The sequence below is a fragment of the Chroococcus sp. FPU101 genome, assembly GCF_017312365.1.
GTDB lineage: Bacteria > Cyanobacteriota > Cyanobacteriia > Cyanobacteriales > Microcystaceae > Chroococcus.
On the sequence record NZ_BLJI01000003.1, the window covers coordinates 1 to 57,671 of the forward strand.

At 37.8% G+C, this 57,671-nt stretch carries 57 protein-coding genes, 1 tRNA gene and 1 other annotated feature (1 of these 59 running past the window's edge); of the genes, 29 read left to right on the forward strand and 29 right to left on the reverse strand.

The window, feature by feature from the left end:
• The 3 genes from CFPU101_RS04490 to CFPU101_RS04500 all read left to right on the forward strand — a co-directional run.
• Nucleotides 1-194 (forward strand): hypothetical protein (locus CFPU101_RS04490; RefSeq protein WP_206814140.1); only part of this gene is annotated, 194 nt, incomplete at its 5' end.
• Nucleotides 195-563: 369 nt separating this feature from the next.
• Nucleotides 564-1,541: a succinate dehydrogenase/fumarate reductase iron-sulfur subunit gene (locus CFPU101_RS04495; RefSeq protein ID WP_206814141.1), complete on the forward strand. Its 978-nt coding sequence runs from the start codon at nucleotides 564-566 to the stop codon at nucleotides 1,539-1,541.
• Between the two features lie 81 nt (nucleotides 1,542-1,622).
• Nucleotides 1,623-2,615, forward strand: a complete 993-nt coding sequence (locus tag CFPU101_RS04500) for a CsgG/HfaB family protein (RefSeq protein ID WP_206814142.1) — start codon at nucleotides 1,623-1,625, stop codon at nucleotides 2,613-2,615.
• 39 nt (nucleotides 2,616-2,654) lie between these two features.
• Here CFPU101_RS04500 and CFPU101_RS04505 read toward each other — a convergent pair whose 3' ends face one another.
• The 4 genes from CFPU101_RS04505 to CFPU101_RS04520 are packed head-to-tail and all read right to left on the reverse strand — an operon-like array spanning nucleotide 2,655 to nucleotide 6,045.
• Complete coding sequence (locus CFPU101_RS04505) at nucleotides 2,655-3,131, reverse strand: CYTH domain-containing protein (RefSeq protein ID WP_206814143.1); 477 nt, start codon at nucleotides 3,129-3,131, stop codon at nucleotides 2,655-2,657.
• Between the two features lie 2 nt (nucleotides 3,132-3,133).
• Nucleotides 3,134-3,778, reverse strand: coding sequence for a Uma2 family endonuclease (locus CFPU101_RS04510; RefSeq protein WP_206814144.1), 645 nt, complete (start codon nucleotides 3,776-3,778; stop codon nucleotides 3,134-3,136).
• Nucleotides 3,779-3,838: 60 nt separating this feature from the next.
• On the reverse strand, nucleotides 3,839-5,653 hold the full coding sequence (locus CFPU101_RS04515; RefSeq protein ID WP_242577765.1) for a sodium:solute symporter family protein: 1,815 nt from the start codon (nucleotides 5,651-5,653) through the stop codon (nucleotides 3,839-3,841).
• Between the two features lie 41 nt (nucleotides 5,654-5,694).
• Nucleotides 5,695-6,045 (reverse strand): hypothetical protein, encoded by a 351-nt coding sequence (locus CFPU101_RS04520; RefSeq protein ID WP_206814145.1) that lies wholly within the window; start codon nucleotides 6,043-6,045, stop codon nucleotides 5,695-5,697.
• A 78-nt stretch (nucleotides 6,046-6,123) separates the two neighbouring features.
• Here CFPU101_RS04520 and CFPU101_RS04525 point away from each other — a divergent pair, with 78 nt between their 5' ends.
• On the forward strand, nucleotides 6,124-6,585 hold the full coding sequence (locus CFPU101_RS04525; protein ID WP_206814146.1) for a DUF29 domain-containing protein: 462 nt from the start codon (nucleotides 6,124-6,126) through the stop codon (nucleotides 6,583-6,585).
• A 2-nt stretch (nucleotides 6,586-6,587) separates the two neighbouring features.
• Here the strand turns inward: CFPU101_RS04525 and CFPU101_RS04530 are convergent, their stop codons facing one another.
• Nucleotides 6,588-9,590: a type ISP restriction/modification enzyme gene (locus CFPU101_RS04530; protein WP_206814147.1), complete on the reverse strand. Its 3,003-nt coding sequence runs from the start codon at nucleotides 9,588-9,590 to the stop codon at nucleotides 6,588-6,590.
• Nucleotides 9,591-9,886: 296 nt separating this feature from the next.
• Nucleotides 9,887-10,357: a Tab2 family RNA-binding protein gene (locus CFPU101_RS04535; protein ID WP_206814148.1), complete on the reverse strand. Its 471-nt coding sequence runs from the start codon at nucleotides 10,355-10,357 to the stop codon at nucleotides 9,887-9,889.
• Nucleotides 10,358-10,411: 54 nt separating this feature from the next.
• Between CFPU101_RS04535 and rimM the strand changes: the two genes are divergently transcribed.
• Together rimM and CFPU101_RS04545 are read left to right on the forward strand one after the other, a co-directional pair.
• Nucleotides 10,412-11,071: a ribosome maturation factor RimM gene (gene rimM, locus CFPU101_RS04540; RefSeq protein WP_206814149.1), complete on the forward strand. Its 660-nt coding sequence runs from the start codon at nucleotides 10,412-10,414 to the stop codon at nucleotides 11,069-11,071.
• A gap of 51 nt (nucleotides 11,072-11,122) precedes the next feature.
• Nucleotides 11,123-12,946 (forward strand): ABC transporter ATP-binding protein, encoded by a 1,824-nt coding sequence (locus CFPU101_RS04545; RefSeq protein WP_206814150.1) that lies wholly within the window; start codon nucleotides 11,123-11,125, stop codon nucleotides 12,944-12,946.
• A 1-nt stretch (nucleotide 12,947) separates the two neighbouring features.
• On the opposite strand, the gene CFPU101_RS04550 is transcribed toward CFPU101_RS04545, so the two are convergent.
• Nucleotides 12,948-13,937, reverse strand: a complete 990-nt coding sequence (locus tag CFPU101_RS04550; RefSeq protein WP_242577766.1) for a leucine-rich repeat domain-containing protein — start codon at nucleotides 13,935-13,937, stop codon at nucleotides 12,948-12,950.
• 221 nt (nucleotides 13,938-14,158) lie between these two features.
• On the opposite strand from CFPU101_RS04550, the gene rplS reads away from it, so the two are divergent.
• From rplS to rplL, 8 genes are all read left to right on the forward strand, one after another.
• Nucleotides 14,159-14,521, forward strand: a complete 363-nt coding sequence (gene rplS, locus CFPU101_RS04555; RefSeq protein WP_206814152.1) for a 50S ribosomal protein L19 — start codon at nucleotides 14,159-14,161, stop codon at nucleotides 14,519-14,521.
• Nucleotides 14,522-14,598: 77 nt separating this feature from the next.
• Nucleotides 14,599-14,671: transfer RNA gene (locus CFPU101_RS04560), tRNA-Trp, on the forward strand.
• Nucleotides 14,672-14,833: 162 nt separating this feature from the next.
• Nucleotides 14,834-15,076: a preprotein translocase subunit SecE gene (secE, locus tag CFPU101_RS04565; protein ID WP_206814153.1), complete on the forward strand. Its 243-nt coding sequence runs from the start codon at nucleotides 14,834-14,836 to the stop codon at nucleotides 15,074-15,076.
• Nucleotides 15,073-15,714 (forward strand): transcription termination/antitermination protein NusG, encoded by a 642-nt coding sequence (nusG, locus tag CFPU101_RS04570; RefSeq protein WP_206814154.1) that lies wholly within the window; start codon nucleotides 15,073-15,075, stop codon nucleotides 15,712-15,714. The genes secE and nusG overlap by 4 nt, the downstream gene beginning before the upstream one ends.
• A gap of 2 nt (nucleotides 15,715-15,716) precedes the next feature.
• Nucleotides 15,717-16,142: a 50S ribosomal protein L11 gene (gene rplK, locus CFPU101_RS04575; protein WP_206814155.1), complete on the forward strand. Its 426-nt coding sequence runs from the start codon at nucleotides 15,717-15,719 to the stop codon at nucleotides 16,140-16,142.
• Between the two features lie 61 nt (nucleotides 16,143-16,203).
• A complete protein-coding gene (gene rplA / locus CFPU101_RS04580; RefSeq protein ID WP_206814156.1) occupies nucleotides 16,204-16,917 on the forward strand; it encodes a 50S ribosomal protein L1 in 714 nt (237 codons plus the stop codon).
• 19 nt (nucleotides 16,918-16,936) lie between these two features.
• Nucleotides 16,937-17,105, forward strand: a sequence feature (ribosomal protein L10 leader region).
• A 29-nt stretch (nucleotides 17,106-17,134) separates the two neighbouring features.
• The gene (rplJ, locus tag CFPU101_RS04585; RefSeq protein ID WP_206814157.1) at nucleotides 17,135-17,701 is read left to right on the forward strand and encodes a 50S ribosomal protein L10; all 567 of its coding nucleotides are present in this window, start codon (nucleotides 17,135-17,137) and stop codon (nucleotides 17,699-17,701) included.
• Nucleotides 17,702-17,761: 60 nt separating this feature from the next.
• Complete coding sequence (gene rplL, locus CFPU101_RS04590; protein ID WP_206814158.1) at nucleotides 17,762-18,160, forward strand: 50S ribosomal protein L7/L12; 399 nt, start codon at nucleotides 17,762-17,764, stop codon at nucleotides 18,158-18,160.
• 103 nt (nucleotides 18,161-18,263) lie between these two features.
• Here the strand turns inward: rplL and CFPU101_RS04595 are convergent, their stop codons facing one another.
• From CFPU101_RS04595 to CFPU101_RS04615, 5 genes are all read right to left on the reverse strand, one after another.
• A complete protein-coding gene (locus CFPU101_RS04595) occupies nucleotides 18,264-19,271 on the reverse strand; it encodes a calcium-binding protein (RefSeq protein ID WP_206814159.1) in 1,008 nt (335 codons plus the stop codon).
• 414 nt (nucleotides 19,272-19,685) lie between these two features.
• Complete coding sequence (gene gloA / locus CFPU101_RS04600) at nucleotides 19,686-20,114, reverse strand: lactoylglutathione lyase (RefSeq protein WP_206814160.1); 429 nt, start codon at nucleotides 20,112-20,114, stop codon at nucleotides 19,686-19,688.
• A gap of 47 nt (nucleotides 20,115-20,161) precedes the next feature.
• The gene (locus tag CFPU101_RS04605) at nucleotides 20,162-20,956 is read right to left on the reverse strand and encodes a methyltransferase domain-containing protein (protein WP_206814161.1); all 795 of its coding nucleotides are present in this window, start codon (nucleotides 20,954-20,956) and stop codon (nucleotides 20,162-20,164) included.
• A gap of 368 nt (nucleotides 20,957-21,324) precedes the next feature.
• Nucleotides 21,325-22,218: an AEC family transporter gene (locus CFPU101_RS04610; RefSeq protein WP_206814162.1), complete on the reverse strand. Its 894-nt coding sequence runs from the start codon at nucleotides 22,216-22,218 to the stop codon at nucleotides 21,325-21,327.
• A gap of 6 nt (nucleotides 22,219-22,224) precedes the next feature.
• Entirely contained in the window at nucleotides 22,225-23,127 is a 903-nt protein-coding gene (locus tag CFPU101_RS04615; protein WP_206814163.1) for a formylglycine-generating enzyme family protein, read from the reverse strand.
• 213 nt (nucleotides 23,128-23,340) lie between these two features.
• Here CFPU101_RS04615 and crtR point away from each other — a divergent pair, with 213 nt between their 5' ends.
• Together crtR and CFPU101_RS04625 are read left to right on the forward strand one after the other, a co-directional pair.
• The gene (gene crtR, locus CFPU101_RS04620; protein ID WP_206814164.1) at nucleotides 23,341-24,216 is read left to right on the forward strand and encodes a beta-carotene hydroxylase; all 876 of its coding nucleotides are present in this window, start codon (nucleotides 23,341-23,343) and stop codon (nucleotides 24,214-24,216) included.
• Between the two features lie 26 nt (nucleotides 24,217-24,242).
• Complete coding sequence (locus CFPU101_RS04625) at nucleotides 24,243-25,124, forward strand: DUF6671 family protein (protein WP_242577767.1); 882 nt, start codon at nucleotides 24,243-24,245, stop codon at nucleotides 25,122-25,124.
• A 94-nt stretch (nucleotides 25,125-25,218) separates the two neighbouring features.
• On the opposite strand, the gene CFPU101_RS04630 is transcribed toward CFPU101_RS04625, so the two are convergent.
• From CFPU101_RS04630 to CFPU101_RS04650, 5 genes are read right to left on the reverse strand one after another with little or no spacing between them, the layout of a single operon-like run.
• Entirely contained in the window at nucleotides 25,219-25,773 is a 555-nt protein-coding gene (locus CFPU101_RS04630) for a DUF4340 domain-containing protein (RefSeq protein WP_206814165.1), read from the reverse strand.
• Between the two features lie 3 nt (nucleotides 25,774-25,776).
• The gene (locus CFPU101_RS04635; protein WP_206814166.1) at nucleotides 25,777-27,318 is read right to left on the reverse strand and encodes a Gldg family protein; all 1,542 of its coding nucleotides are present in this window, start codon (nucleotides 27,316-27,318) and stop codon (nucleotides 25,777-25,779) included.
• A complete protein-coding gene (locus CFPU101_RS04640) occupies nucleotides 27,319-28,155 on the reverse strand; it encodes an ABC transporter permease (protein WP_206814167.1) in 837 nt (278 codons plus the stop codon). It abuts the gene before it with no gap.
• Nucleotides 28,152-29,102, reverse strand: a complete 951-nt coding sequence (locus CFPU101_RS04645; RefSeq protein ID WP_206814168.1) for an ABC transporter ATP-binding protein — start codon at nucleotides 29,100-29,102, stop codon at nucleotides 28,152-28,154. Before CFPU101_RS04645 ends, CFPU101_RS04640 begins: the two co-directional genes overlap by 4 nt.
• A 59-nt stretch (nucleotides 29,103-29,161) precedes the next feature.
• Complete coding sequence (locus tag CFPU101_RS04650) at nucleotides 29,162-29,578, reverse strand: hypothetical protein (RefSeq protein WP_206814169.1); 417 nt, start codon at nucleotides 29,576-29,578, stop codon at nucleotides 29,162-29,164.
• 74 nt (nucleotides 29,579-29,652) lie between these two features.
• On the opposite strand from CFPU101_RS04650, the gene petN reads away from it, so the two are divergent.
• The gene (petN, locus tag CFPU101_RS04655) at nucleotides 29,653-29,742 is read left to right on the forward strand and encodes a cytochrome b6-f complex subunit PetN (RefSeq protein WP_206814170.1); all 90 of its coding nucleotides are present in this window, start codon (nucleotides 29,653-29,655) and stop codon (nucleotides 29,740-29,742) included.
• A gap of 2 nt (nucleotides 29,743-29,744) precedes the next feature.
• Nucleotides 29,745-29,912, forward strand: a complete 168-nt coding sequence (locus CFPU101_RS04660) for a hypothetical protein (protein ID WP_206814171.1) — start codon at nucleotides 29,745-29,747, stop codon at nucleotides 29,910-29,912.
• 100 nt (nucleotides 29,913-30,012) lie between these two features.
• Here the strand turns inward: CFPU101_RS04660 and CFPU101_RS25960 are convergent, their stop codons facing one another.
• From CFPU101_RS25960 to murC, 6 genes are all read right to left on the reverse strand, one after another.
• The gene (locus CFPU101_RS25960) at nucleotides 30,013-32,643 is read right to left on the reverse strand and encodes a S8 family serine peptidase (RefSeq protein ID WP_206814172.1); all 2,631 of its coding nucleotides are present in this window, start codon (nucleotides 32,641-32,643) and stop codon (nucleotides 30,013-30,015) included.
• Entirely contained in the window at nucleotides 32,574-35,249 is a 2,676-nt protein-coding gene (locus CFPU101_RS04670) for a CARDB domain-containing protein (protein WP_206814173.1), read from the reverse strand. The genes CFPU101_RS25960 and CFPU101_RS04670 overlap by 70 nt, the downstream gene beginning before the upstream one ends.
• Before the next feature lie 397 nt (nucleotides 35,250-35,646).
• Entirely contained in the window at nucleotides 35,647-37,077 is a 1,431-nt protein-coding gene (locus CFPU101_RS04675) for an ATP-dependent DNA helicase RecQ (RefSeq protein WP_206814174.1), read from the reverse strand.
• 210 nt (nucleotides 37,078-37,287) lie between these two features.
• Nucleotides 37,288-37,632 carry a YbaB/EbfC family nucleoid-associated protein gene (locus CFPU101_RS04680; protein ID WP_206814175.1) on the reverse strand — a complete coding sequence of 115 codons (345 nt, stop codon included), beginning with the start codon at nucleotides 37,630-37,632 and terminating at the stop codon, nucleotides 37,288-37,290.
• 115 nt (nucleotides 37,633-37,747) lie between these two features.
• Nucleotides 37,748-38,665 (reverse strand): UDP-N-acetylmuramate dehydrogenase, encoded by a 918-nt coding sequence (murB, locus tag CFPU101_RS04685; RefSeq protein ID WP_242577768.1) that lies wholly within the window; start codon nucleotides 38,663-38,665, stop codon nucleotides 37,748-37,750.
• Nucleotides 38,666-38,743: 78 nt separating this feature from the next.
• Entirely contained in the window at nucleotides 38,744-40,189 is a 1,446-nt protein-coding gene (gene murC, locus CFPU101_RS04690; protein ID WP_206814177.1) for a UDP-N-acetylmuramate--L-alanine ligase, read from the reverse strand.
• A 300-nt stretch (nucleotides 40,190-40,489) separates the two neighbouring features.
• Between murC and CFPU101_RS04695 the strand changes: the two genes are divergently transcribed.
• Nucleotides 40,490-41,500 (forward strand): type I glyceraldehyde-3-phosphate dehydrogenase, encoded by a 1,011-nt coding sequence (locus CFPU101_RS04695; RefSeq protein WP_206814178.1) that lies wholly within the window; start codon nucleotides 40,490-40,492, stop codon nucleotides 41,498-41,500.
• A gap of 171 nt (nucleotides 41,501-41,671) precedes the next feature.
• Here the strand turns inward: CFPU101_RS04695 and CFPU101_RS04700 are convergent, their stop codons facing one another.
• Nucleotides 41,672-41,869, reverse strand: a complete 198-nt coding sequence (locus CFPU101_RS04700; protein WP_206814179.1) for an electron transporter — start codon at nucleotides 41,867-41,869, stop codon at nucleotides 41,672-41,674.
• Nucleotides 41,870-42,083: 214 nt separating this feature from the next.
• Between CFPU101_RS04700 and CFPU101_RS04705 the strand changes: the two genes are divergently transcribed.
• The 3 genes from CFPU101_RS04705 to CFPU101_RS04715 all read left to right on the forward strand — a co-directional run bounded on the left by CFPU101_RS04705 (nucleotide 42,084) and on the right by CFPU101_RS04715 (nucleotide 44,025).
• Entirely contained in the window at nucleotides 42,084-42,716 is a 633-nt protein-coding gene (locus CFPU101_RS04705; RefSeq protein WP_206814180.1) for a 2OG-Fe(II) oxygenase, read from the forward strand.
• A gap of 139 nt (nucleotides 42,717-42,855) precedes the next feature.
• Nucleotides 42,856-43,575 carry a sterol desaturase family protein gene (locus tag CFPU101_RS04710; RefSeq protein ID WP_242577769.1) on the forward strand — a complete coding sequence of 240 codons (720 nt, stop codon included), beginning with the start codon at nucleotides 42,856-42,858 and terminating at the stop codon, nucleotides 43,573-43,575.
• A 48-nt stretch (nucleotides 43,576-43,623) separates the two neighbouring features.
• Entirely contained in the window at nucleotides 43,624-44,025 is a 402-nt protein-coding gene (locus CFPU101_RS04715) for a DUF2721 domain-containing protein (RefSeq protein ID WP_242577770.1), read from the forward strand.
• A gap of 51 nt (nucleotides 44,026-44,076) precedes the next feature.
• Here the strand turns inward: CFPU101_RS04715 and CFPU101_RS04720 are convergent, their stop codons facing one another.
• The 3 genes from CFPU101_RS04720 to rsmI form a co-directional block, all read right to left on the reverse strand.
• Nucleotides 44,077-46,548, reverse strand: coding sequence for an ATP-dependent Clp protease ATP-binding subunit (locus CFPU101_RS04720; RefSeq protein WP_206814181.1), 2,472 nt, complete (start codon nucleotides 46,546-46,548; stop codon nucleotides 44,077-44,079).
• Between the two features lie 109 nt (nucleotides 46,549-46,657).
• Complete coding sequence (locus tag CFPU101_RS04725; protein ID WP_206814182.1) at nucleotides 46,658-47,521, reverse strand: shikimate dehydrogenase; 864 nt, start codon at nucleotides 47,519-47,521, stop codon at nucleotides 46,658-46,660.
• A gap of 62 nt (nucleotides 47,522-47,583) precedes the next feature.
• Nucleotides 47,584-48,426, reverse strand: coding sequence for a 16S rRNA (cytidine(1402)-2'-O)-methyltransferase (gene rsmI, locus CFPU101_RS04730; protein WP_206814183.1), 843 nt, complete (start codon nucleotides 48,424-48,426; stop codon nucleotides 47,584-47,586).
• Nucleotides 48,427-48,548: 122 nt separating this feature from the next.
• On the opposite strand from rsmI, the gene ubiE reads away from it, so the two are divergent.
• Entirely contained in the window at nucleotides 48,549-49,256 is a 708-nt protein-coding gene (gene ubiE / locus CFPU101_RS04735) for a bifunctional demethylmenaquinone methyltransferase/2-methoxy-6-polyprenyl-1,4-benzoquinol methylase UbiE (protein ID WP_206814184.1), read from the forward strand.
• 22 nt (nucleotides 49,257-49,278) lie between these two features.
• A complete protein-coding gene (locus CFPU101_RS04740; RefSeq protein WP_206814185.1) occupies nucleotides 49,279-50,508 on the forward strand; it encodes a DUF445 domain-containing protein in 1,230 nt (409 codons plus the stop codon).
• 240 nt (nucleotides 50,509-50,748) lie between these two features.
• Here the strand turns inward: CFPU101_RS04740 and CFPU101_RS04745 are convergent, their stop codons facing one another.
• Nucleotides 50,749-51,630, reverse strand: a complete 882-nt coding sequence (locus CFPU101_RS04745) for a 4-hydroxybenzoate solanesyltransferase (RefSeq protein ID WP_206814186.1) — start codon at nucleotides 51,628-51,630, stop codon at nucleotides 50,749-50,751.
• A gap of 55 nt (nucleotides 51,631-51,685) precedes the next feature.
• On the opposite strand from CFPU101_RS04745, the gene CFPU101_RS04750 reads away from it, so the two are divergent.
• Entirely contained in the window at nucleotides 51,686-53,341 is a 1,656-nt protein-coding gene (locus CFPU101_RS04750; protein WP_206814187.1) for a Ppx/GppA phosphatase family protein, read from the forward strand.
• Between the two features lie 79 nt (nucleotides 53,342-53,420).
• Here CFPU101_RS04750 and CFPU101_RS04755 read toward each other — a convergent pair whose 3' ends face one another.
• A complete protein-coding gene (locus CFPU101_RS04755; protein ID WP_206814188.1) occupies nucleotides 53,421-53,948 on the reverse strand; it encodes a pentapeptide repeat-containing protein in 528 nt (175 codons plus the stop codon).
• A 469-nt stretch (nucleotides 53,949-54,417) separates the two neighbouring features.
• Between CFPU101_RS04755 and CFPU101_RS04760 the strand changes: the two genes are divergently transcribed.
• The 4 genes from CFPU101_RS04760 to CFPU101_RS04775 all read left to right on the forward strand — a co-directional run.
• Nucleotides 54,418-55,701 (forward strand): MSMEG_0569 family flavin-dependent oxidoreductase, encoded by a 1,284-nt coding sequence (locus CFPU101_RS04760; protein ID WP_206814189.1) that lies wholly within the window; start codon nucleotides 54,418-54,420, stop codon nucleotides 55,699-55,701.
• Nucleotides 55,702-56,155: 454 nt separating this feature from the next.
• The gene (locus CFPU101_RS04765) at nucleotides 56,156-56,773 is read left to right on the forward strand and encodes a hypothetical protein (protein ID WP_206814190.1); all 618 of its coding nucleotides are present in this window, start codon (nucleotides 56,156-56,158) and stop codon (nucleotides 56,771-56,773) included.
• 315 nt (nucleotides 56,774-57,088) lie between these two features.
• On the forward strand, nucleotides 57,089-57,463 hold the full coding sequence (locus tag CFPU101_RS04770; protein ID WP_206814191.1) for a DUF433 domain-containing protein: 375 nt from the start codon (nucleotides 57,089-57,091) through the stop codon (nucleotides 57,461-57,463).
• A protein-coding gene (locus tag CFPU101_RS04775) for an ACP S-malonyltransferase (protein WP_206814192.1) crosses the window boundary here: on the forward strand, nucleotides 57,460-57,671 show its 5' portion. It continues 172 nt past the right edge of the window; 212 of the gene's 384 nt are visible here — the first part of the coding sequence; it begins with the start codon at nucleotides 57,460-57,462; its stop codon lies off the right edge, out of view. Before CFPU101_RS04770 ends, CFPU101_RS04775 begins: the two co-directional genes overlap by 4 nt.

A 57,671-nucleotide genomic window follows, 5' to 3' on the forward strand; every position in this document is an offset into this window, starting at 1 on the left:
GGCGGCCTACTGCTATGGTCATAGAGTCTGATCCTCTTGCGTTAATGAAATCAAAAGCAAGATTTCTTAATGTAATCGTTTTTGAGATTGGGATATTATTCCCATTGTCTTATAGGTTGGGCGTTCCGCATACCTGTTTAGTCAAACTGATTCTCTCAGAATGCGATCGCTTTCCCTCTGTCCAACCGTCTTGAGTTCTCACAAACCAAGGACGATCTATTAACTTTTCTTAAACTAGCATAAGCTATGACGGAAGATCTAGCTTATTAGTCTGCTCAGACCATCATTTTTTTAGTCTGTATGTAATTATTATTAGCAAAAAATTTACAATCTGACACAACTAAACTCATAATTGGTGTTTTTTCTGAACCACATGAGAGATCAGATATACTAAAGCAAAGCTTGAGACGGAGCGAACCCAGAATGCTCGAATCAGATTGATCAACCCGTTTACCAACAACCGCTATCGTCAATTATTTGGTGATTTACCTGATGTTTAAATTTTTCTCTTAACCTTTAATCCAAACGATAGGATAGAACTAGAGCAGCATTCATCTTTACCTATGCAAGTCATTTTAAAAATTCGTCGCCAAAAGCCAAATCACACTCCTTGGTTCCAAACCTACACCCTTGATGTTGAACCAGGAAACACCGTCTTAGATTGTCTCAACCGCATCAAATGGGAACAGGATGGAAGTTTAACTTTTCGGAAAAACTGCCGTAATACAATTTGTGGCAGTTGCGGGATGAAAATTAATGGACGTTCTGCATTAGCGTGTAAGGAAAATATTGGCAGTGAAATCGAAAAATTTTCCCTTGCTGCTGATGGTAAAACTCCTGAAATTACGATCGCACCTTTTGGTAATCTCCCAATTGTTAAAGATTTAGTGGTGGATATGAAGCCATTTTGGGATGATTTAGAACGAGTTGAACCCTATGTTAGTACAAAATCACGTGATGTTCCAGAACGAGAATTTTTACAGACTCCCGAAGAGCGATCGCAACTCAATCAGATGGGAAACTGTATTATGTGTGGGGCGTGTTATTCTGAATGTAATGCCAAAGAGGTTAATGCTGGATTTGTTGGGCCTCATGCCTTAGCGAAAGCCTATCGCATGGTCGCCGACTCTAGAGATAGCGAGACCGAAAATCGATTAGAAAATTATAACAGTACGGATGGGGTTTGGGGTTGTACCCGTTGTTATTTTTGTAATGCGGTGTGTCCAATGGAAGTCGCACCGATGGATCAAATTGGTAAAATTAAGCAAGAGATTCTACCCCTTCATGAAGCGAAAGATAGCCGTTCAATTCGTCACCGAAAAGTATTGATCGAATTGGTCAAAGAGGGGGGGTGGATTGATGAAAGAAAGTTTGGTTTATATGTGATTGGCAATTATTTTAAAGATTTAAAAGGATTACTGAGTCTTGCACCTTTGGGGTTACGAATGCTAACACGGGGTAAATTTCCCACCTCTTTTGAAGCATCTGAAGGAACGGAAGAAGTTCGAGCAATTATTGAAGCAATACAACAAAATCGTTAAATTTCCGTAAGATGACACGAAAGTTGTGTATTTTATACTAATACTTTAGAAATTATCTGTTTGGTATTTAAAGGATAGACTATGAACCGTGTCTGCTTATTTTCTGTTGTTAGTACAACGGTAGTGTTTAGTATTGTCAATTCGGCTAACGCTTTAAATCATCAAGTATTAATTCCTGCTGCTCATTCTGTTTCTGAAACATTAATCGCACAAAATAACCAAAAAATTCGTGTTGCTGTACTCGATTTTGACTATAGCAGTGTTTCTGATCCCCGTTGGATTTCTATTGTTGGTGGTGGGGGCTCACGAGGTGTTAGTGATATTCTAGTTAATAAACTCGTCGAATCTGGACAATATTCAGTCATTGAAAGAAGTCGAATTGATGCAGTTTTAAAAGAACAAAATTTAGGCGCGTCGGGAAGAGTTGATGCAACGACTGCGGCAGAAATTGGGCGTATTTTGGGCGTAGATGTTGTAATTGTGGGATCTATTACTCAATTTGATCTAGAAGCACGTCAAGAAGGTATTAATGTCCCTTTTTTCGGTCAAAGAAAAACGGATACAAATGCTTATGTTAAACTCAATGCTCGAATGGTGAATACAACAACGGCTGAAATTGTTGGAACGGCTGAAGGAAATGGTACCGCAAATCAGTCCGATCGTTCAACAACTGTTTTGGGTTTTGGAGGAGGTTCAGCGACTAGCAATGAAAGCAAATTATTAAGCGCAGCTACCGAAAAAGCAGTGCTTCAAGTAGTAGAAACATTTAATTCAAAAGCTGATGCTGTTGCCACTTCTCCAAGAGCAATTTCTAATGCTGTAATTGCGGCTGTAGCGGGTAATCAAATCATTTTAAATAAAGGTTCTAGAGATGGTTTTGCTGTAGGAATGAAAGTATCTATAGAACGGGTGACTCAACAAGTTAAAGACCCTGCAACAGGTAGAGTTATTCGTCAACTCACTCAACCGATTGGTCTGATTGAAATTACTGAAGTAGATGGACAATCCAGTGTCGGTAAAGTGGTTTCTGGTTCTAAATTTCAAATAGGAGATTTAGCTAAACCTAAACGTTAAATGATTAATTTCTGTAGGGGTTTGGTCGCCAAACCCTTTCTAAGTTGATTTCCAATTTCGATAAGGATTTTTCGCTAGATTAACATTATAGTATCTCGCATCATGGCTAACTTCATCACCTACCCAATCTGGTAAATTGACTGTTTGATTTTCGTCTTTTAACTCTACTTCGGCCATGATTAATCCTTCATTTTCTCCTAAAAACTCATCAATTTCCCAAACTAAATCATCAATTTGTAGCTTATATCTGACTTTTTCTACTAATGGACGATCGCATAATGTATCTAACATCGTCTGAGCATCTTCTAGAGGGATTTCGTATTCAAATTCAGCGCGTCCAATTCCTTCAGTTTTCCCTTTAATTGTCATAAATGCTTGTTCACCAGCAATTCTAATTCTAACCGTCGTGATGCTATCTTTTGTAGCGATATAGCCTTGACGATAAAGCTTACCTGTTGCTTGTTTTTTCCAAGCATCATTTTTTACTAAAAATTTCCGTTCGATTTCAGTTGCCATTGTTATTGTGTGATTTGTTGTAAATACCAAGAAATTGCTTGTGATTGATTCATTTGACGAGTCTTTTGTAACAGTTCTTTGAGAAGGGGAATAGATAAACCTGGTAAAACAATAGATTGAGTAATTCTTTGAGTATTGCCTGTTTCTATTTTAAACGCGATAATATCAGATTTTTTAACATCAATGACCCAATACTCTTTCACTTGTAATTGTTCATACATCAAGCATTTTTTAGTAATATCATCTTTAAATGATGTACTACCAATTTCAATCACAAAATCTGGAACAGGATAAATATTTAAGTCAACAATACCTGTATCATAGGGAATAGCATCGGCATTGTCTCCCAAATGGTAAGATATATCGGGTTGTACTTCGAGCACACCTGCTTTTCGATAAGTACAGTTATCTCTAACAGTAGCTTTAATATTGTTGGTTGCCAGAAAATAACCAACAGCGAATAGAATTACATAATGATCGCAAGAATGATCCGAGCCAATAGGTGTCATCTGTATTCGATAATGTCCATCAAAATAATAACTTTTGCCTTTTTCCTCATACTGAGGTTGATCGATTATTGTAATGTATTCTTGCCATGTTGCTGCAATCCAGACATTATTAAGAATTTCTGTTTGTAGTTGATTCATTGTTTTAGTTTTAGATAATCTAAGTAGGGGTTTGGTCGCCAAACCCAAAATTTTATCTTTTTAATACTCTTCTACATCTGGTGTAATTTTGACCTCTTTTGATAAAAAGCGAAACCAAGTGAAATATAAACCAATGGATAATAGAATAAAAAATAAACCTAAAATTCCTAGATTATCCCAACGCTTCATCATAAACATAATTCCCATCATAAATAAGATCATTTGCCAAGGAACTGCTAAAAAAGTTGCTAGGATATCTCTTTGGTTTTCTGCTTTGATTTTAGCTTGAATATTTGGTTTGAGACTTTCTCGCATTTCTCCCCAAAAACCAAAAGGACGAGTGACTTGATAAAAATGATGTAAAACTGCTTTTTCGGTTGGTGGGGTTAAAAACGTTCCGATAATACAACCTATTAATGAACAAATACTGGGGATGAGAAATAGAAAATATTCTTGCATCACGGGGTTAGGATACAACGGAATGACCACTGCTTTAGCGAAAATGGCTGATATCATTCCTGCAAGTGTTCCCGCAGCAAAACCATAGCCATTAAAACGCCACCAATACCATCGTAATAGTAATGGAATCGCTAAACCAATTCCTAATCCAGTGGTTAACCAACCCCAAATATCATTAATATTCGTGACATTAAAACTAAAAATTAAACCAACAACGACGATTAAAATTGAAGCTAAACGACTTTGCCAAACTAACTGACGTTCTGAGGCATTTGGTTTGAGATAAGCTTGATAGATATCTTTGACCCAATATGCTGCACCTGAATTAATAATCGCATTAAAAGTAGACATCGCCGCCGCCAGAAAAGAAGCGACTAATAAACCTTTCATCCCGACGGGAATATATTCTGCTAAAACAGTCGGTAAGATGAGTTCTGGATCAGTAATCGTTCCTCTGGTTAAATTGTAGTGTATCCCCAATAAAGCAAATGCGGTCATCAGGGGCCAACGAAAGGACAATAAAAGTATCCAAAATAAAGAAAGTAAACCTGCATCTCTGTCACTTTTTGCCGCTAGATATCGTTGCAGCATATAGCCACCACTACCGCTACATCCTTCAATAACGGTTTTGAGAAGATAGAAAGCGACGACACCCCCAAATAAATTAAAGATCGCATAATCTCCAGGTAAATCAACTGTCCAAGGGGGAATGATACTACTCCACTCCTGAAAACTCCAAGTTTTGAGTTGTTCGGAACCTCCAATTGCTACCGAAAATGAATCAGGTAATGTTACCGTTGTCAAGGCAATGACACAAACATATATAATTGCGAAAAAAATCAAAACACCTTGGAATAAATCAGTAATGACACCACCGTAAAAACCACTAACCACTGTATAGATTAAGGTTAGTAGTACTAAAAGAATTGATGCTAGACGATCGTCCATTCCCAGAAATTGCCCTAAAAATTTCCCACCAGCTACGGAAAAATAACTCATCGTACCAATGGAAAAGAAAATAGTAGCGATCGCACTAATAATTCTCGCGGTTTTTCCCTGTCTTCCAGTACCGAAGCGAAACTGCATCCATTCGGCCATTGTCATCACTTGGGCTCTTCTATTCCATTTCCCCATGAAAACCATTAGAAAAGCCATGATGAGAACCACACCGCCTCTAATCTCAATAAAAAAGCCTTTAGCACCTAGAGCGTAGATTAAAGCCGAGATGACCATTGTACCCGCTAAATCGGTATTAGCAGCCATTCCCGACACCCCTAGCATCCACCAAGGTAAGCTACGACCACCTAAAAAATAGGTTTCTAAATCAGTGGAAGCCTTTCGCTCTAAGATAAAACTTAAGGCCATTACAGCGACTAGATAGAGCAGGATAATAAAATTATCAATGGGATGCAGCATAGGTAGAGAAGAAAAACAAGTCAGTTAGTTGACCTTCTACTTTACCTGCGTTGTTCCCTCGCTTCAAGTGTCTTAACTCGTTTATCTAGCTTTCTGACATCTTCTCGAATTTCAATGACTAGAGTAGACAAGCGTTCAAACATCGGATCACTTTCGCCTATCAATTGTCCATTCACCACACGCGGAGAGGTAGAAGGTTGACGCGGAGTATAAGAAGGAGAGGGAGAACGAGAACCACTACCTAAACGCCCAATTTGTGATTCTAACCGACTGACACGGCTACTTAAGCTAGATAGTTCCGATCGTACTGCTGTATCGGACTGAGCGAATACTGATTGATTAAGTACTAATACGCAGAGAAGTGAGAGTAGGATTAGATAGAAATATCTCATATCGCAATGAGGTTTTATTTTTTATGATAGCGATCTAAAGATTTAATTAGAATAAAAATAACCCTTAAGGATGAGACAATGAAAACTCAAACTTCAGAAGAAATTAAGAGTCTATATGAGCAAGATTTTCTTTTATGGACGGAAAGGATTGTAGAACAACTACAGACAAAAGATATTGCTCATTTAGATTGGGAAAATTTAATAGAGGAGATCAAAAGCTTGGGTTATGAGGAAAAGCGAAAAGTAGATAGTTATGCGAAACAATTACTACTACATCTTTTACTATATCAATATTGGTTAAGTGAACGAGAGTTTTGTAAAAGAGGATGGAGAACTGAAATTACAAACTTTCGAGATGAGCTAGAAGACTTATTTCAGTCTGAAACTCTTTATAATTATTATCTACAAAGACTCGAAGAAGTCTATCGAAAGTCCAGAAGGTTAGCCATTGAAAAAACAGGATTGACCGCAAGTAATTTTCCTCAAGACTGTCCGTACACTATTGAACAAATTTTAGATTTTGATTTTTTTCCTGATTAAACTTATTCTAATTTTTGCTTTAACTCCTGTATGATCTCCATTGTCTCCACACTCACGGTACAAACTCGACACAATAAATCAATGACTTGTTCTTTATAATCTGCAAAACGATAAGTATTAAATTTTTCAGCAATGGTAGGATCTTTGGGTTTCTTTTCTTTGTATTGATCTAAAATCCATTCTAATGCAGAACGATTTCCTAGTTGATATTTCCAAGCAAGAGACGGAACATTTTCTAAAGTCGTAACATCATCTAAAATAATCTTCCTATTAGGTTTATCTGCTTTAAGTTTTGGTTTAGGTTTGTCTAAAGCTATATCAATTCGTTTGAGTGAATAAGGTTCAACAGTTTCATAATTGATATGCAATTCCATTAGTTGTTTACCCCAGTTTACCCATTGAAAGAAATCATCATAAAACGGAAGTCTCGGAAAATCTCTTTTTAGATTGAGTTCGTATTTATCGCGATATTCTGGGTTATGCAATACTGAATAGGTGTAGTTAAAGATGTCTTCTTTAGTGATAGTTGTATCTTGGTAATGTGTTTGAAATTGTTTTAATCCCCAGTCTGTAATATTATCGATTCTGTTTCCGTTTTCATCATAGCGATAGAAAGAAATACATTGTGTACTACCACCACCAACAAGTAAAGAACCTAAATCAATAATTGTGTCGGTTGCGACAACGGCAAACTTATTTCCACCTGTATTAAAAGCAATTATTGGATTACTTTGATTATTGGAATAAATGTTAAACCATTGATAGGTTCTCCCGTTGAAATGTTTATCAAAGTATAAAAACTGTTTGAAATAAGGACGATAATACCCTGTTAAGAGACTATTATCAGAATACTCTTTTTGTATTTTGCGTTTTAGATAACTTGTTAATTCAGCATCCCATTTAATTTTATCTTTAAATTCATAATTTACATTTGCTAACGTATTTTGATAAACATTGATTAAATACTTTATCTTTTGCTCTAACTTATCTTTAGATAAATCATAAACCCATTCATCACATTGAGTTTTAATTCCAGATGAAAATAACTTAAAAACTGCTTCCTCAGATTTACTAGCTTTAACCTCTTTATCAACTAAAGGAATCAAATCATCAAAATTATTATTTGATTGATTAATCCAGTTATGTTTTTTGTCAGGAATGATGTGAATAAAAGAAATATCTTTAAATTTTGTTTTTGACAGAAAATCTCTTTTATCTATTGCAATTTCAAATTCTGGACGACGAGAATAAAATATCTGACAAGGAACTTTATCATTTTTTTCTCTTTTTACCATCAAGCTAATAGCAACACCAGTTTGGATAGCAAAAACATTATGAGTTGTTCCTGATAGTTTTGGATTTTCTCGAATATTTCCACCTAAATCTATTAAATATATCTCGCTAAACTCATAAGCTACAACTTTTCTAAAACCATCAAAGGCTAAAGCATCAATAAAAGAAGAATTAGTAATAAAAGCTAGAATACCATTTTGATTTAATCTATCAGATGCCCATCGTATAAATCTAGTATACATATCATAAACAACAATTTGATTTTGTGCTGTTCCATTTTTGATATAAGTTTCTTTAATCCTTTTATCAATTCCTTCATAAACACGATTTGCATTATTTTGATTAAAGTTTTCTTGCTTTGCATTATAAGGAGGATTACCAATAATCACAGAAATTTCTCGATCATTTTGACTCTTAATTCTAGCTGTATTCTCTACAGTTATCGAAAATAAATCAAGTTGTTTTCCCACAAAACAAGTATGATCTAAAGTATCAACAAAACAGATATGATTAAACTCCTCATATTCTCCCATTTTTTGCTTATAGGTAAACTCAATATTCAAGTTAGCAATATAATAAGGAAGAATTGCCACTTCATTACAATGAATCTCTTTTTGATACTTGTACTTAAGTTTATCTTTAGGTAGATGTTCAATTAATTCTGTGATAAAAGTGCCTGTACCCGTTGCTGGATCTAAAATTTCTACACCAGGATCGGATAATAACTTACCAAAATGTTTATGTGTTAAATAATCAACACTTTCAATCATAAATTTAACAATCTCATTTGGAGTATAGACAATCCCTAATCTATCTGCTGCTTTGGGATTGTATGCTTTATAAAAATTCTCATAAATCGCTTTTAAAAACTTTTGCTTTTCATGATGATTGTAGATATTCGCTGCGGTGCGACGAATTACAGCATAATATCTTTCTACTGTACTGAGAGTATTTTTTTTAGTACTTCCAGTGAAAAATGTCTCAATTACTTTTTGCAATTCTCTAGCAATATTATTTTCTCGATGAAACTGCGATTCATTAAAAATGTTGATAAAAATATCTTCAGTGAGAATATGTTGTATCATCATCTCTCGCACATCAAGATCACTAATTTCAGGATTAATTGACTGTTGACAGATAGTTAAGAAACTATTTTTAGCTTGTTCAAATTTTGTATTACTCAAAGATTGCTTTTCTATCAAATCTCGCAAAGCATCTAGAATAGTCGGTAAATCTTCCTTAAAACTTTTGATTGCTTCCTGAAAATCCTTGACTTCTGGACGAACATAGTTAATAAACGTATTGAGAAGATGATCTAATGCTTCATCATCTCTCATAGATACCCGTAGCTTTTCCTCTTTTCCTTGGATTAAAACAGCAGTTTGGGAATCTTCAAATAAAATATTATCGTCAGGATAGCCGATACTTAATTTCTTTTCGATCTCTTTATCTAAATTGTCATACTGATCTTTTGCTTCCCAATATCCCCAGTCTAATCTTAAAGCATCTTTTACTGTACCATCAGGATATAAGACCTTCCCAACTTTGGTACGATAATCAAGTTTAGGAATCAGCATAAAATCTCTTGTTTTGCAATAGCTATTCAAAAGATTTTGGAAAGCGATTTCTAGCGAGGATTCTTTTCTGGTACCTCCATATTGAATAATGCGAACGACTTCTGAGTAATACTGATTAATAGCAAGACGAGACATAATAGTGTGTTTCCGTTCAACATACTGTTAGTGTTCCCACCGCAGCCTTTTTGAGTGTTCAGTAATTTTACTGAATTTGTTGTTTTAATTAATTTGATTAAAATATTAGTCTTTTATACCACCGTGCAATCAATTTCATGGCTGAGAGCTTCGAGTCTATTGAAATGGACTAAAATATACAAGAATAGTCGGTTTCAACCAACTTCAGCTTTGAGACAGAGAATAAATTCTCTGGCAATATATTTTAATTACCTAATGAATTATCTAATTTACCGTCTGTATCCAGAATACAAAAATTATCCGAGTAACCAAAAACCTGTATAAGTCATCCCAGAGTCATCGGGTTGAACTAAGAGAAAATGTAACCCTTTACTAGCTTTTTTTTTCCGTTCATATAGATCCGCAAAATGAGCCATTTCGGCATCATAGAAAGTAGCAATAACCCAACGTTCATTAACACCAGCTTCTAAAATTAATCCTCCTGATTGTCCAATTTCAGCAGGGATATAATTAAGAGAACGGGGACTAATTTCTTGTAACCATTTTGCTAAAGCCATCGATTTTCTATCACCATAAATAATGACTCCAGATATCGGTAGAGTCGAAGCTAGTCCTAAATTGATAGGATATAAAGATTCTTTTGCAGATAGAATAGGAATCGGGCGACTATTAAAAAACTCCACTAATTCTTCTGCGGGTAATGAGGCAAAACGCCATTCTTTACCTAATAAATGATCTGGAATGGGTTGAGGCGGTAGTTGAGTCATAGATGAATAAGATATAATTATTCTATAATCAGAATAACAGTAAAAATGACTTCAATGAATGATTTATTAGAAATTGGCACAATTGTAGCACCCCAAGGCTTAAAAGGGGAAGTTAGAGTATCTTCAATATCAGATTTTCCTGAACGGTTTGTAAAATCGGGGAAACGTTGGTTACAGTCTCCTCAAGGTGAATCCCCACAAGAAATAACATTAATAAAAGGTCGTTACATACCAGGAAAAGAAAATATTTATATTGTTCAAATAGCGGGAGTAGAAAATAGAGAACAAGCCGAAAATTTAAGAGGATATAAATTGTTTGTTGAAACTAGCGATCGCCCAATTTTAGAGCAAGACGAATATCATGTCAGTGATTTAATTGGTATGGAAGTATATCATCAAGTTAATGGGGAAAATATCGGAATGATTACTGATGTTTTTTGGGCTGGTAATGACATTTTAGAAGTTAAATTACATCAACAACCTACTCCCATAGAAGAAAAAACAATTGATTTATCTAAAATTAGCCGCATCAGCAAAAGGCATAAAGTCAAACCGAAAACTAACAAAATAGCAACGGTTCTTATCCCTTTTGTTAAAGAAATTGTCCCTATAGTCAACTTGCCAGAAAAACGCCTCGAAATAAATCCACCTAAAGGATTGTTAGAAATAAATCTATCTATAGAAGGAGAAAATAGCACTAATGATGACAATTGATTTTCATCATTGGATGGGCTAGAATATTATCTAGCTGATCCTTGAAAGTTAATGAAAATCTCCTCTAAATTTAATAAACCTATCGCTAGAAGTCGTGACAATGATTGGCGACTTGTCCTAAGTCTACTTCCTTATGCTCGCCTTTATAATAAGACTTTAATCCTTTCTATCATCTTACTTATTCCCTTATCAATATCGGGAGCAATTCAACCGATTATTATTGGGCAATCGGTGTCATTATTAAGAAAAGAACCTTCTTGGAATTTTTTAGAAAATGTATCTATCGATCAAGCTTTACAAATATTAGCAATCATACTAGCTGTAACTATTGTTATTCGCTTAATTTTTGCATCAATTCAAGGCTTTTTAGTTCAAAAAGTTGGTCAAGAAATTACGGCTTCAGTTCGAGAAGATTTATTCACTCATGTTACCTCATTACCGATTCGTTTTTTTGAAAAAACACCAGTTGGAAAATTAGTAACTCGTTTAACCAGTGATGTCGAAGCATTGGGAGAAGTATTTGCTAGTGGTGCGATCGGTGTTTTAAGTGATTTGATTTATATTTTAGTCATTATTGTGACTATTTTTACCTTACAGTGGCAACTAAGTTTATTACTCATAAGTTTGCTTGTTCCAGTAACAGGTTTAATTATTTATTTTCAAAAACAATATCGGAAAGCGAACTATCAAGCGAGAGAAGAATTATCAAAACTGAATTCAATGTTACAGGAAAATGTAACAGGTGTTAATGTTGTACAAATCTTTCAACGAGAAAATTATAACGTTGAAATGTTTCGCAAAATTAATGTCGGTTATCGAAATGAAGTAGATAAAACGATTTTTCATGATTCAGCAATTTCAGCTACTCTAGAATGGATAGCATTAATCGCTATTGCGGGTGTTCTTTGGTTAGGTGGACTTTTTATTTTACAAGATAAAATTAACTATGGTACCCTATTAGCTTTTATTTTATATGCGAGACGTTTATTCAATCCTCTAAGACAGTTTGCTGATAAATTTACAATGTTCCAAGCGGGTTTTACAGCTATTGAACGGATTAATGAATTAAAGAATGAACCGATTGAAAGTCGTAGTCAGATAGTAGCTTATCCACATTCAAAAGATCCAATTATCTCGCAAAAAAAAGGTGGAGAGATTCGCTTTGATAATGTTTTTTTTGCTTATAAAAATGATGAATATGTCCTTAAAAACTTAGATTTTGTCATTCAATCTGGCGAAAAAGTTGCTTTAGTTGGGCCAACAGGTGCAGGCAAAAGTTCAATTATTAAGCTACTATGCCGTTTATACGAACCCACCCAAGGACGTATTCTAATTGATGGCATCGATATCCAAAATATACCAAGAGCCGAATTACGTCGTTATATCGGTGTTATTTTACAAGAAACTTTTCTATTTGCAGGAGATGTTAAACGGAATATAACATTAGGGGAAAATTACTCGTTTGAACAAATTAAAAACTCAGCACAATTAACGAATATCGATCGATTCATCGAAGACTTGCCCCAAGGATATGATACCCTGCTACGGGAAAGAGGAGCCAATTTATCTGGAGGACAAAAACAGTTACTTGCATTTGCGCGAGTTGCCATCCGTAATCCAGGTATTCTCGTATTAGATGAAGCCACATCTAGCTTAGATGTAGGAACAGAATCATTAATCCAAGATGCCTTAATTCATCTTCTTCAAGAACGAACCGCTATTATTATTGCTCATCGTCTTTCAACCATTCGTGATGTAGATAGAATTTTGGTCTTAAAACGTGGACAATTAGTTGAGACAGGAACTCATGAAGCTTTACTGAAACTTGATGGTTTGTACGCTAGTTTATATAAATTACAAATGTTAGGCAACTAGATTACAAATTACAAATTGTTTCAGGTTGAACAGGACAAGTTGTATAAACTAAATTAGGATTTTTGGCAAGATTTAATTCTTCAAGTTTAGTCAGTGAAGATAAAGTATCTATCTTCAAAATCTTATTGTTAGATAATCCTAAATTTTCTAATTTAATTAGTTGCGCTAAGGGACTAATATCAACAATTTGATTAAAATTAAGAAACAAGCCTGTTAGGTTAACTAATGATGCTAATGGAGCAATATCACTAATTTTATTTTTGTCTAACAGAAGTAATTTTAAACGGTTTAATCCAGATAAAGGTGAAACATCAATAATTTGATTATTTTCCACAATCAGGACTGATAATTGGCTTAAAGTACTTAAAGGACTAAGATCAACAATCTGATTGTTACCTAAAGAGATTCCTGTTAAATTATTTAATGAAGCTAATGGGGAAAGATCTCTAACTTGATTACGATCCAAAAGAATTTTATCTAAACGATTTAAAGATGATAATGGAGTTAAATCAATAATTTTATTATCGGGAATATACAATTTAGATAGACGATTTAAAGATGATAATGGAGTTAAATCAGTAATTTCGTTATTAAATAACCAAAGCGTTTCTAAGTTATGCAGTTGAGCAAGCGGTTTTAAGTCAGCAACTTTATTGTTAGATAAATCAAGTTCTCTAAGTAAATTTAAAGGAGTCAGGGGAGAAAGATCAATAATATAATTATCAGCTAAAATCAACCTATTCAGACGTGACAAGGAACTAAGGGGCGTTAAATCACTTAAATTAGCACCCGATAAATTTAAGTCATTAACTTTTCCTAATTGATGTGAGGCTTTAGAACAGCTATTTGTTTTTGCGATTTCTAAGAGAACCATTAGAGTATACTGAGCATTAGGTGACAAATTTTCTCGTTTTTCACATACAGTAGCAAAATTATTCGTATAATTCGATTCTACATAGCAATATATTCCCAAAAGCGAGAAAAGCGTCACTATACTTAAGATGACGAACCTAATCAGTTTTTTATTCTGACTGAAATGCCAAAGCCGCATACGGGTCAAATTGCACCAAATAGTAGAGATTTTTCTTTATATGCTATCAGAACTCATAAGGTTTTGTCTTCCGTGTGACCCGTGAATAAAAAAATATCTTCAAAATCTTTCAATTTTTGAAGATGTATAGTAAAATAAAAAATTGTGAGTTTTTTAAAACCATGAACGCAGAACAAATTATCAGATCTATCGAGGCGGAACACATAAAAAGTGATTTGCCAGCGATCAACGTAGGTGACACCGTCAAAGTCGGCGTGAGAATCGTCGAAGGTGGTAAAGAACGGGTTCAGCCTTATCAAGGTGTCGTTATTGCTATGCGTAATGGTGGCATTAGCGAAACCATCACCGTTAGAAAGGTGTTTCAAGGAGTAGGCGTAGAGCGTGTATTTTTGCTTCATTCACCACTGGTTGCTAGTGTACAAGTGATCAGTCGTGGTAAAGTAAGAAGAGCGAAACTTTACTACCTGCGCGATCGTGTCGGCAAAGCAACTCGCATTAAACAGCGTTTTGACCGCCCAATTTAAGCTCTCTAGCAGCAACTCCCCTAAAGAGCGAACTGGTTAAAACTAGGTTATAATAGGTAGAAATCGTACTCAAGCTTGCGTCCTTAGTTCAGTTGGTAGAACGCAGGTCTCCAAAACCTGATGTCGAGGGTTCAAGTCCTTCAGGGCGCGTTGGGACTACCTATAATATAGGATGACCAGCCACTAGCTCAAATAAAAAGGGGAAATCTAAGTGCTGAGTCGCAAATTCAGTGATAAGTTATTAAGCATTCCTTCTTGTAAAAGAGGGTATTGATGGCAAGTGACTGAACTTTAACTTGGGAGAATAATACTGTGGTCAAGAAAGAAGCTGAAAAAAAAGAAACGAGCATCGCTAACAACGAAGAATCAAAATCGTTTCAGCTTAATCAATTTGTCGATGAGACGAAAGGAGAACTGAAAAAAGTTGTTTGGCCAAGTCGTCAACAACTCATCAGTGAATCGGCGGCTGTCATGCTAATGGTTAGTTTAGTAGCTACGATCGTCTATCTAGTCGATCAGTTCTTTGCGTGGGGTGCAGGGAAGATATTTCAATGAGTTTCGCTGAAGATTTTAACCCTGAAATTCCTGATGATCTCATCGAAGAAGATGAGGCCAAGGAACGAAACCGCAAGAGAGCGCGTTGGTATGCCGTTCAGGTGGCTTCTGGTTGTGAAAAGCGAGTAAAAGCTAACTTAGAACAGCGTATCCATACTCTAGACGTAGCAAACCGTATTTTTGGTGTGCAAATCCCACAAACGCCGACGGTCAAAGTTCGTAAAGACGGTAGTCGTCAACACGGAGAAGAAAAAGTTTTTCCGGGCTATGTTCTGGTCAAAATGGTCATGGATGACGAAGCTTGGCAGGTTGTCAAGAATACGCCCAACGTGATTAACTTTGTCGGAGCCGAACAAAAACGACACTATGGCAGAGGTCGCGGTCATGTCACACCCGTTCCCCTAAGTCCTTCAGAAGTAGAGCGCATTTTCATGCAAGCTCAAGTCTCTGAACCCGTCGTCAAAATTGATATGGAAGTCGGAGACCAAATTATGGTTCTCTCAGGCCCCTTTAAAGAGTTTCAAGGAGAAGTCATCGAAGTTAGCCCAGAACGAAGCAAACTCAAAGCTTTACTCTCTATCTTTGGTCGTGACACTCCCGTTGAGTTGGAATTTTCACAAGTCGAGAAACAAGGTTAGTAATGGCCAAAAAAGTTGTAGCAATGATTAAGTTAGCTCTTCCCGCAGGAAAGGCTAACCCCGCCCCTCCAGTCGGCCCAGCATTGGGTCAACACGGGGTCAATATTATGATGTTTTGTAAAGAATATAATGCCAGAACCGCCGATCAAGTGGGTATGGTCGTTCCCGTAGAAATTTCTGTCTTTGAAGATAGAAGCTTTACCTTTATTCTCAAAACCCCTCCCGCCTCCGTTTTAATTTGTAAAGCAGCAGGCATCGAAAGAGGTTCCAAAGAACCCAACAAGAAAAAAGTAGCCAGCATCAGTCGCGCACAATTGCAAGAAATTGCTCAAACCAAAATGCCCGATCTTAATGCCAATGACATTGATGCAGCGATGAAAATCATTGAAGGAACCGCCCGTAATATGGGTGTCACTATTAAAGAATAATTTAAACACAATTAGGGGAGAAGCCGAGCTTCGCTATTAACCCTTTGGAGATCTAAAAAAAATGGCTAAAAAAATCTCTCGTCGTCTACGAGATGCAAGCGCAAAAGTCGAAGAAAAAGCATACGAGCCGTTGGAAGCCCTACAACTGCTTAAAGAAACCGCAACCGCAAAATTTGACGAAACAGCAGAAGCGCATATTCGTCTAGGGATTGACCCGAAATATACCGATCAACAATTAAGAACAACCGTCACCTTTCCCAAAGGTACTGGACAAAGCGTTCGAGTCGCCGTCATCACCAGAGGGGAAAAAGAATCGGAAGCCAAGTCAGCAGGTGCCGATATTGTTGGTTCTGAAGATTTAATCAACCAAATTCAGGGCGGAATGCTCGATTTTGAAGTTTTAATCGCCACACCCGATATGATGCCTCAAGTGGCTAAACTCGGTCGTCTACTGGGGCCTCGCGGTTTAATGCCGTCACCCAAAGGAGGCACCGTAACCACTGATTTAGCAGGGGCCATTGAGGAATTTAAAGCAGGTAAACAAGAATTCCGCGCCGACAGAACTGGAATTGTTCATGTCATGTTCGGCAAAGCTTCGTTTACCGCAGATGACCTTTTAGTTAACCTAAAAGCTCTACAGGAAACGGTTGATCGTAACCGTCCTACAGGTGCTAAAGGTCGTTACTGGCGCAGTGTTTATGTTTCTGCTTCAATGGGGCCATCGATTGAGGTGGATATTAGTTCCCTCCGTGACCTAAAATTAGCAGAAGCGTAACAGAACAACAACCCAATATTTGCTTCATCGGGAAATACCGAAGACAGCAGGTGCAACTTAGCTTAAATATCCTGTCGAGGTTGACCTAAGAAAGAACAAGAAAACAAAGGAATTTTCCCTTTTGTTTGTTTTCTTGCCTCTCTAGATTCAACCCCGGCCAACAGGCTGAGGGGTTTTGTGTTTGATCTAGTCCCCAACATAAAGGAGGTGAGACAGCATGGGGAGAACTCGGGAAAATAAGGCCGAAATTATTGAGGATCTGAAGCAACTGCTCAGTGAATCTCAATTAGCCGTCGTTATTGACTATCAGGGTTTATCCGTAGCGGAAATCACGGATTTGCGGAGAAAATTAATACCAGCAGGAACCGTCTGTAAGGTGACTAAAAACACCTTTATGGAAATTGCTATTAAAGAGTATGAGCAATGGCATCCGATGACAGACCTGCTCAAAGGTCAGTCAGCCTTCTTACTGGTAAAAGATGATATTGGTGGAGCCTACAAAGCTTACCAAGAATTCCGCAAAGTCGCCAAAAAATCAGAGTTTCGCGGTGGCGTAATGCAAGGCCAGATTCTCACCGAAGATCAGGTGAAATCGATCGCCGATTTACCGCCGAAAGAGCAACTCATGGCACAAATTGCTGGCGCACTCAATTCGATCACGTCACAACTGGCACGTGGCATCAACGAGGTACCATCCTCCTTGGCACGTGGCATCAACGAGGTACCATCGTCTCTGGGTCGCGGTATTCAAGCGGTCGCCAACAAAGAAGACAGTGCTGCCTAACAGACTGTCCTTAAAAAACCTAAATTTGTTCAACCATTTTACTGTAAAGGAGTTAAATCCATGTCTACTGCAACTGATGAAATCTTAGAAAAGCTAAAATCTCTAACCCTGCTCGAAGCGGCTGAGTTAGTTAAACAAATCGAAGATGCTTTTGGTGTAAGTGCTGCTGCTCCTGCTGGTGGCATGATGATGATGCCCTCAAGTGGCGGTGGTGCGCCTGCTGCTGCGGCTGAACCCGTTGAAGAACAAACCGAATTTACCGTCGTTCTTGATGAAATTGGTGCTGATAAGATCAAAGTTCTTAAAGAAGTTCGTAACATCACCAACCTCGGCCTAAAAGAAGCTAAAGATTTAGTTGAAGCTGCTCCGAAGCCCGTTAAAGAAGGCATCAAGAAAGAAGAAGCTGAAGCGATTAAGAAACAGCTTGAAGAAGTCGGTGCTAAAGTTAGCATCAAATAGATTAAAAGAAGGGAAATGTTAATGTTTCCCTTCTCTTAGCTTTGTTATTGGTCAGAAAATACTTTTGCAAAAGTTTTACCATCTATACAGTGATTAAAATCTCCTAAACGAGATTAATGTCTAAATAGGAGACAAAACCACTATAAGGCTGGAGAGTAGCAAACTTGACTCCAGCTATATTGTCATATGGATTAACATCAAAAGACAAACTATTGTTGCTTGAGTTGAAAATGAATTGATCGTGTGAGGTAGCACCAAATCCAGCCATAGAGATTTCGATTTTATCACCCTCCCAGTAATAAAAATCTGCGATCGCATCAATTTTCTCAGAAAGAGAATTGAAAACGAATGTATCTGCTCCATTACCGCCAGTTAGAGTATCTTTTCCTAAACCTCCAACCAGTCGGTCATTTCCATCATTGCCACTAAGCTGGTCATTTCCTGAGCTACCTAAAAGCACATCATTACCAAGTCCACCATAAAGAAGGTCGTTGCCGTTACCACCATCTATTGTGTCATTGCCACCTGCACCGACAACGTAATCGTTGCCATTATTACCAAAGATAATGTTAGCAACATTATTTCCAGTAATGCTGTTGTTCAGGCTATTACCAATACCAGTAGTTGCAGAACCTAGCAAGGTTAGAGCTTCAACATTAGTCGTCAAAGTATAACTGATAGAAGATTGAACTCGATCATAGCCATCGGTATAACTTTCATCGACAAGGTCAGAAACTGAATCTACTTTATAGAGGTCATCGCCATTACCGCCATACATAGTATCAGCACCAGTGCCACCATCTAAGTTATCATTTCCCTCACCACCAGACAGGTAATCGTTACCTGCTTCGCCTTTTAGGGAATCATTTCCAGCTTCTCCAATCAGAGTATCGTTTCCTAGACCTCCAAACATGGTATCGTTGCCATCGGAACCATACATATAGTCATTGCCTTTTTCTCCAAATAACCGATCATTTCCTGTCGACCCATCTATAGTGTCGTCTCCTGTTCCTCCATAAACAGTGTCATCGCCTGCATCAGCAAATATATAGTCTGGGTCAATTGTTCCAGTTAAATAATCAGCAAAAAAAGTACCGTAAATATCAGCCATTGTCTTATTCTCCAAAATAAAAATAATTGTTTTTTTGGCTAATCAATTATTAGTCAATCAAGACTATTTAAAGAATTTGAAAATTTCTCTTTTTTCAATTCTTTATGAGAAAAGTATTATTACAAACTTATTAGCCTTGTGTTTTAAACTTCTCATCATAGCTAGAGTTAACTATTATTGATGTATAGTTTATAGGCTTTTTGTATAACACTTATTAACTATTCAGCTACTTTTTTATCTTTTATGTAAATCATTTAAATGATTTACATAACTTTATTTATGAAAAATATTATTGATTAAAATAAAAAGAAAAATATGAATAAAAAACCAGAGATTATTCTGGTTTACTATCATCTATTTATCACTTATTTAAGTTTAAAATAAGTAAAAATTGTTCAATTATTACCGACTTATTTAATGACTGACTGCGGCTGTTTGCTGTTTCTGCACAGAACCCTGAGTACCCAGTTGAATTAATTCAATTTTATAGCCGTTGGGATCTTCGACAAAAGCGATGACAGTAGAACCGTGTTTCATTGGGCCAGGTTCTCTCGTGACTTTGCCACCCTTAGCTTTGATTTTCTCACAGGTATCATAAATATTATCCACACCTAGAGCAATATGACCATAAGCGTTTCCTATCTCATATTGAGAGACTCCCCAGTTATAGGTTAATTCAATAACGGCTGTATCTGCTTCGTCTCCGTAACCTACAAAAGCCAGTGTAAACTCTCCATTCGGGTAATCTTTTTGGCGTAAAAGTTTCATCCCTAAAATATCACAGTAAAATTTAAGAGACTCATCTAAGTTATTTACCCGTAACATGGTGTGTAAAAGACGCATAAGCTTTTTGTGTTCTCGTTGATTGCTGATTTTTCTCTATTTTGACACTATATTTTTATTGCTTCCACTTCTAGACGAATCATCTTGACATGAGTTTTACCCTGTTCATCAATAGGGATTTTTTGAAGATAGGTATCAACGACTGTATCTAAAAATGGTTCTCTTAATGTTTCTGGTAGTCGATGAGTGTAAGGAAACCAAGTTGTTCTCAACCATCTTTTTAGACCTTCTTTTCCTTGATGCTGCATATCTTTAGAGATTAGTTCAACTCGAAGCGGTTTCAAACCCGTTTTGGGAAGCCATTTGAGATAGTCTTCTGGCGCATGAAAATAAGTTGGTTTAGTAAAATTGACAAAATAAGCTTGCCATTCGTTTTTTTGCGTTATTTCATCAATAACACCACGCAACTCGCCTACATTTCCTTGTCCTCCCATTTGACATAGGATTTTTCCCTGTGGTTTAAGATGTCTATAAACTCCTTTTAAGACAGCAACATGATCATCTACCCAATGTAACACTGCGTTAGAAAATGCCAGATCAAAAATTTGCTCTAGTTCAATTTTTCGAGCATCCATTTGATAAAATTTCAAGTTTTTATAATCCGTATTAGGATAGTTGTTTTGGGCAAAATTAATCATATCTAAATTTCGATCAATGCCATAAACCAAACCATCTTTCAAGATTTTTGCCAGTGCTGCTGTTATTTTTCCATCGCCACAACCTATATCTAAAAGAGACTCATTACCTTGTAAATTCAGCTTACTAATTAATTCTTTAGCCCATTGCAATTGTGCTTGAGAGTTTTTCGCATAATCTTCAGCATTCCAGTTTTGTTGAGACATTTGTCGCTCTTAGTATCATCATTCACTCTGTTAGTATAATAGTACTGCACTCAGTGAGTAAGACTCATAAGGAGAATACTAAAAATTGCTCACTGTAGTCTAAAATGCTTTTAGCAAAATAGAAATTATGACAACATTTATTTTGTCTGAGTAATAATACAGGGAAATTAAGCAATGATAAAAACAACTACATTTACCATAAAATTTTTAACCATTTTGTTAGCACTATTAATAATCTACATCCTGAAAATATCCTTGGCTGATGTTTTGGGAAATCCTTTCTAAATGTTAAATTTGCTGAGGAACATTTGTAGGAAAATGAGTGAATTGATGTCGTTAGAGTGATTAGCCCATTTTAAAAACCTTTTTTAGCGTCCTACAACCATCCACAAAATTAGCGGAACTGTTAGAAAACTGCCGAGAGTGGTTACAACAATTGTCCGCGCTACTGTTTGGGCATCACCACCAAACTCTGTGACTAAAACCACCGTATTAACAGCAGTTGGCATAGCACTTTGTATGATAAAAATCTGTGCATCAAGTCCTTTTAATCCTATCGCAATTCCTAAAGCCCAAGCAACAAGCGGAGCAATCAATAAACGTAATGAAGCGGCAAACAATTCATATTTGCCGATCGCAAAATGAGTATAAGCTAACTGAATTCCTAGAATGACTAAAGCGACTGGAATGGCAGCCCTTCCTAATTCGGTGATCGCCTCATCGAGATCAAAAGGAAGTTGAATGGCAAAAATCCGTAAACTAACACCCCATAACATCGCCCAAATCAAGGGTAAGCGCAAAACAACTCGAATACTATCTAAAAAACCTTGGCCTTTTAGTAAACCAGGAGCCACACCAAATAATAAAATGCTAGAACCAATCATATAAATTATGGCTCGTTCTAAGCCAGCCGCGCCGAGAGCAAAACTGGTAATCGATAGCCCCATATTGCCATTGTTCGGTAAAATCGTGGTGGCCATGAGGCTTTTTTGGGTCAATGGGGATAGTTTAAACAGTTTTGCAATCAGCCAAACTATAGCATACAGTAAAGCCGAAAGCAGCCCAAAACCTAGTAACAACATCATGACATTTTGTCCTGATAGTGTTGTTTGATATAAACCATCAGCGACTAGGGCAGGGGCTAAAATATAAACAGATATTTGAGAAAGACTTTGGACATCGGGTTTTAAAGTTCGACCAGTCAAATAACCAATTAAAATAATTAAGCCAACTGGAATAATTGCAGAGAGAATAATAGTCATGCAATATTAAGTACAAACGACGCGGAAACCAATATCATATAAAGAAGCCTCAGCCGCATATTTAATCCGATAAGACGATCGACATTTAACAGGGCCAACGTTCCAAGATCCCCCCCGTAAGACTCGTCTATTGCTGTCTGAGTTATCCAGCCAAGCTGTGCCATCTGTTGGTGCATCCTGATAGTTATTGTGCCAATAGTCTGCACACCATTCTCTAACATTGCCGTGCAGATCACATAACCCAAAAGGATTAGCGATCTTAAAATAATCAATAGGGGTTGTTTCTCGTCGATCCTCACCAAGCGGCCCGTTTCCGTATGCACCCTGATTACAGATTCTACCTTGGTATTCCCAGTCTACCCCAGAGTAATTAGCAAGGTCTGTTGTGATCGTTGCTCCAAAATGAAACGGGGTCGTAGTATTAGCACGGCAAGCATATTCCCATTCAGCTTCGGTAGGCAGTCGGTAAATACGATCGCACAATTTTGAGAGTCTAGCACAAAATTCTACGGCTTCATGCCAAGTGATCTGTTCTACAGGTCGTTGATTGTCCTCAAAATTGGAGGGATAGGGATTAAGATCGATCTTAACGGGAGGACGTTTGGTGCGCCCGCCTGCGGGATCGGCGGAGCAGATCGCTTGCCACTGAGCTTGAGTAATGGGATATTTACTAATCAAAAAAGGTTGTATTGTCACAAGATGTTGTGGACTTTGAGAAGAATGCCATCCTAGTTCGGTTTCAGGTGTACCCATCAAGAAAGAGCCAGCAGGAATAGATACCATCTCTAAAAAGATATTTTTACCGAGGTCTTCTTTTCCACTATAAGCTGCCTGACGTACACTCTGAATCATTTCTCCTTTTTCATTTACCGTAACAACATCAAATTCAAAAACAGATAATTCAAGCATAGAAATCCGTGTATACAAACTTTTCCTGTGATCATACGGTATGGTCGGTTGTCTCGCATCGGTACATTAAACCGCTATTATCATAATTATGATTTGCTTATTGGCTCGTGAGGTACATATTAATTAAAATAATGTTACAAAAGTTTATCAAAAGAGCGTTGTATTATAATTTACGCGGGTAAAGCAATTTGTAGTCAAGGAGCCAAACAAACAATGCAGTCGGTCGAAACGCTGCTAACCATTCCCAAGGATTTTTTAAAAGCACCAGAAGGATTTAATCCCACCGTTTGGATGTTTATTACAGCACTATTGCTCATCATCTTTTCTACTTGTGGCTATTGGTTGTGGGGTTGGCCAGATTGGATTTGTTTTTGCTCTAATGTGATTGCATTACATTTATCTGGAACGATTATTCATGATGCTTCACACAATAGCGCCCATCGTAATCGTATTATAAACTCGATTTTGGGTCATGGTAGTGCATTAATGTTAGGCTTTGCTTTTCCAGTATTTACGCGGGTTCATCTACAACATCATGGTCACGTTAATGATCCTGAGAATGATCCAGATCATTTTGTTTCGACCGGGGGGCCTTTATGGATGATCGCGGCTCGATTTTTTTATCATGAAATTTTCTTCTTTAAGCGGCGTTTATGGCGTAAATATGAGCTTTTGGAATGGTTTTTAAGCCGTTTGTTTGTGTTTACCATTGTATTTTTAGGGATTCATTACGATTTTATCGGCTATATTATGAATTTCTGGTTTGTTCCAGCGTTAGTCGTGGGTATTGCTTTAGGCTTATTTTTTGATTATTTGCCTCATCGTCCTTTTCAAGAAACCAATCGCTGGAAAAATGCTAGAGTTTATCCGAGTCCTATTCTCAATGTTTTAATCCTTGGGCAAAATTATCATTTAGTACATCATTTATGGCCTTCAGTTCCTTGGTATAAGTATCAAGGTGCTTACTATGCCACTAAACCTTTATTAGATGCTAAAGGCTGCGATCAATGTCTAGGATTATTACAAAGAAAGAACTTTTGGAGTTTTCTTTATGATGTTTTCTTAGGGATTCGTTTTCATCATAAATAGGCTTTTAGAATCGTGTTTTAAGCAGAATGGCTGAAATATCGAAATTGACTAACATGATTGATCTGCAAAATCGGACGGCTGTTCTTGCGACAATGCACCAAAAAGAACAAGCGATCGCACCGATTCTTCAACAAGAACTCAATCTGAATGTCCTTGTCCCCAACGATTTTAATACTGATGTATTTGGTACTTTTACCAGAGATATTAAACGTCCTGCTGATCAAATTGAAACCGCTAAACTAAAAATTCACAAAGCCCTAGAATTAACAGGAGAAACGATTGGAATAGCCAGCGAAGGAAGTTTTTATCCTTATCCAAGCTTTCCCTTAATTTCTTGCGATAGAGAAATTATTGTTTTAATTGATCTTGAAAATAACTTAGAACTCATTGCTGAGGTGGTTTCGACTGATACGAATCATAGTTATCAAAGCATTAGCAATGTAGAACAAGCGATTGAATTTGCTTCTAAAATAGGCTTTCCCGAACACGCCCTGATTGTATCAGAAAAACAAAACCCAACCCCAGAAGATAAATTTTTTAAAGGAATTACTACTATAGAACAACTGAGTGATCATGTTCAGTATTTGCTCTCCTTATCCTCTAAAGGCATTGTACATCTTGAAACTGATATGAGGGCTATGTTTAATCCCACACGGATGAAAATTATTGAACAAGCAACTTATGAGTTAGTGAAAAAGTTTAAGAACAAATGTCCTAATTGTTCTTATCCGGGGTTTGATGTGATGAAAAGGAAAAGCGGTTTATTGTGTAGCTTATGTCATTTACCAACTTCAATGATTAAAGCCGAAATTTCTCAATGTCAAAACTGTAACTATTCTGAAGAAAAATTATTTCCCAACGGTATTACAACTGCCGATCCAACCTACTGTAATTATTGTAATCCTTAATCAATACCATTTTTCTTTACTCTCTATTAAATATCAACAGCTTCGTTATAGTTCCCTCTCATTATAGGAGAGGGCTAGGGTGAGGTGAGTAAGCTTATTTTTCTGGCTTCCATTCGGACAAATCCCTATCTAAGGCGTATTGAAAGCTTTTATCAACCAAACTTACTTGTAATTCTTGGTTATTTTTTGGCTCAACTTGAGCATACAAAAATTTATTTTCAAAATCGGTTTTTCCTAAAATAATTTGATGCGTTTGTTTATTTTTTAAATAAACTGTAATTGTCGCTTGAGGAAGATCTAAACCATACTCTTTTTTTTGCTCAATGGGAACCGTAAATGTTTTCTCACTCTTGCCATTAACTAACAAATCTACTAAAAACGAAATCGTTGCAGCATTAGCGATCTGGTTTTCGGGTTGTTTCATTTGCCAAGGAGTAACTTGATTATTGGTGGCAGCAAATTCTAATGTTATTTTTGGTGTTTTAATTAAAAGACTTTGGATATCTTCTCTAGAAAAGTTAAAAATTTTTTTCTGATTTTGAGTTAAAGTTTCCTGAGTATTATTGTCTTGAGATGTATAAATATAGACAAATCCTCCCAGAAGAAAAACTAAAACTAATAAAGTCCAAGTGGTTTTCTGTAACTTCATAAATTATCGTCTTCTCCACCAAGTCACACCCGCTAGAATCAAACTTAATAAAGGTAAAATAATGATTGATAAAGCAAAGATTAGATTAGCTTGAAAAGGGGTTAAATTAATTCTTCTGTTTTCGGGCTCTTTAGCACGAATCGATAAAACGGGTTGCTCTCTATTGGATAACCATTCTACTGAATTGAGAAAAACATCGCCATTTAATTGTTGCTCAAACCAGCCATCGGTTGCAAATGTTGAATTACCAATCACCACTAATTTAGACGTTTTAGAATTAAGATTGCGGGTTAAAGCAACACCTAAATCAAAAGGCCCTGCAAGATCTTTTGTTGGATCAAAGCTAATTTCCGTTGAATCTAACTCACTTTCAGCCCACATTTGATCACTGGTGACTAATAAAGAAACTGCTTCAACATTAGGAGTTTTGACAGTTGCGATCGCTCTAGAAAAAGGATAAATTGAAATATTATTACCAAACTCTTGAGTAATCGGATGCTCACCGTAGCGGGTAATTAAGGGAGTTGCAGGGCCTAGATTTAACATATTTCCTGAACCAGAACCATCTAAAATTACTCTTTTATCTAGTTGAACTCCCCAGGTTTTTAATAAAGGTTCTAGCCCTAAATCTGTTTCTGGATCAATTAATAATAAAAGACTGCCTCCTTGTTCAGAATATTTTTGAAGGGCGGCAACTTCTTGCGGAAATAATTTACGTTTTGCACCCGCTAAGATAATTAAATCAGTATTATTGGGTATTGCTGATTTTTCAGCTAAATTTAATGGATTAATTTGATAGCCTCTTGCTGCTAAATCATTAACGGCTTGTGATAAACTTGATTCACCTGTTTGTAGTGGGTGTTCACCATGTCCTTGTAGAAAATAAATGTTTGAAACTCGATTACTTTTAATAGATTCGATGGCGTTGGTTAATTTAATTTCTGATAAAGCTTCTGTTTCATCTACCAGTTTCAACGATTGTTTTTTATCCCCATATTGTAAATAAATTCGTGATAAATCACCAGATGAAATCTTTTTAAAATCTTGAACTAATCCGGGTTGACGGTCTGGGTCAATAATTTCATAACTAAATTGTGGGCTTTTTCTTTTATAATTATCTAAAACTTCTTGTTCGATGAGATTCGATTGAGAATCTCGTTCAAAAATCCATACTTTAACGGGTTTTTGCAGATTTTGTAAAACTTTTTCAGTTTGAGGAGATAATGAATAAAGTTGATTTTCTGTAAAATCAATGCGATGGGGAAAACGAATCGATAAAAAGTTAATTAATCCTAATAATACTAATACAGAAATAGTAGCAATAAAAGCATCGGTTCCTGCTTGAGTTGAACGTCTTTTCCAAAAACCTTGACCAAAATTTTTAGATAAGATAACCCATAAAAATAAAATAACTAATCCTGAAATCAATAATCCAATTGATAACGGACTCCAAATACCTGAGATTAAACCTGATACGATTCCCGCAGTCAGTAAAAATAAGCTTGGAATAAATAGATATTTAATAATTGTTTTTTGATTAATCATTTATTTTTGTTGAAAACGTAAGGCTTCTATCGATTGAGCAGTTAAAAATATTCCTAAAATAATATAACTAACAAAAAGAACTAAGCTACTACTATCAAAAATTCCTCTAATAAAATTATTATAAGGCTCAAACCAAGATAAATGTGATAAAGCTTCTTTAGAAAAAAAGCCAATCTTTTCTCCAATCTCACCGCCAATTCTATTTCTAAAAAATCGTTCTGTACTGTCACCTATCACATCAAGTAACCAAATCGCTAGGACTAAAATAAAAGTAATAATGTAAGCTAAAATTGAACTGTCAGTCAAAGACGAAATAAACATCCCTAAAGATAAAATCGCGGCGGCTAGTAGAATAATACCCAAGTGAGCTAAAAGCATTGTATTAAACTGTACGGGAGGACTGGCAGCACTATAAATAATTATTTCATAAATCCAAAAGGGAATAATCATAACTGTGAAAAAAGTAATTACACCCAATAATTTACCAACGGCTACTCCCCAATTAGTTAAAGGAGATGTTGCTAATAGCTCTAGAGTTCCTAGTTTTCGTTCTTCGGCATAAAGTCCCATAGAAAGAGCAGGTAAAATAACGAGAAGTAAGGAAAAAACAATAATACCCCAAAAACTATTCAAGAATTCATAAGCAATATCTCTCGATAGCAAGATTCCTGATTGTTCTTGAGTCGCCACATCTAAAACAATACTAAACAAAAGAGAATTAAAGAAAAAACCTGCAATTAACCAGAAGATACCCATAATAATATAAGTAATGGGTGAGCTAAAATAACTCAAAAATTCCTTTCTAAAAATTGCCAAAATATTAGATAAATATATCATTTTTCTTTGACTTCTCCAGTTCCGATAACTTCCAAAAAAATGTCTTCTAACGTTGGTCGTTCGCGCCGCATTTCCAAAAGTCCCAAACCAGAATTAACAATGATTAATGCGAGATCTTTACCGATTTCTTGACCCGATTGAGCGAGAATGGAAACAGCAGAATGTGTCGTAGAATCAATCGGTTTGAGTTGTATATCAATGACATCTGGAACCCTTTTTAATTGAGGTAAAATCGTGGTGATATCGCCTTCAACTTCAATTTCATAACTTGATTTTAGAGGATTATTTTGAGTGGGATTAGCTGGAATATCGGTTTTAACGATTTGTCCTCGATTAATAATCGTTACCCGATCGCAAGTCATACTCACTTCTGGCAAAATATGGGTAGATAGAATAACCGTGTGTTGTCCTGCGAGACTTCTAATCAGATTGCGAACTTCGATAATTTGTTTGGGGTCAAGACCGACCGTCGGCTCATCTAATATAATGACTGGTGGATCATGAACGATCGCGCTTGCAATTCCGACTCGTTGTTTATAACCTTTAGAAAGCTTCCGAATCAAAACCTTACGTTTTTCGGTTAACTGACAACTACGAATAGCAGAATTCACCCGTGAAACGCGATCGCCAGCGACAATTCCTTTAATTTGAGCCACAAAATTAATAAACCCTTCTACCGTCATATCGGGATATAATGGGGGATTTTCAGGTAAATAGCCAATTCTTTGACGGACTTGCATTGACTGTTCATGAATATCATAACCAGCAATTCTCGCGGTTCCTGTAGATGACGGAATATAACCTGCTAGAATTCGCATGGTTGTCGTTTTTCCTGCCCCATTTGGCCCTAAAAAACCGAGAATTTCCCCACTATTGACCGAAAAATTGACATCTTGGATCGCTACTGTTGAACCATAAATTTTACTAAGGTGTTCAACTTCAATCATGCTGAATACAAAATCAATAAAGTAAATCTATTATCGCGCTTTTAAGTAAAAATTCGATTTTAGGGTTTCAGCCAACCCGAAGAGAAGGCTAAATCTAGACACCAACGCGCTACAGCAAAACAAAATAAACTTTCTCCAACAAAAAGACTTAAGCTTAAAGCATGATCGTTTAATCCGTTGCTGGTTTCTAAAGGGACTAATCCGCGCACTAAACCAAACGCTAAAACGGCTCCATCTTTGAGATGAGGATTTTCTTGATTTTGTACAATATAACGATAGGTGACTCCAAACAAAAAGCCACTTAAACACGCAATGGCAAGTTGTACCCAGCCCAAAGGTATTAATTCTGTTAGTAATCTCAGTTGAATGAGTAGCGTAATCAGATAGGCTAAAGTAAAAGCAAAGGCAGCGAGAATCCCGATTTTAAGCGACTCAATGCGTTCGGCTACTGTCAGAGTGGTGTGATTGTGATTCATCTATGGCGACCAAATTTGAAGTATCATGATTGCTATAGTCATTATCAAAGGAAATGTTATTCTTTTCAAAGCTTATGGATATTTTGACACTTGGTTGGGTTGCCATTCTTGCTCTATTCACTTGGTCTATTTCAATGGTCGTCTGGGGGCGTAACGGTTTTTAGTAGTGGAATCTATTACTTTACCAAACATTTTGTTTTTTTCGTCTCTAGCTCTATTGATTATAGTCAGTGGCGGTGTGATCTATTTAACTGCCATAGAATGGCGCGATGCTCGCGCACGTGCTTCGCACGCACGTCGTCTTCGAGATCAAGACAAAAAAGTAGGAAGATAAAGGAAAAGGTGTACTGATAAATAGTACACCTTTTTAACTGGCGTGAAAGTTTAGGCTAATATCGTTCCCTCTCAAAAGTAGGAGAGGGATTAGAGTATGATTAACTGATCTGACCGTGAAGATCTATGAGTGAAAAAACAAATGGATCTTCAAGATCTAAAGTTGTGAGGGTGCTAATTGTAGGAGTGCTATTAGTGGGAAGTAGAGTTGTCACGGCTGTACTTGTAATAATTTGACGCACAGACGCATCAGTTAAATTAGGATTAGCACTTAACATTAAAGCAACAACTCCCGCAACATGGGGACTAGCCATCGAAGTACCAGACATTGAGCCATATCGATTGTTAGGTAAAGTCGAATTCGATGATCCTGGTGCAGTCACATAAGCTAGGTTTGGATTTTGCCCTGCTTTATTAGAATAGCTTGTTGTAGCCCCATTAGAACCCGCCGCACCAACCGCTAGACCCCACTGTAAGGCATGACTAGCGGGCAGTAGGGGACTCGACAGACTACTATTACCAGCAGCCATCACAACAATCACCCCTCGATTTGAGGCATATTGAATAGATTCTCTGATGCGTCCATCCTGATCTAAAGTATTACCACCTAAGCTCATATTAATCACTCGCGCCCCGTTATCAACAGCATAGCGAATTGCATTATTAACATTTCCCCACTCATCGCCACCGCCAATGACTTTAAGCGGCATAATTTTAGCATTATAGGCAACTCCAGTATGACCGATGCTATTACGGCTTGCTGCAATAATCCCAGCGACATGAGTACCATGTCCATTAGTATCTGATGGGGCGTTATCGTTGCTCACAAAATCCCAACCTCTGACATCATCGATAAAATTATTTCCATCATCATCGATACCGTTGTTGGGGATTTCATCTGTGTTAGACCAAATGTTATTAATCAAATCAGGGTGATTATAGTCAACACCTGTGTCAATCACCGCAACCGTAATTCCTTGCCCCGTATAACCTGCATTCCAAACTTCGGGGGCTTGAATCATGTCAACACCCCAACTTTGTGTATTAGCAACATCGCCGAAAGAGGCGAGATTTAAAACTCTTGCGACTGCTGCCGATGCGTCAACCACACCATATCCTTTAGAATTTGAAAATTTCGTGTTCTGTGCATCAGTGACGGTTACTCGAATCATCGTCATATTATTTGTCTCATTGCTTTCGGCGATGTCGCTTAAGTGATCAGTTACGGCAATCAGATAATAATTATTTGTGCCATTAGCGATTAAACTGGGGTTCAAATATAAGCTCGCCTCTTCTAATCGAAGGGTAGAACTTCCTAATTCTCTTACACTATTACTTCCGAGGAGAATATCGCTAGTGGTATTCAAAATAGCATCAGTAGATAGATAAAAAGCAGTCGTTGATCTGCCACTTGCTGCGCCATTGTTGGCTATGGTATAGGGAATAGTTGATAAAATGCCTGTTGAAAGAGATGTTACAGGAATATTCGCCACGGTTAGATCTGGACGCAGTAATGGATTAATTGTGATTGTTTTGACTAATGTATTGTTATTTTCATTACTTTCAGTTACAGTACTATTCGGGTCAATTCTAGCGATTAGATTGTAAGTGCCAGCGGTAACTCGACCAGGATCAAAAAATACACTACGATTTCTTGAAATTGGAACTCCAAAGGGCGTACTACTCGTTGCCATGTGGGAGCCGAGGTCGATATCAGACGCATCGATTGTATTATCAGTAGATAAGTAGAATCCGATATAACTGTAACCAATATAGCCAATATCGATGTTACGAATGGTATAAGAAAGATTGATATAACCACCCACATTCGCGTTCTGAGGAACATTTAATTTTTCTACGGTCAAATCTGGCTGCGGGGGATATTGGAAATTGAGCGTAATTCTGGCAACGTTATTAGTCTCGTTACTTTCGGCGATAGAATTGGTGCTATCAGCAATGGCGTATAAATTATAGACACCTGGACTTAAACCATCATAAATCGCTAAATAGTCATTACTTTCAGCACGTGATGTCCCTGCGTTGAGGGCAGCATCAGTACCCCCATTCGCTAAAAAGGTTGGTATATAATCATCAGCATTTCCGATAATGGTATCAGCAGAAACAACATATTTAGTAATCGAGGTACCTACAACCGCATTACCTGTGTTGTTGAGAGTATATTTGGGGACAAAACCATAACCCTGTACGACTGAATTTGTTCCGTTATTTGCACTAAAACCAGAGATGCTTAAATCACTGCTCAGTGTTATGCTTCGCATAGCGATATTATTGGTTTCATCACTTTCTGCGATCGCGGAGTCGCTATCAGCTTGCGCTAAAATCTGATAGGTTCCCGCATTGAGATTATTAGCAAGTGTTAAAGCAATCGATCTTGAGCTTGAAGCTTGTCCCGCCAAAGCCGAGACTATATCGCTACCTAATAATGTATCCGTTGCCTCTAAAACGTTATTGCTCGATAAATAAAATTTAGTTTTACTAGATACTGCGTCTAAAGAGCCTTGATTTTTGATGGTATAAGAAACAGATAAATTGAGTCCGTTGACGGTTACAGAGAGAGGATTAATAATTAAATCTGGTACACCAGGATCAGTAATGATTACAGTCTGATAACTCAAGTTATTATTTTCATTGCTTTCAACTACTACATTATCGTCATCTGAAAGAGCCAACAGATAATAGGTTCCTGCATTAATTGTATTGCTAATCGCCAACAGTGCATCTTCTGGGTGGTTTGATTGCTGGCTAAAGTGCCTACACTATCACTACCTAGATAAATGTCATTACCGAGGGTTGTATCTGTTGAGAGATAAAATTTAGTGGTGCTAGAAGCGGCGGATGCAAGCCCTTGATTTAGAATATTGTAGACAACAACAAGATTACTTCCTTTATTGACTTGAGCAGGAATAACTAAAGTGTCGATCAATAAGTCGGGTTTAGGCGGCTCTGTGATCCCAAACATTTGACTGATTATGTTGTTATTTTCATTACTTTCGCTCAAACTGTCACTACTATCGGCTTGAGCTAATAAATAATAAGTGCCTGGAGTGATATTGTTAAGTCCTAGTGTCAGATTTTTGTTACTGGTTGCACCACTCACTAAAGCGGCTAAATTATCGATTCCCAAAGCTACATCACTATTATCAAGGGTCGTATCGGTTGAAAGATAGAATTTAGTTGTAGTCGCACTTGCATCTGCATTACCTTGATTACGAATGTTATAAGAAACTGACAAATTACTATTTTGAGTGACAGTATTCGGAATGCTTAAACCATCAAATAGTAAGTCGGGTTGAGGAGGTGCGGTAATTTGTAGGGTTTGGTAAACAATGTTATTGTTTTCATCAATTTCGGTGACAACTCCTTCACTATCCGTAATTGCGAATAGATAGTATGTTCCCAAATTGAAGTTACTACTAATGGGCAATGTAACCCCTTGAGTTCTCGTTGTACCGCTCGCTAGGGATGCTACGCTATCACTACCTAAAAGCACATCACTATTATCGAAGGTGGTATCGGTGGAAAGATAGAATTTAGTCGTACTTGGCTCTGCGTTGACACTACCTTGGTTTTCGATGGTGTAGGATAAATTGAGATTTTCACCTTGGTTAGCAACTAGATTTCCAATTATTGGTGTAATGACCAAATCGGGTTGATCGTTACTGCTGGCTATAATTGGTTCAGAGTCTAAATTATTGTTTTCATTACTTTCTGCAACTAGATTTGTACTATCTGCGATCGCCAAAAAGTAGTAAGTTCCACTTGATAGGTTAGTGTTTAGAACAAAAGAGTCTGTTCTGTTTAAGGTTGCTCCAACTGCTAAAGTTGGAACGTTATCATCACCTAAATAGGTATCACTAGCATCAAAAAATTCATTACTAGAAAGATAATACTTAGTCGTCGTCCCGATCGCATTAACCTTTCCTCTGTTAGTCAAGGTATAGCTAACATCAAGGGTACTTCCAACGGTTGGATTATTCGGAGTCGATAGAGTAAATTGAGAAATTTCTAAATCGGGTTTAGTAATTTCTATCATTGCAGATGAAGTAAATAAATTATTTGTTTCGTTACTTTCTCTGACTTTATTTCCTGTATCGGCTCGGGTTAAGAGATAATAATTGCCATCAAGAATAGAGCTACTAATCATCATGTTCTTGACTTTAGTTAAAGACGCACCTGCGGATAGTGCTACAACGCTATCAGAACCAATTTCGATATCAGTAGTCTCGTACGTTGTATTGGTAGACAGATAAAATCTAGTTGTGTGTGATGAGGCTGTACTTTGCCCGATATTTTCAACTGTATAAGAAACATTAAGAGAACTACCGCCCGCTACTGAACTAGGAATGTTTAAAGTGTTTACAATTAGATCAGGAGCCTCTAGAATACTAAATGCTTTGCTGCTTACGTTATTCGCTTCGTTGGATTCTAGCGAGGTATTAGTCGAATCAATTTGAGTTAATAAATAATAAGTCCCTGAAGTGAGCGTACTGCTTAAAGTTACTGTGCCGCTTCTGATAGTGGATGCTCCAGCCGAAAGAGACGCAACCGTATCATTTCCTAGCCAACTATCACTACTATCTAAAATCATGTCTGTAGAAAGATAGTATTTAGTTGTACCCGATGACGAACCAGCATCACCCTGATTTCTAGCTGTATAACCCACTCTCATAGATTGGCCCGCAATTACTGGATTTGTTGGCACAGTAATAGAAGCTGGATCAACTACTAAATCTGGTTTAGTCACTCTAATTTCTTTGACAAAAGTGTTATTTGTTTCGTCACTTTCTACATTTGTATTTGCACTATCAGTAACGACCAAGAAATAGTAAGTACCACTATTTAGATTGCCACTAAAATTAACTGAATCTGTTCGGATTTGTGATGATATTTTTGCTAAAGAACTAAGATTGTCATCGCCTAATTCTAGATCAGTCCTATCGAGTAAACTATCATTTGAAAGATAATATTTCGTCTGGATAGAACTTGCTGTTACACTTCCTTGATTTCTTAAAGTATAGTTAAAGTTAACTGTATTTCCCGCTTTAATAGGAGAAGTTATATTTAGCCCAGTAATAATTAAGTCGGGCAGATCTACAGATAGGGGATCAATTTGTTCTTGACTAACTTGAGGAGAATTAGACCATAGACTTTGAGTGTTTAACTGATTGACTTCTAAATTAATTTCATTGAAATTATTAAATTGGTTAGCTAAAGAAGAATTATAAGCATAATTTGTATTAAAAGGATTTGGCTCAACTAAATTAACTAAACTATCCAGGATAGTCAAAGGTTCAGGAAAAACATTTTCACTCAACATAACAACTAATCTCCACCCAAATTTTCTCTTCTTCACTGGTATAGCTAAGAGAGAAACTAGAAGCTAGAGTAAGAATACGGAAGTTTTATTTTTTGATTAATATTTTTGATAGATTTAGCTATTTTTTAAAAATATGTTTTGATTCATGAGTTGAATTAAAAATTTCAGTTTTTTCATATTTTTTTAAGATGATTTTTATTTTTTATAAAGAATTATCCGTAGATTTACTATAAATAAATTTTTGATAATCTTTCTAATAGTTACTCTGAAAAATTTACTTAGGAAAATTTACGATTAAAACGGAGAATTTTTCAAGATGTTTCACTCAAAATGATAGCAACCCTTGCAGAAACACAATTTTTCATTTCAGTAAGATTACAGAGAAATTTTTATCTACTTATGTGTGATGACAGTTATCACAATGACCACACCGAAAATACTCGGATTCCTTTGCAAACCCGAAAGATGATAACAAAAATTGCCAGCGACATTTTCGAGTATTTAGATAAGTTGACATCAAAGTAGAGTTAGTTAGCCGTTTTGTCTGTGGATAAGACGATAAAACTTGATAAGTGAATGGATCAAGCCATGTTAGTTGTTTTTGCTGATAAAGATAGGCTAGAGAGAGTTCAACCGAGGGAAATGTTCGGCTAACTGTTTCTATCTTTTCGGTAACTGGAATTTTAGATAAGATTTGCTGTGCTTGTTGCGCTTGCTTTTGCAGTTGATTTGTAAAGAATTGATGTCTTTGACGATCGCTTGGCTCAAGAATTCCCGTAGGTTCACTGATCAAAGTTAAAGCTTGTGTAAACTTGCCATCTCTTCCCCCTCGTCCCACTTCTTGTATATACTCCGATAATAGCTGTGGTGCTTGAAAATGTAGTATCCATCGGACATCTGACTTATTGATCCCCATGCCAAACGCCGAAGTACAAATGACAAATTGTAATTGATTACTGAGCCATTGCTTCTCGATAGAGCGTCTTTCACTAGAACTTAAACCAGCATGATAAGCTGCCGTCTTGTAGTTAAGAGATTGTAACAATTGAAACATTTCTTTACTATCTCTACGCGATCGCACATAAATTAATCCAGATTGTTGCAGATGTTTTTTTAAGAAATGTAACAGTTTGTGACGACGACAACGAGGAGAAAGACAGACTTGAACTTGTAGATTCAAATTGGCACGATAGGGACTCAATAGGAATTTTTCGGGATTTTCTAGTTGTAAGCTTGTTTCAAGTAGCTGCTGTGTGTGGGGATTAGCCGTTGCCGTAAATGCAGCTACCACAATTTTAGACCCAATCGGCTTATTTTTGAGCAGTGTTGAGCGAACCATCCCCATCCTGCAATAGGAAGGACGAAAAGTATAACCCCATTGTGTCAGACAATGGGCTTCATCTAAAATCAAACCATTAATCTTAATCTGCGGTTGTGCCATTCTATCCCACACAGGAGAACTGAGAAGCGTTTCAGGAGAAAGATAGAGTAATCTAAGCGTTTGTTGTTCAATGGCTTTTAAAGTTTGTTGCCGTTGTGAGCGAGGTATTTCGTTATGTAATAAAGCACAAGGTAATTTTTTCTGTTGTAGTTCCTGTACTTGATTTTCCATTAAGGCAACCAAAGGAGAAATCACTAGAGTTAAGCCATCTTGTAGTAAAGCAGGGAGTTGGAAACAGATTGATTTTCCGCCTCCTGTGGGCATAACAACTAGAGCATCTCTTTTATTAAGTAAAGTCTGAATAATTTCTCCTTGGGGAAAACGAAAATCATCATATCCCCAAATTTTCTGGAACTGTTGGCGAATTTGCTCCCTGTTTCTTGTCATTGGCTCATCGTATAAAAGGTATTATTCTGTTAGAATTCCCGTTTCTAAGCCAAAATAATTGATTTAATCCTTAAAATAATCTTAAATTCTCTTAAAAAACAAACCAGCTAACTCCTCCCCCTGTCACCCTGTCTCATTTATGCCTTTTTAGTAAAAATCTGGGGACAATTTGAATCGTCATCCCCAGAGCAATCAGAAGAAAGCTATATTTTACATACCAGGCAATTCTAGTCCACTGGTTAAATCTTCCATTTTTGCACGCATCGTTTCAGTAGACTTGGTATAAGCGTTTTTCATGGCTTCTGTGACTAATGCAGATAAAGCCTCATTTCCTTTAGCCACAGCATCGGGAGAAATTTCAACGTTAATCGGTTCTTGGTTGCCACTCATGTAGACTTTTACTAAACCGTCGCTACTTTCGCCGACAATTCTCATTTGTTCTAATTCTTTTTGAAGCTCTTGCGCCCCTGCTTGAATTTGTTGTGCTTTTTGAAAAGCCGCTTGTAATTCTTTAATTTTGCCTAAACCAAATCCAAAACCTTGTTTTTCTGACATATCTAAATTTTGTTAATTACTATACAACTTGACGTTTAATGTCGGTGAAGAGGTATTAACTTTACATCATTTGTAAAATACCCATCCTATCCATTCTAATCGTTTTGCACTTTTCCTAGACTACCTCAAATTTACCCAAAATTTTCACTTCAGGCTCTAAAAGTAATGACCAATGATGATTAACTTGTTCTTGCACATAGCGAATCAAGCCTAAAATATCTTCGGCTTTAGCTTGACCCCGATTAATAATAAAATTAGCATGACGCTGCGACACTTCGGCATCCCCGATCGCATATCCTTTTAAACCTAACTGCTCAATCAACCAACCTGCTGCATAGGGTTTAGGATTACGAAAAACGCTGCCACAACTAGGACGATCATAGGGTTGAGTATTTTTGCGATGGTGTAGGTTATGGGTTGTATCTGCCATCACCTCTTGTTGAGTAAAACCAGGTTGAAGTTGAAAAGTTGCTTCTAGAACTAAACGACGATCGCCTTGTAATGCTGAGGTTCGATAGCTGTATTTTAAGTCTTCTGCGGTTAGGGTTTCAATCCTACCATCGGGTGATAAAACTACAGCTTTAAGCAAACTATCAGCCACACAACCCTTGTGCGCTCCTGCATTCATCACCACTGCACCGCCAACGGTTCCAGGAATGCCAACCGCCCATTCTAAACCCCGCCAACCGCGTTTAGCCGCCCGCCAAGCCAGTTTAGGTAAGGGTTCGCCTGCACCTGCTGTAATTTGTGCGGTTTCAAAATCAATAGAACTATGGCGTAAATAGCGTGTACTTAACACTAAACCAGGTAAACCTCGATCACTAATTAATAAATTTGAGCCAGCACCCAATAAGGTTAGGGAAATATCTTGGGTTTGCCACCATTCAAAAATCGCAGACAAATCATCACTACTACGAGGTTCGACATACCATTGTGCTTCCCCCCCCACTCGATAGGATGTAAAATTCGAGAGTGCTACGTTAGGTTGTAGCCAACAATTGGGACTAGCTAGGAGTATGGGAGAGGCATTCATAGGCATCCTTCAGGCAGAAGTTAGATTTAATGTAACACGCGAAAAGAAAAAAAGGAGATTAGCTTTTACCACTCTTTTTTAAGCAACAATTTTAGTCTGTGCAGCTTGTAGGGCAATTGTTTCTGGAATCATTTGATTGAGATTTCCTGCCCCTAAAAAGAGAGCTAAATCGCCTGTTTGTAAGAGGTTTTGCAGAAAATTACTAATTGATTTGTAATCTGGGCAATAGTAAACATTAGAATGATGTTTTTTGACTTCATCGACTACGGTTTGACCTTGTAGATTTTGTAAATTAGTTTCCCCTGCATTATAAATATCGGTGAGAATGACGAGATCAGCATCCTCAAATGATTCACCAAATTCTTTGAGAAAAGTTGCAGTACGGGTGTAGCGATGGGGTTGGAAAATAGCCATCACTCTTTTGTGTTGATTGTGTTGCACTTTCAAACGCGCTGCGGCTAGTGTGGCTTTAATTTCGCTCGGATGATGGGCATAATCATCGATAAAAGTAATGCCATTGACTGCACCTTTTTCCTCAAAACGCCGTTTGGCTCCAGTAAATGTTGCGATCGCATCAGCAATTTGATTAAATTCTAAACCTAATTGACGACCCACTGCTACGGCTGCTAGAGCATTACTGATATTATGTGTCCCAAGTATCTTAACTTCAAGCTGGCCTAAATACTGTCCTTTTTCCCAAACTTGAGCTTTGGAGCCATGTTGATCATAGGTTATGTTTTGAGCAATATAATCGGCTCCTGATTGCGGATCTAGACTATAAGTAATCTGAGGTTTAAGATACTGACGAATATTAGGGCAATCGAGAGAAGCGATCAATATTTCCGAATGTTTTTCAAAAATCTGGAATATTTTGACGACTTGATCTAAGTTTTGATAGTGATCTGGATGATCGAGTTCAATATTGGTGACGATCCCAATTTTGGCATAATGCTTCGTTAATGAGCCGTCAGATTCATCCGCTTCGGCAACTAGATACGGACTTTCACCGACTCTAGCGTTACCATCCCAAGCATCGACTTCACCCCCGATAATCACCGTTGGATCTAATCCTGTTTGAAGTAACATATAGCCAATTAGACTACTGGTGGTAGTTTTGCCATGAGTTCCAGCCACCGCAATACTTTGATATTCTTGGATCAAAGCTGCTAAAACATCGGAGCGATGAAAAATCGGATAACCCAATTCAAGAGCCGCTTGATACTCTAAATTATTGTTGTGAATAGCGGTTGAACAGATAATCTGAGGCTGAGTCAGCTTACTGTTACCAACCACCGTCATATATTTGGAGCTAGAAGATTGATAAATCTCTAAATTACTTGCTTCTTGAGAAGTAAATACACGCGCTCCTACTTCCTCTAGTCGTCTCGTGATGTGACTCGATTTGAGATCCGAACCCGATACAGAAAGATGACGCTTGGCTAAGATATAAGCCAAGGCTGACATCCCAATGCCGCCGATACCGATAAAATGAAAAGGCTTGCCATTAAAATCAACTGTTTTCACCTTTGATGTCTCCTAACACACCACATCATTAAACTATATTCTTGGTTTAGAGGATAGTGACTCTGTTTTATGAATATAGGTGCCATATCATAGCAAAAAGTTGCGGTTTGTGGTGAGAATTAGAGAATCAAGTAGTGTTTCAATCATGGGAGACTCTACAATTAAGCTCGCCTGTTCTATAGATCAAACATTAAATAAACAATTTCTTAAGATTGGGGATCGAATTGGTCTGCCTTTAAGGTATGATTGGGGTCATTAATAATCTAATCTATTGAACAAGAACATAGAGGGCAAGACGCAGTGGTTAGAGTAGCGATCAACGGGTTCGGACGTATCGGACGTAATTTTCTAAGATGCTGGTTAGGGCGTGAGAATAGTCAGCTAGAGGTGGTAGGCATTAATGATACCTCTGATCCAAGAACCAACGCCCACCTACTCAGATACGATTCCATGCTAGGTAAGTTAGATGCTGAAATCAGCGCGGATGACGATACGATTACGGTAAATGGAAAAACGATTAAATGTGTATCCGATCGCAATCCCTTAAATTTGCCTTGGGATTCCTGGGGTGTCGATTTAATTATCGAAGCAACTGGGGTTTTTGTCGATGAAGAAGGTGCATCTAAGCATATTGCTGCGGGTGCGAAGAAAGTTTTAATTACTGCTCCTGGTAAGGGTGCAGGTGTTGGTACTTTTGTCGTCGGTGTTAACGAACAGGATTACGACCCTAATCAGTACAATGTGATCAGTAATGCTAGTTGTACCACAAACTGTCTAGCTCCTGTTGTCAAAGTGCTTCACGAAAATTTCGGAATCATTAAAGGCACAATGACAACGACTCACAGTTATACGGGTGATCAACGTATTCTTGATTCTAGTCACCGCGATCTACGTCGTGCCAGAGCCGCCGCCGTTAATATTGTTCCCACTTCTACGGGTGCAGCGAAAGCAGTTGCTCTAGTCATTCCAGATATGAAGGGTAAACTCAATGGTATTGCTCTACGGGTACCGACTCCTAACGTGTCTGTGGTAGATTTAGTGGTTCAAGTCGAAAAAAGTACGATCTCAGAACAAGTCAACGAAGTTCTTAAAGCAGCCGCAGAAGGACAATTAAAAGGTATACTAGAATATAATGATTTACCTCTAGTTTCCTCTGATTATCGTGGAACTAACTCATCATCAATTATTGATGCAAGCCTAACGATGGTAGTCGGTGGCGATATGGTTAAAGTTGTCGCTTGGTACGATAACGAATGGGGTTACTCGCAACGTGTCGTAGACCTTGCTGAAGTTGTCGCTAGTAAGTGGTAGACGTTATTTAAAGATTTTCATTTCATCTCTTTTTGTATCCTAGGGTGAGTTTAGCTCACTCTTTTTTGTTGGGTGTATTTTTAAATAATAAAAAACCCCGGCAATCAACCGAGGAACACTCAATAGGAGAACTCAATGCAATTTGACAAGAGAGAAGAACCCTCATAGCTATTAGGCTAGTAAACCTAACCTTTTCCCGTTATCTTTCGCACGACGGATTAAATTTTGTCTAGTACTGTTTTCGATGCCAACTTTGTTACAGAAATTCGTGATGGTTTGAGCGTGAAGGGCGATCGCTTTTCCTCTAAGTTGGTTAAATTTAGCTTTTCCGATGTAGTTACGAACAAAAACGATTAAAGGTGCAAACATTTTTCATTACCTCTTTTTTTTATGCTGTTTTAATATTGATTTTGTTTTTTAGCTTATGTAAATAAATGTAACAAGTTTATTACAAATTGTAAAGAATATCTTGACAAAGAATTTTTTATGGCTAATATAGGCACGTCTTATAAAAAAGAAATGCAGTTTAGGACACTCATACCGCATTCGGTAGATGAGGTGCCTTTGCCAACGTTCAAATTAAATGTTTTATCATCAACGTTCTCAAGCTTTCGCTCAAGATTATCTCAGTGAGTTACAAGGACAGATTTTAGCTTGTCCGTATTTTGCCGTGAATAATCTAAATCGTGACTTTGTGGGGACTAAAGGATTCTCTGTGGTGTTTCGGCGATCGCATCTTCAAACCGTTGAACAGCAATTTCCTTACTTTGGTCGCTATCTAGAACAAGCCCTACAAAGTGATTGTAATGCGTTTTATCTTAATCCTTTGCTCCTAAAATCAGGCTCACGGGTCGATCCACATATTGATCGCTCCTTGCGTTCCTATTGCAAAACCATAGATCCCCCTAACGTGGTGAGTGTTCTTTATATAAAAGTTCCAAGTGATTTAGTTGGAGGCGAATTAGTATTACGATCGCATACACGCCAGATTGGACAAATTCGACCTCAAGCAAATACCTTGGTCTTTTTCCAAGGAGATCTTACTCACTCCGTCAACCCCGTCAGTAGTTCTGGGTTTCGTCTGAGTCTAGTATGTGAACAATACAACTTAGAAGATATTCAACTTCGAGAAATTCCTGAATTTAAACTAGAGTCAAGAGCGATTAATGTTGAAAATAAAGTTAAGCAACGAAGTAAAGCAAAGCTAAAGCATTAAAAAGCTATAATGCGGGTGACAGATGAACAACATTGCTTATGATAGAGCGCAGAAGCTCGTAAATCTGATAAGCTTCAATCTGTAATCTAATTAATTTTAAAGATTTTTCTTGATTTTAGAAAAGCTTGGTTACTATTGGTTGGCATTTTTTGGGATCATTCTCATCCGCTATTTTCTCATTGCTGGAGGAGTGTATTGGTTCTTCTATTCTGATATGGGAAAGCCCTATATCAAAAAGAATTTACGCTCTTTGCCCCCAAAATGGAAGTCAATGCGACACGATATTAAACTAGCGATTTTATCTGCGGTGTTTTTTTCCTTTTGCGCTGCCCTTATTCTCTCAGGATACGATTCGGGGTTGACACGTTTGTACTCTTCTTTCACTCAATACGGTCTATGGTATATCGGATTTAGTTTTGTGGCGATCCTCATCCTTCAAGATGGATATTTTTATATAATTCATCGGACATTCCATAATCCATTATTGTTTAAATGGCTACATCATGGCCATCATCGCTCGCTTGAACCGACTCCTTGGACATCTTTTGCCTTTGATTTACCCGAAGCAATTTTTCAGGGATTTTTCTTTATCGGAATTGTTTTTTTAATTCCTCTCCATTTCATCACATTAATTGCTTTACTGATGACAATGACCATTTGGGCGGTTGTAACCCATCTCGGTATTGATCCCTTTCCCCGTTCATTGATGCGTGACTGGTTGAGTAAATGGTTGATTGGCCCTACGCATCATTCGATTCATCATCGTAAATATCGGGTACATTATGGGCTGTATTTTACGTTTTGGGATAAACTACTAGGAACTCACGATCCAAGCTATGAACAAGAATTCCTAGACTAAAAAGTAGATTTAGCTAAAATTAGGATTTGATTGTAGTTAAAAAAAATCATGTCACGGTTAGCTGATCTCTCGCTCACAACTCCAGCCTTACTATTTCCTGCGATCTCGCTGTTATTGCTGGCTTATACGAATCGATTTTTAGTAATAGCGCAATTAATTCGAGAATTAAATAGACGTTCTAAAGATGTCGAACCAGACTTGACTCGCCGACAAATCCGTAATTTAAAAAAAAGAGTTCAACTGATTAAATGGATGCAGTTTTATGGCGCACTCGGTTTTCTGTTGTGTACGTTTTCGATGGCTTGTCTCTTTTTTACTTATCCTAGATGGGGTGAAATTGCCTTCGGGATCAGTTTAATGGCGATGGTCATTTCTTTAGTGCTTTCGTTATATGAAATTTCCATCTCAGTGAATGCCCTCAATATCGAATTAGAACACATGGAACGGTGAAAAAAATCCCCCCTGATATCAGGAGGGAACGAAAAATATTAAATCAAGAATCTATTCAGAGGCAGAGGTTAGTAATTCGGCTTCTTTGTAAGCTGGTAAAACCTTCACTTTACCTTCTTCATCAATATCAATTTTGGCTGTATCACCTTCTTTCAAGCGACCTGAAAGAATTTCTTCAGCCATGACATCTTCGAGAAGACGCATAATCGCCCGACGTAAAGGACGCGCACCGTAAGAGGGGTTATATCCTTCTTCAACTAAGCGTTCTTTAAATTTGTCGGTGACGGTTAAAGTAATTTGCTGTTCGGTTAGACGTGAGAAGACCTCTTTGAGCAAGATTTCCGAGATTTCTTTGACTTCATCTTTATTGAGTTGACGGAAGACAATGATCTCATCAAGTCGGTTGAGGAATTCTGGACGGAAGTATTGTTTGAGTTCTTCATTAACTAGAGAACGAATACGATTGTATTGGGCTTCGCTTTCATCGACTCCACCAAACTCAAAACCAATTCCACCGCCACCTTTTTCGATGACCTTAGAACCGATGTTTGAAGTCATGATCAACAGGGTATTCTTAAAGTCCACTGTCCGACCCTTAGCATCAGTCAAACGACCATCTTCCAAGATTTGCAGCAACATATTAAACACATCTGGGTGTGCTTTTTCGATCTCATCAAAGAGAACCACCGTATAAGGACGACGGCGAACGGCTTCGGTTAATTGTCCCCCTTCGTTGTAACCGACATACCCAGGAGGAGAACCAATCAATTTAGAAACCGTATGACGTTCCATATATTCCGACATATCCAGACGGATCATCGCATCTTCCGAACCGAAGAAATAAGCCGCGAGTGCTTTGGTTAACTCGGTTTTCCCGACACCAGTGGGGCCAGAGAAGATAAATGATGCGATCGGACGGTTGGGGTTTTTCAGTCCCACTCTAGCCCGACGAATCGCACGAGAGACGGCTTTTACTGCGTCTTCTTGACCGATTAATCTTTGATGCAGGGTATCTTCCATGTGCATCAATTTCTCGGATTCGGTTTCAGTCAGTTTATTGACGGGAACCCCAGTCCAAGAGGCGACAATATGGGCAATTTCTTCGGCGCTGACGACTGGATCGACGGTTTCGCCTTCAGTTTTCTTAGCAGAAGCAATTGACTGAATTTGTTCTCTAAGTTCAATTTCACGATCTCTAAGTTCTCCCGCTTTTTCAAAATCTTGGGAACGAACCGAGTCATCTTTTTGTTTCAAGATGCCTTTAAGTTCTTTTTCGAGTTCTTTCGCGGCTGGAGGCAGTTGAGAATTGAGCAAACGAACACGAGAACCTGCTTCATCAATCAAGTCTATAGCCTTATCGGGGAGGAAGCGATCGCTAATATACCGATCCGATAATTTCGCCGCCGCCACGAGTGCCTCATCTAAAATTTTCAGTTTGTGATGTTGTTCGTAGCGTTCACGTAAACCATAGAGAATTTCAATCGTTTCATCAACTGAGGGTTCACCGACCATTACAGGTTGAAAACGTCGTTCTAGTGCAGCATCTCGTTCGATGTGCTTGCGGTATTCATCGAGAGTCGTCGCACCGATACACTGTAATTCACCACGAGCTAAAGCGGGTTTGAGGATATTCGCGGCATCGATCGCCCCTTCGGCTGCCCCCGCCCCTATCAGGGTATGAACCTCATCAATGACGAGAATGACATTACCCGCCGTGCGAATTTCATCCATGATTTTTTTGAGGCGTTCTTCAAATTCACCCCGATACTTGGTTCCTGCTACCAGTAAACCAATATCTAGCGTCACCACCCGTTTATCTTCGAGGATGTCGGGAATATCTTTTGTCGAAATGCGTTGGGCCAATCCTTCAGCGATCGCTGTTTTTCCGACACCCGGTTCACCGATCAAAACGGGGTTATTTTTGGTGCGTCGTCCCAAGATTTGGATGACACGCTCAATTTCTTTCTGTCGTCCTACAACGGGGTCGAGTTTGCGTTCAACCGCCAACTGAGTGAGATTTGTACCAAATTCATCAAGGGTTGGGGTTTTCGTGCGTCCTGTGGCGGTACTTCCTGCTGCGACTTCGGCGGTTTCTCCGAGCATCCGAATCACTTGAGTGCGGACTTTAGAGAGGTCTACACCTAGATTTTCTAAAACTCGTGCCGCGACCCCTTCCCCTTCTCGAATCAAACCTAATAATAGGTGTTCTGTGCCGATGTAATTGTGTCCTAGCTGACGTGCCTCTTCAAGTGACAGTTCTAGAACCCGTTTGGCTCTGGGGGTAAAGGGAATTTCTACAGCAACGAAACCTGAGCCACGGCCGATGATTTTTTCGACTTCAATGCGAGCATCTTTTAGATTCACTCCCATTGATTTGAGAACCTTGGCTGCGACACCCGTTCCCTCGCCGATTAAACCGAGTAAGATCTGCTCTGTTCCTACGAAGTTGTGGCCCAAACGACGGGCTTCTTCTTGGGCAAGCATGATTACTTTTATGGCTTTTTCTGTAAAGCGTTCAAACATAGCCTGTCTCCATCATCTGCTGCTGATCCCTAGTATGCTGATTTTAGCACAGGCATATAGGCTAACTGCCGTATACCGTACAGCAGAAATTTTTTTTCTTTATGAGGATTTAATTTAGTTTTAAATGTTTTTTCAAAGATTGCCGCATTATCTCTATCGGAGGCTTCTTTTTTGTCCAAATTTCGAGGGCAATTGCACCTTGCTGCAATAGCATTTCTAAACCGTCTATTATTATAGCACCTTTTTGTCGAGCTTGGGCTAAAAATTGCGTGGGATTAGGAGTATAAATTAAATCATATGCGATCGCACCTGTTGCTAATTTCTCTAAAACCCTTAATTCTACAGGAGATTCATCGGTTTTTGGGTACATTCCGACTGGAGTAGTATTGACTAATAGTTGAGTTTGTGGTATGAGTTCTGGTAATTGGTCTGGTGTAAAAATATTAACTTTACTGGATAAATTAGCCCAACTGTTTTGAAATTCAGCTAATTTTTGAAGGTTTCGCCCGACAATATGAATTTCTGGGCATCCTAACTCAACACAACCAACTACAACGGCTCTGGCTGCTCCACCATTGCCTAAAATAATCGGTGTAATTTGGCTCCAATCGTGGGATAACGTTTTTAAGGGTGCGAGAAAACCTGCAACATCAGTATTTGTTCCTTTCCATCCCGTCTCAGTGTGCCATACCGTATTAACCGCACCGACTAATTTAGCCGTTTTCGTAATTTCACAGAGTAAGGGCATAATTTCTAGTTTATGGGGAATCGTCACACTAAATCCTTTAACCCCAATCGTTTCAAATCCTGCGATCGCTGTTTTTAAATCTTTGGCTTTAATCGAAAATGGAACATAAACATAATTCTCACCCATCTCTTGTAATGCCGCATTGTGCATCACAGGTGAGAGAGAATGTTTAATCGGATCTCCAATTACGCCTAAAAGTTGTGTGGTTCCTGTTATATACGTCATCTAAACTGATTATTTTCCTAATTTTGTTGCCTTAATATCTAGCCTATTGAATTTAGATCAACTTAATCTTCTATTTCTAAGGCAAGTTGATAAATTTGACGACGGGATAAATGACTGGTCTCTGCTAGATGACGACTTGCTTGTGAACGTGTCATCCCTTGATTCATTAATTTATATAATTCTTGTTTTAACTGTGCTTCGGATAATTCTGGAATTTCAGTTAAACTGGCACCAGCTACTACTAAGGTATATTCTCCTTTGGGTTGTTCTGAAGTATAAAGTACGATCGCATCTTTGATCGTTCCTCGCCAAATTTCCTCATAAAGTTTTGTTAACTCTCTGGCTAAAACAATCATACGGTTTTCGCCAAAATACTCGTTAAAGTCTTCTAGTGTTTCAACAATTCGATGAGGAGCTTCATAAAAAATCAGTGTACGATTTTCTAACTTTAATGTCTCTAGTCTTTCACGTCGTTCTTTGGTTTTAGTGGGCAAAAAACCCTCAAAACAAAATCTTTCTGTGGATAAACCCGATACAGCTAATGCGGTAATGGCTGCGGTGACACCAGGAATGGGAATCACTAAAATCTGATGTTCATGACAAGCTTTCACTAAATCATAACCTGGATCGGAAATGCTCGGCATTCCTGCATCGGTAACTAAAGCAAGATTTTTTCCTTGTTTAAGTTCTAGGAGTAAATCTATCTCACGCTCAAAGCGATTATGTTGATGATAGCTAATTGCAGGGGTAGTAATTTGAAAGTGTTGTAGTAATTTACCTGTATGTCGAGTATCTTCGGCTGCAATTAGATCAACATTTTTTAGAATGCGAACTGCCCGAAACGTCATGTCTTCTAAATTGCCGATTGGTGTTCCGACTAGATAAAGTATACCCTGTTGACTCATTTTTAACTAAAATATTACTCATTTCATCATACACAGATCATTGAGCCGTGAAATGTAACTGTTTGCTGTGACGACCCTTGATCGGGAATAATTAGAGATAGATCGTATTCGCTGCGTTATTTATGAATCAAAATCAGGTTTCCGCTTCAGACGTGCAAGCTATTTTTAATCGACTCGCTCCGATGTATGATGAACTCAATCAATCTCTTAGTTTTGGACTTCATCGCGTCTGGAAGTTAATGACGGTGAAATGGTGTCAACCCAAAGCGGGGGATTTGGGGTTAGATGTCTGCTGTGGTACAGGTGATCTAGCTCAACGATTAGCCCAACGAGTCGGAAAAACAGGCAAAGTGATCGGATTAGATTTTTCAGCCGAATTATTAGCGATCGCCAAACAACGAGCTACACAAAATACCCCCCATCTTCCCTTAGAATGGATAGAAGGAGATGCCCTTAATTTGCCCTTCGATGCTCAAACTTTTGATTGTGCTACGATGGGTTATGGACTAAGAAATGTGATTGATATTCCTCAAAGTTTAAAAGAGTTATATCGAGTTCTTAAACCAAGTGCAAAAGTGGCTATTCTTGATTTCCATCGTCCTAATCAACCTTTAATCCGTAGTTTCCAACAATGGTATCTCGATCAAATCGTTGTAAAAGAAGCGAAACGCTTTGATTTAACTGATGAGTACGCCTATATTAGTCCTAGTGTCGATCATTTTCCCATCGGGACTGAACAAATTAAATTAGGATATCAAGTTAAATTTTCCCATGCGGTTCATTATCCCCTAGCAAGTGGATTAATGGGCGTATTAGTGCTGACTAAATAGTTTTGATTTTTTGTTGACAACCTTGGAATTTTCAACTGTTTGGACTCTTATTGTTCCACCCGTCGCTGGAGCGATTATTGGATACTTTACCAATGATATCGCCATCCAGATGCTCTTTCGTCCGTACCGAGCCATTTATTTCGGTAAGCGTCGTCTTCCTTTCACACCTGGTTTAATTCCCCGAAACCAAGAACGTTTAGCGCAACGGGTTTCGGATACTATTATGAGTTCTTTGTTAACTCCCGAAGAACTGCAAAGACTTGCTAAACGACTATTAGAAACCGAACGAGTTCAAAATACGATTCTTTGGCTATTACAATTAGCAATTAGTAAAATTCGTGCCGATAAAGACCAAAAAACCGCAAAAATACTATCTCATATTCTCAGAGATTTATTTGGTGAGTCTTTACCCCGACTTTTGAAAGTATTAGCCCGACGAGAAGATTTTTTAGAAACTCAACTCAATCAAATATTCGATCAAATTGTTCTTGATTTTCGTTTAACAGATAATCAAGCGCGTCAGTTTTCTGACTGGTTATTAGAAACGGTGATCCCTCCAGATATAATTCGTCAATTACTGATTGATTTTTTAACGGATCGAAATATACAAGTTATTGATGAAGGTTTCCGCGAAAAAACCAGTGGAACCTATTGGGTTGTTGCTAATTTATTTGGTGTAAAAAATGCTTTACAGCGTTTAAGAAGTTTCTGTTTAGATGAAAAAGACATAGCTAATACTCGTTTAAAAGAGCTATTCCTATCTCTTGAAATTCGCAACCGCTTACGAATTTGGTTACAAAATCTATCTTTAGAAAATTTACCGATTTCAACGGTTCGTCAACTGCGAAAAACGACTAGAGATACAGTCAGAAATTATATTCAAGATAATGGAGCGCAATTTATCGAAGATTTTGGTCAGTCAATTGATTGGGATAAAATCGCTGTTGTAATTATTAATCGTCTCCAAGATTCTCCAGTTTTGACCAGTTCTTTAGAAGTTATTAGTCAAGAACTTGCTTTAATTCTAGAACGGTATTTAGAAGAAGATTTAGAAAGACTTGTGGCTCAAGCTATTCCGATTTTATCAATCGATCAAGTAATTATTGAACGGGTTAAAACAACTTCTCCTGTTGAATTAGAAAATGCGATTAATGGCATTGTTAAAAGTGAACTGCAAGCAATTGTTAATTTAGGAGGAGTACTAGGTTTTTTGGTAGGAATTATCCAAACGATTATTTTATTTTTCTCCTAAAAGCTTTCTTGATATTATTTTTAACGTATTCGCATAAAAATCTCAAATACCTGATCTACCCAAGTTTTTTACTTTTTATTTATATGATTAATAAAATATCTAAAATTAGTTTCCACAAAAAACGTTTTATTGTAGCTCAAGCATCATTTTTATTTGGTAATTTTTAAGCAGAATCAGCCAGATAAAAACCACAAGAAAATAATTTAGGTCAGGCTTGAAACGGTCTGACCTTTTAAATGATTAAATAAATTGACCTAAAATGATGCCACTGAGTAAAATAAAACCTAACCAGACATTTTGAGCGAAAATCTCCCCATAAGCCGCTTTTTCAATGTTTTGCTGACGTAAACGAAGATAATGTACAACCCATCCCATAACCGTAATCGTCCAAGCGAACCAAAATGGCCAAGATAATTCCATTTCTACACCAAAACCCGCTAATAATCCCGAAGCGATCGCCAAAAACACTCCAACCGCCTCCGCAGCATAGTTACCAAAAAAGATTGCACTCGAATTAATGCCGACTTTTAAATCATCTTCTCGATCTGACATGGCGTACACTGTATCAAAACCGAGAGTCCAAGCAACGGTTGCCCCCCAAAGTAACCAAGTTGCGGGGGTTAAAGAAGCGGTTACCGCACTCCAACTAATTAAAACCGCAAAACCCCAGGCTATGGATAACACTAACTGGGGAATAGGAAAAAACCGTTTAGCCAAAGGATAACAGACAATAACAGGAACAGCCGCCACACAGAGCCAAAAACTCAGGGAATTTAGATATAAGGCCAAAACCGCAGCGCAAACCAAAGCAATTAGCGCGATAATAATAGCAACTCTAACTGACAAAGCACGTGATGCTAGAGGACGGTTACGGGTTCGTTCAACTTGCGGATCAATGTCTCGATCCCACAAATCATTAATTACACATCCTGCCGCGCTTGTGGTCAGACTTCCGAGTATAATAACACCGACAAGGGGTAACGGGGGATAACCCTGTGCCGCACTAAAAACCGCCCACAAAGCCGGAATCATTAAAATTAAACGTCCGGCGGGTTTATTCCAACGCAATAAGCGAAAAAGGGTTAACCAGGTTGGCTCTTGAATTGGCTGAGTTTGGGTCATAGTTTGATAATGATCTTTTCAGTAAGGAAGGATTTGGAGGACACTAATAAATTTTATGGTTAATTCTCTCAACCAAGTTACAACGAATGGGGCAAAACTGGCTAGTCTTGATTCTGCAACGCCTTGTATTCTCGCCGCGATCGATATTGGTACGAACTCCGTTCACATGGTTGTGGTTCGGATCGATCCCTCTTTGAGCGCGTTTACTATTATTGCCCGCGAAAAAGATACCGTTAGATTAGGGGATCGTTGCCCTGATGGTCGATTATCAGAAGAAGCAATGACAAGAGCGATCGCAGCCCTTAAACGATGTAAGGATCTAGCCCTCAGTTTAAATGCTAAAGCGATCATTGCTGTTGCGACCAGTGCTACTAGAGAAGCATCAAACGGACAGAAATTTCTTCAACAAATAGAATCAGAAGTTGGAATTTTTGTCAACCTTATTTCAGGACTCGAAGAAGCCCGACGCATTTACCTCGGTGTCCTCTCAGGGATGGACTTCCAAAATCAACCCCATATCATTATTGATATTGGTGGGGGTTCAACAGAAATCATTTTAGGTGATAGTCATGACTCCCGTTTTGTAAGTAGTACAAAAGTTGGTGCAGTTCGTCTAACTCAAGATTTGATCACTACTGATCCGATCAGTCCGACTGAATTTGCTGTCCTTAAAGCCTATGTCAGAGGAATGTTAGAGCGTCCCATTGAAGAAATGCGCCTCTATCTTAAACCCGACGAAGAATTACGACTGATTGGTACATCAGGGACTATTGAAACCCTTGCAGTAATTAATGCTTTAGAAAAATTTGGTGAGGTTCCAAGTCCTCTTAACGGCTATCAATTAACCCGCAAAGAGATCAAAGATTACGTTAAACGTTTTTCGACTCTCAACTATGAGCAACGAATGGCAATACCTGGGATGTCCGATAAACGGGCTGAAATTATTCTCGCGGGTTCAGTGGTGTTGCTAGAAGCCATGACTCGGCTTAATCTCGATAAAATTACTTTGTGTGAACGTGCTTTACGAGAAGGGGTAATTCTAGATTGGATGTTAACACACGGCTATATTGAAGATCGTTTAAGATATCAAAGCGAAATTCGAGAACGTAGTGCGATTAAGATTGCTAAAAAATATGGTGTCAATCTAGAATCGAGTCAACGGGTGGCTCAGTTTGCTAAAGTCATTTTTGACCAAACGCAAAACGTCCTACATTCTTGGAGTGATGCAGAGTGGGAATTACTTTGGGCTGCTTCTATCCTACATAACTGTGGTAATTATGTTAGTCATTCGGCTCATCATAAGCATTCTTATTATTTAATCCGCAATTCAGAATTATTGGGCTATAGCGAGATTGAATTAGAAATTATTGCCAATTTAGCTCGTTATCACCGTAAGAATAAGCCCAAAAAGAAACACGACGAATACATCAGGCTACCTGAACAGTATCAAATAATAGTTAGACAATTGAGTGCAATGCTTCGTCTTGCAGCAGCACTTGATCGTAGACAAATTGGGGCGATTTCTCATCTTGAATGTAAATACGACCCCGAATATCGTAAGCTACATATTCATCTGTTTCCCGCGAATCCTGAAGATGATTGTGCTTTGGAAATGTGGAGCTTTGATTACAAAAAAACCATTTTTGAAGAAGAATTTGGCGTTAAAGTCATTACCACTTTAGCCTTTTTTCATTCTGGAATGACGAATTAAAAATAAGGCTGATGTCTCCTAATAAGAAGCAAGTGTTATTAGCCAGCACGACTTCTAACACTCGCTCTATTTATATCATTTAACCTGCCCAAGTCGTCCACTTAGGAGAAACACCAACAGCACTTTCATCGCAACCCACTTCAGTTCCACAAAGATTAGCCCCTGTGGTATCAGCAACACTGAGATCGGTTTGAGTAATGTTAGCTCCTTCTAAATTAGCTCTATTTAAGTCAGCTCCATCAAGATTAGCTTCAATTAGGTTAGCTCCACTTAAATTAGCATGATGTAAATTCGCGCATCGGAGATCGGCACGAGCTAAATTAGCCCCACTTAAATCCGCCCCACTTAAATCGGCTCCGATTAAATTCGCCTCTACCAAATTTGTTCCGACTAAATGAGCATCACTGAGATCTACGGCACTCAAATTCGCTTGCTGTAAACAAGCACCACTAAGATCCGCTTGACTTAAATTAGCTTCACTGAGATCGGCGCAAGATAAATCAATCCGTGAGAGATCCGCTTTTACTAGACTCACTTGATGTAAGCTAACGCCATGAAAATTTGACTCTTGATCAGCAAAACGATTCATTAATTCATGTGCTTTCATACTCGTCTATCCTCTTTTGGCTTTCAAAAAAATCGAGCTACCACTCCTACACACGTTCTAATTCATGCTACGTGTCATTAAAGATTAAGCCAATCAAATCCAGTTGTTTTGGATTCATTGAGTTAAAACTATTTTATGAATACTTAATCATGCTTATATTTATTTAAGTATTTTGATTATAGTAAAAATCTTGATCCTTATTAATTTATCTTCGTTTAAACTTTATTTTTCTTCAAAAAGAAATGTTAAGAGTATTTGTAATCTCACTTTATATTATTAATTTTTTAGGTCAAAAAGTATAGGAAATTTTTGTTTTTTAGTTTAATTCTACTTCCATCAACCTATAGCATCGATTCTTACTAGCGCTCGCCCGCTAATCTGGCTTATTCTACGGTATCGAAAGATACAAAATTGACCTTAGAGCAACATTTAATGTAAACATTTAGCAATAATTTTGAAAAGTGCATCGATGAATAATCATTATTCTGTGGCGATTGTTGGGGGGGGTCAAGCGGGCCTATCCATGAGCTATTGTTTAAAAGAGAAAGGCATAGACCATATTATTTTTGAGAAAAATCAGATCGGCTATGCTTGGCGGGCTAAACGTTGGGACTCTTTTTGTTTAGTCACTCCCAACTGGCAGTGTCAGTTACCAGGGTATTCATATACTGGTAATGATCCTCAAGGATTTATGCAAAAAGAGGAAATTGTTCAATATATTGAAGCTTACGCGCAATCCTTTAATCCACCGCTTAAAGAAGATGTGGAAGTCTTGAGCGTTCGCAAAAGTGATGAGCAAAACGGTTTTGAATTAATCACATCTATCGGAGACTATACAGCAGATCAGGTGGTGATTGCGACAGGAAGTTATCATCAGCCCAAAATCCCTAAAATTGCGGCTCGATTTCCTGAAAGTATTATCCAGTTACATTCATCAGAATACAGAAATCCTGAGTCTTTACCCGATAAAAGTATTTTAGTTGTTGGTACAGGTCAATCGGGTTGTCAAATTGCTGAAGACTTACATCTAGCAGGGAAACAAGTTCATTTATGCGTTGGGAGTGCGCCGCGATCGCCTAGAAGATATCGGGGAAAAGATGTCGTAGAATGGCTAGATCAGATGGGATATTATGATCTATCAATTAATGAACATCCGCAAAAAGAGAAAGTCAGAAACAAAGCAAATCACTATGTTACAGGACGTGATGGCGGACGCGAAATTGATTTACGACAATTTGCTATTGAGGGAATGCAATTACACGGTAGATTAAAAAATATTAGTGACTATCAACTCGAATTCTGGGATGATCTTGGAGAAAATTTAGATTATGCTGATAGTGTAGCCGAAAGTATTAAAAAAACCATTGATGGATTTATTGAAAAACATCAAATTCAAGCCCCTACAGAACCCATTTATCAACCCGTTTGGCAGCCAGAACCACAAAATTTATCCTTAGATTATCAAGAAGCAAATATCGGTGCAGTAATCTGGTGTACGGGTTATCATTCTGATTTTAGTTGGATCGATCTACCTGTTTTTGATGGTAAGGGATATCCTGGTCACAAGCGAGGTGTTACTGATGTTTGGGGTTTATACTTTTTGGGACTGCCTTGGCTTTATACTTGGGGTTCAGGACGATTTTCTGGAATAGCCAGAGATGCGAGTTACCTGGCAGATTGCATTATTTCTAGAAAAAAAGTATCTTATTCGAGTGATTGGAGTATCGTTAATGAATTTTTACTTGGCTCGTAATCATCTTAAATAAATCTAAATAACTTGGACTAATTAATGACCTCTCTCAAATCTCAAAAGTTTCCTGATCATTCCTCTTGATCATATGATGCAGTTAGAGGCTGTCAAGTGAAACTATGGAGACGTAGAGGATTAAAAGGGATTAGCTAAATCATCAAACTTAATATTAGCAAGTTAATTTTTATTAAGTAATGATTATTTAAATCCCCTTAACTTCATAAAATTTAGAACTTTTGTTCGTGTTTTAAGAAAAAATCAGGATTTTTCTAAACAATTGTTAAATATTAAATATTATTAAAAATTGCTCAAGATTTAATCGAAAAATTGAGATTGTGGTTTGATTGAAGGAGCAGTAAAAAATTGCTTAATCTCTCTATTTCGTCTGAGAAAGATTAAGTTTTTTATCATGTGCTTAATTAGTAACCAATTTTTTAGTTTTTCTTAGGTGTGAATTATGAAAAATGTTTTAACTCATTTGTCTGTGACTGCTGTTCTCTTAGGAATGGTGGCACCTGCTTATTCAGCCTCAATATCTTTTAGACCAACTGGGTCACAGATAGATAGCGATCCAATCAACGATATAGTGGTACAAGTCGGGCAGCAATTGACATTCACTTTAAGTATTGATACAACAGGTCTTTCTAACACATTACAGTCTTTTACCTATTTAGTAACAAGAGATAACACTGAACTTCTGTTGGATAGTGCTACTATAACGCCAGATGCAGATGCGTTTTTTGATCGTACTCTCATCTCGGATATTGTGACCCCACCTTTTACTGTAGGTACAGTTAAGCTTGATAATGGAATTGGATTAGCTCCCAATAGTCAATTAGATTTTGTCACAGCCATTTATACAGTACAACCAGGACTCGTAAATGATGGTGTCCTAGACTATCAACTTGAGATAATTTCTGCATTCGACAACTTGGGCAACGATATCACAAGTGCATTTGATCCAGCCGTCCAAGAGGTTGAAATACAACCATCTCCTGAACCAGCCTCAATTTTGAGTTTACTGGCTTTGGGTGCCTTTGGTGTAGGTTCAGTGTATCAGAAAAAGCAATCTTAGTTTTTTTTAGCCAAGCAAGTCTAACACAGACTCAATTTTTTAGGACTTTCTTGGTTAATTAGATTATAAATTGCTGTTGATTAAATGGTAGTGATTAAAAGGAGCTAACTGACCTGTATTAGGATCTAAAAATTAAGTTATCTCCTTCACTTAGCTGAATGACTAGATGATTGTTGATTGTTGATAGAGCGATCGCTAAATCAGGTAATGCTTTATTAAAACGAATTGAACCGTTAGGATTAATTCTGCCTGTATTTAGGCTTAAAATAAAGCTTTTTAGCTAAGATAAAATTAGTTTTCTAAGAAACTAAGGCTATGGCTATATCATCCAATGAGCAGGTTGCCATTATTCGCACAGAACGCGGGCTGACGATCGCAGGCACTCGTATTACCCTCTACGATGTAATGGACTATGTGACGGCACAATATCCACCCAAGTTTATTCGTTCCTTATTTGACTTGACAGAAGAGCAGATTAATGGTGCCCTCTCTTATATAGAAACTTATCGAACTCAAGTTGAAGCTGAATATCAAATTGTTCTTAAAGAAGCAGAAGAACTCCGACAGTATTACGAAGAGCAAAATCGTGAGCGTACTGCCCAAATTGCGATTCTACCGCCACCATCTGGACTAGAAGCCGCTTGGGAAAAACTTCAGGCATCTAAGGCACGGCATCAAACCCAGCTATGATTTTTCTAGTCGATCATAACCTCAAAGGACACGCAAGAATTCTTTTAGGTAGTATTGCTAGTCAAGGTTGGCTTGATTCTATTTCCATTCGCTTTTGCACGTTTGAAGAGATGGGATTATCAATTGACAGCAGTGATCGAGTAGTCTGGAGGCTGGCTCAAGAGAATCAAACAGCTAATCGCAGTATGAAAGATGAGGACTCACTTGA

Coding starts and splice junctions, on each gene's coding strand:
- CFPU101_RS04495 (WP_206814141.1), top strand. CDS start 564: ATGCAAGTCATTTTAAAAATTCGTCGCCAAAAGCCAAATCACACTCCT.
- CFPU101_RS04500 (WP_206814142.1), top strand. CDS start 1,623: ATGAACCGTGTCTGCTTATTTTCTGTTGTTAGTACAACGGTAGTGTTT.
- CFPU101_RS04505 (WP_206814143.1), bottom strand. CDS start 3,131: ATGGCAACTGAAATCGAACGGAAATTTTTAGTAAAAAATGATGCTTGG.
- CFPU101_RS04510 (WP_206814144.1), bottom strand. CDS start 3,778: ATGAATCAACTACAAACAGAAATTCTTAATAATGTCTGGATTGCAGCA.
- CFPU101_RS04515 (WP_242577765.1), bottom strand. CDS start 5,653: ATGCTGCATCCCATTGATAATTTTATTATCCTGCTCTATCTAGTCGCT.
- CFPU101_RS04520 (WP_206814145.1), bottom strand. CDS start 6,045: ATGAGATATTTCTATCTAATCCTACTCTCACTTCTCTGCGTATTAGTA.
- CFPU101_RS04525 (WP_206814146.1), top strand. CDS start 6,124: ATGAAAACTCAAACTTCAGAAGAAATTAAGAGTCTATATGAGCAAGAT.
- CFPU101_RS04530 (WP_206814147.1), bottom strand. CDS start 9,590: ATGTCTCGTCTTGCTATTAATCAGTATTACTCAGAAGTCGTTCGCATT.
- CFPU101_RS04535 (WP_206814148.1), bottom strand. CDS start 10,357: ATGACTCAACTACCGCCTCAACCCATTCCAGATCATTTATTAGGTAAA.
- rimM (WP_206814149.1), top strand. CDS start 10,412: ATGAATGATTTATTAGAAATTGGCACAATTGTAGCACCCCAAGGCTTA.
- CFPU101_RS04545 (WP_206814150.1), top strand. CDS start 11,123: ATGAAAATCTCCTCTAAATTTAATAAACCTATCGCTAGAAGTCGTGAC.
- rplS (WP_206814152.1), top strand. CDS start 14,159: ATGAACGCAGAACAAATTATCAGATCTATCGAGGCGGAACACATAAAA.
- nusG (WP_206814154.1), top strand. CDS start 15,073: ATGAGTTTCGCTGAAGATTTTAACCCTGAAATTCCTGATGATCTCATC.
- rplK (WP_206814155.1), top strand. CDS start 15,717: ATGGCCAAAAAAGTTGTAGCAATGATTAAGTTAGCTCTTCCCGCAGGA.
- rplA (WP_206814156.1), top strand. CDS start 16,204: ATGGCTAAAAAAATCTCTCGTCGTCTACGAGATGCAAGCGCAAAAGTC.
- rplJ (WP_206814157.1), top strand. CDS start 17,135: ATGGGGAGAACTCGGGAAAATAAGGCCGAAATTATTGAGGATCTGAAG.
- rplL (WP_206814158.1), top strand. CDS start 17,762: ATGTCTACTGCAACTGATGAAATCTTAGAAAAGCTAAAATCTCTAACC.
- CFPU101_RS04595 (WP_206814159.1), bottom strand. CDS start 19,271: ATGGCTGATATTTACGGTACTTTTTTTGCTGATTATTTAACTGGAACA.
- gloA (WP_206814160.1), bottom strand. CDS start 20,114: ATGCGTCTTTTACACACCATGTTACGGGTAAATAACTTAGATGAGTCT.
- CFPU101_RS04605 (WP_206814161.1), bottom strand. CDS start 20,956: ATGTCTCAACAAAACTGGAATGCTGAAGATTATGCGAAAAACTCTCAA.
- CFPU101_RS04610 (WP_206814162.1), bottom strand. CDS start 22,218: ATGACTATTATTCTCTCTGCAATTATTCCAGTTGGCTTAATTATTTTA.
- CFPU101_RS04615 (WP_206814163.1), bottom strand. CDS start 23,127: ATGCTTGAATTATCTGTTTTTGAATTTGATGTTGTTACGGTAAATGAA.
- crtR (WP_206814164.1), top strand. CDS start 23,341: ATGCAGTCGGTCGAAACGCTGCTAACCATTCCCAAGGATTTTTTAAAA.
- CFPU101_RS04625 (WP_242577767.1), top strand. CDS start 24,243: ATGGCTGAAATATCGAAATTGACTAACATGATTGATCTGCAAAATCGG.
- CFPU101_RS04630 (WP_206814165.1), bottom strand. CDS start 25,773: ATGAAGTTACAGAAAACCACTTGGACTTTATTAGTTTTAGTTTTTCTT.
- CFPU101_RS04635 (WP_206814166.1), bottom strand. CDS start 27,318: ATGATTAATCAAAAAACAATTATTAAATATCTATTTATTCCAAGCTTA.
- CFPU101_RS04640 (WP_206814167.1), bottom strand. CDS start 28,155: ATGATATATTTATCTAATATTTTGGCAATTTTTAGAAAGGAATTTTTG.
- CFPU101_RS04645 (WP_206814168.1), bottom strand. CDS start 29,102: ATGATTGAAGTTGAACACCTTAGTAAAATTTATGGTTCAACAGTAGCG.
- CFPU101_RS04650 (WP_206814169.1), bottom strand. CDS start 29,578: ATGAATCACAATCACACCACTCTGACAGTAGCCGAACGCATTGAGTCG.
- petN (WP_206814170.1), top strand. CDS start 29,653: ATGGATATTTTGACACTTGGTTGGGTTGCCATTCTTGCTCTATTCACT.
- CFPU101_RS04670 (WP_206814173.1), bottom strand. CDS start 35,249: ATGTTGAGTGAAAATGTTTTTCCTGAACCTTTGACTATCCTGGATAGT.
- CFPU101_RS04675 (WP_206814174.1), bottom strand. CDS start 37,077: ATGACAAGAAACAGGGAGCAAATTCGCCAACAGTTCCAGAAAATTTGG.
- CFPU101_RS04680 (WP_206814175.1), bottom strand. CDS start 37,632: ATGTCAGAAAAACAAGGTTTTGGATTTGGTTTAGGCAAAATTAAAGAA.
- murB (WP_242577768.1), bottom strand. CDS start 38,665: ATGAATGCCTCTCCCATACTCCTAGCTAGTCCCAATTGTTGGCTACAA.
- CFPU101_RS04700 (WP_206814179.1), bottom strand. CDS start 41,869: ATGTTTGCACCTTTAATCGTTTTTGTTCGTAACTACATCGGAAAAGCT.
- CFPU101_RS04705 (WP_206814180.1), top strand. CDS start 42,084: ATGTTTTATCATCAACGTTCTCAAGCTTTCGCTCAAGATTATCTCAGT.
- CFPU101_RS04715 (WP_242577770.1), top strand. CDS start 43,624: ATGTCACGGTTAGCTGATCTCTCGCTCACAACTCCAGCCTTACTATTT.
- CFPU101_RS04720 (WP_206814181.1), bottom strand. CDS start 46,548: ATGTTTGAACGCTTTACAGAAAAAGCCATAAAAGTAATCATGCTTGCC.
- CFPU101_RS04725 (WP_206814182.1), bottom strand. CDS start 47,521: ATGACGTATATAACAGGAACCACACAACTTTTAGGCGTAATTGGAGAT.
- rsmI (WP_206814183.1), bottom strand. CDS start 48,426: ATGAGTCAACAGGGTATACTTTATCTAGTCGGAACACCAATCGGCAAT.
- ubiE (WP_206814184.1), top strand. CDS start 48,549: ATGAATCAAAATCAGGTTTCCGCTTCAGACGTGCAAGCTATTTTTAAT.
- CFPU101_RS04745 (WP_206814186.1), bottom strand. CDS start 51,630: ATGACCCAAACTCAGCCAATTCAAGAGCCAACCTGGTTAACCCTTTTT.
- CFPU101_RS04750 (WP_206814187.1), top strand. CDS start 51,686: ATGGTTAATTCTCTCAACCAAGTTACAACGAATGGGGCAAAACTGGCT.
- CFPU101_RS04755 (WP_206814188.1), bottom strand. CDS start 53,948: ATGAAAGCACATGAATTAATGAATCGTTTTGCTGATCAAGAGTCAAAT.
- CFPU101_RS04760 (WP_206814189.1), top strand. CDS start 54,418: ATGAATAATCATTATTCTGTGGCGATTGTTGGGGGGGGTCAAGCGGGC.
- CFPU101_RS04765 (WP_206814190.1), top strand. CDS start 56,156: ATGAAAAATGTTTTAACTCATTTGTCTGTGACTGCTGTTCTCTTAGGA.
- CFPU101_RS04770 (WP_206814191.1), top strand. CDS start 57,089: ATGGCTATATCATCCAATGAGCAGGTTGCCATTATTCGCACAGAACGC.